This window comes from Archangium sp., assembly GCF_057119385.1.
On the sequence record NZ_DBNGVP010000099.1, the window covers coordinates 1 to 41,863 of the forward strand.

Consider the following 41,863-nt stretch of genomic DNA (forward strand, 5'->3'; position numbering starts at 1 on the left):
GCAGGCTCCCCCCTCGCGATCAGCTCGCGGCTGCTCGCCTCCGGTGGGCGCCTGTAGGCGGGACTATACTTCAGCCGTAGGTCCTGGTGGGATAACCTCTCTCGTAGGACTTTGAATCAAGCCTGGGGGACGCCACCAGGTCGTGGCTATCGCCACGGACGCGGTGGGCAACATCAGTGGTGAAGCCAGGCACCCGTTCGCCATCCAGAAAAGCCATTACGGCTGGAACAACTGCTCCACTGCACCCGCCATCCCAGCCACCTGGGCCTTACTGGTACTCGGCCTGGCTCTCCGCAGGCGCCGGCTCAAGTCGCCTTGAGTGTCTGGCGGCCCCACGCCCCCTCATCACGGGCGTGGGCCTCGCGGGCTTCCTCGGAGCGCTCGCCCAGGTAGCGCTGGCGCTGCCGTACCTCCAGGCTCGCGCTGGTCCTCTGGCGCAAACGCTCGCGCAGCGACTCCACCCCCAGTCCCCACACCCGTGCGCTGCCATCGTTCGAGGCGATGGCCAACACATCGCCCCCCGGACTGAAGGCCGCCACCGTCACGCGGTCCCCATTCCCGGCGAGCACCAGGGGCTCACCGCTTCCATCCGCGGGCCATACCCGCACCGTCCCGTCCCCCGACGCCGTCACCACCCGCGTGCCTCGGGGATCGAACCGCGCGGTGAGTCCTCTCAGCACCACCGGCTCCCCTCCCCCCTCGGCGGACCACACCCGCACCGTCTTGTCCGGGGAGGCGGTCAGCACCCTCGCTCCGTCCGCGCTGAACTCCGCGCTCACCACCGACTGGTCGTGTCCTCGGAGCACCACTGGTTCGCCCCGCCCGTCCGCCCGCCACACCCGCGCCGTCCCGTCGTCCGACGCCGTCACCACCCGCTCCCCCTCCGGGCTGAACGCCGCCGTCACCACCCGGCCCGTGTGCCCGCGGAGCACCACCGGCTCACCCCGTCCGTCCGCCCGCCACACCCTCGCCGTCCCGTCATCAGACGCCGTCACCACCCGCTCTCCCTCCGGGCTGAACACCGCCGTCCGGAGGAACTCCGTGTGCCCCTGGAGCACCACCGGCTCACCCTGTCCGTCCGCCCGCCACACCCGCGCCGTTCCATCCCACGAGGCCGTCACCACGCGCTCGCCCTCCGGGCTGAACGCCGCCGTCACCACCCGGCCCGTGTGTCCTCGGAGCACTACCGGTTCGCCCCGCCCGTCCGCCCGCCACACCCGCGCCGTCCCATCCACCGACGCCGTCACCACCCGCTCGCCCTCGGGGCTGAAGGCCACCGTCCGCACCTCCGCCCCGTGCCCCTTGAGCACCACCGGGTCCGTACCGCCGCCTGGCCGCCACACCGCCGCCGTGCCATCCGCGTGCGCCGTGGCCAGGTGCTCGCCCCGTGGGCTGAAGGCCAGCGCCTGCACCGCTCCCGCACGGCGTTGCAGCGTGAGCGCCTGGGGCTGCGCGCGCCATCTCCACACGCGCGCACTGCCGTCCCTCGAGGCCGTCACCACCCGCTCTCCATCCGAGCTGAAGCTCGCGGACAGCACCTCATCCGTGTGTCCCAGCAGGTCCGCGACCGGGCCCGCCCCATCCGTGCGCCGCACTCGCGCCGTCCCATCCCGCACCGCCGTCACCACCCACCGGCCATCCGGGCTGAAGGCCACCGAGACGGTCTCCCCGGTGTCTCCCGCCAGCCGCATCGCCCCACCCTTCCCGTCCGCCCGCCACAGCCTCACCGAGCCGTCCGCGTGCGCGCTCACCACCAGCCCTCCGTCCGGGCTGAAGGCCACCGCGTTGACGAAGCCGGAGTCACTAGGCTGCACGCTCGGCTCGCCCTGCCCATCCGCGCGCCACACCCGCACCGCGCCATCCACCGAGGCCGTGGCCACCCGCTTCCCATCCGGGCTGAACACCGCGGCCCGCACGTCTCCGGGGTGCGCCAGCACGGCCAGCTCGCCCCGCCCGTCCGCGTGCCACACCCGCGCCGTCCCGTCCCGCGAGGCCGTCACCACCCGCTCGCCCGTGCCGTCGAAGGACGCGGCCACCACCGCCTGCTCGTGGCCCCGGAGCACCACGGGAATCCCCGTGCCATCCGCGCGCCACACCCGCGCCGTCCCGTCCCGTGAGGCCGTCACCACCCGCTGTCCATCCGGGCTGAAGGCCGCCGCCACCACCTCGCCCATGTGTCCCGCGAGCAGCTCCGGGGCCGCGCGCCCCTCCACCGTCCACACCCGCGCCGTCCTGTCCGCCGAGGCCGTCACCACCCGCCGCCCGTCCGGGCTGAAGGCCACGGCCAGCACCTCTCCGCCGTGCCCCTCGAGCACCCGCGGCACGCCCGTGCCATCCGCGCGCCACAGCCGCGCCGTCCCGTCCCGCGAGGCCGTCACCACCCACCGCCCCTCCGGGCTGAGCGCCGCCGCGCGCACCGGCCCCCGGTGCCCTCGCAGCACCGCCGAGGCCACCGGCTGCTGGAGCACCTCCAACGCCGTCTGCGTCCACGCCAGGTGCCGTCCGGGCTCGCGCACCTCCAGCAGCACCAGCAGGGCCGCCGTGGGGTCCTCCTTGCGCAGCTTGTCCGCGACGATCAGCCGGGCGAAGTCCCGCAGCCGCTCCTGATGCTCGCGCTCTTCCCGGGCCAGACGTTCCGCCCGCCCGCGGCTCGCGCCGATGAACGGAAGCACCCGCTCGTCCAGCTCGTCCGGGTGGGCTTGCAGGAACTCCAGGGCGTCCTCCAGGCGCCGGCCTCGCAGGAGATAGTCCTCCGCGTACGGTGACTCCCGGTGGGCATGCCAGCCCTCCGCGCCCGCGCGCAGCTCGAGCCGCTTGCGCCGGCGCTCCTGCCCTTCGCGGATCCACCCGGCCAGGGGCAGCCAGTGGCGCAGCAGCGCCTCGTGGGCCACCTCGATGGAGACCTCGCCGCCCTCCGCGCCGCCGCCGAGCACCAGCACCCGGCCCTCCACGAGCCGCCCCAGCGCGGTGTCGAAGGCCCGGCGCGCCCGCTCCTCCACGGGACGCACCCGCTCGAGCCACACGCGCTGGCACGTGAAGGGGGCCGCGCCTTCCCGCACGTCCACCAGCTCCACCAGGAGCCGGCGCAGCTGGTGCCGCTCCTCCTCCTCCAGCCCCTCGTACAACCTGTCCAGCTCCTGGGCGAGCGCCCCGGCCACGCCGCCCAATGCCTGATAGGCGCTGTGCTTGAGCCAGCGTCCCTCGCGCAGCCGCCAGAGCCGATCCAGCGCATGGGCCAGCAGCGGCAGTCCTCCCGGCTGGCGCTCCACCTCCTGCACGAGCCGCTCCGTCAGCCCCTGCTCCAGCAGGAGGCCCTGCTGCCGCGCGGGGTGCTCGATGGCCTCGCGCAGCTCCCCGGCCGTCATCTCCGGCACCAGCAGCAGGCGCCCGCCCTCGAAGAGCACCGCGTCCAGCCGGAGCCCGTCCTCGCCCAGCCGCACCTCCGCGCAGCGCCCCAGGTAGTCCACCCGCAGCGTGGCGAGCACCACCGTGTTCCGCTCGGGCTCCCGCGAGGCCTCCCACAGCGCGCCCAGCAACACCAGGCGCTCGTCCTCGCCCAGCCGGGAGAAGGCCTCGTCCAGCGGATCCACCACCAGGAGCCTCCGCTTGCCCGGAGAGGCCCGCGCCGAACGCACCGTCTCCAGCGCACCGGCCTCGCCCGCGCGCACCCGCGTGAGCTCCCAGCGCTCGGAGGGCAGCGCCGGCAGCAGCCCGGCCCGCAGCAGCGAGGACTTGCCGCTCCCGGAGGCACCGGCGATCACCTGGAAGGTGGGGCCCTGTCCCGCCGCGGCGGCCTCCACGCGCTGGCGCAGCGTCTGGCGGAGCGGCTCGCGGCCGAAGAAGCGCCGGTGGTCCTCGGGCTCGAAGGGCCGGGGGCCGCAGTAGGGAGCGAAGACGAAGGGGCGCAGGTCCGGCCCCTCCCCGGCGCGCGCGTAGAGCTGGAGCGAGGCCCCATCCATCCGCGCGCCCTCGAGCCGCAGCGCCTTGCGCGCCTCGGCCAGCGCGTGCTCCAGCGAGGCGTGGCGCTCGAGCAGCCCGCCATAGAGGGTGCGGGTGAAGGTGACGGAGCCGCCCGTGGAGAGCGGCAGCCGGGAGGCGGCCACGGCGGGGAGGCCCGCGCGGTGGAGCTCGCGGGCGGGGCTGCCCAGGTGGTTGCCCGGGAGGCCCGCGTCGCCGCCACGGCAGGCGCACAGCACCACCATGCGGATGCGCGCGGCATGGGGCTCGAGCGCGGCCCGGAGCGCGGCGGCGTCCACCACGTGCACCTCGCCATCGCCCCACGAGGAGTCCCAGGCGAGGCCATACGCGCCGGGCTCGGAGGGGACGCCATGGCACAGCAGGTGGAGCGCGGCGATGGGCTCGTCATGGGCGCGCAGGGCCTGCTCGAGTGAGGCGAGGCTCACATGGGGGAGCACGTCCCGGCGCGGGTCGAAGTCATGGCCGGAGCGGGCACAGGCCTCGGCGAGGGCGCGCTGGTGCGCCGCGACGGGCACGTCCCCGGACCAGGCGAAGAGGATGCGGCCTCCCGCGGGCGGCGGGGAGGACGGCGCGGGAAGCGGCGGCGTCCCGGGCCGCTCATAGGACAGGGTGCAGCCCTCGAGGTCGCTCAGCGCCAGGCCGGTGGGCTCCAGCGTGAGCAGCTCCCAGGGGAGCACGCACAGCTCGGCGGGCTCCAGGCGCAGGGTGAGGCGCACGGGCCGGCGGGCCTCGAGCGCCTCGCGCAGCCGTTGCTCGTCCTGGGCCCACCCCAGGGGCGCGAGGAAGGCGCGCAGCAGCTCGCCGAGCCGCTGGGCGGCGTTGGGGCTGGGGCGGCTGGAGCCCAGGCTGGCCAGGTCCTCCAGGGCGTGCTCCCAGGGGAAGGAGGCGCGCGCGGAGGTGCCCCCCTCGCGCAGGCGCAGGTAGTCCCGGGGCTGGAAGAGGAAGCGGTCGGCGTCGCGCGAGCGCTCGCCGGAGACGAGGTGGAGCGTGAGCTCCAGGGGTTCGGGGACGACGGCGTGCGCGATCACGGCTCAGCCCACTTGCAGGCGCTCACGGAAGTAGCGCCGGTACAGCTCGCAGCGCGGCAGCACGGAGGCGCCCTCCTGCCGCACCAGTCCCGCGCTCCGCAGGCGGATGAACACGCCCTCATCCGGGCAGACGTTGCGCTGCAGCACCTCGCGCAGTCCCGCCTTGAGCTGGGGCTGGCTGCCCAACCGGAAGAGCAGGTGACGCAGGTGGTCGCCGAACGGTCCCCGGTCCTCCGCCGCCTGGGTGAACAGCTCCTCCACGCTCAGGCTGCGGATGGCCAACAGGTATAGGGCCTTGCGGATGAGGTACGGGTGTCCCCCCAGCAGGGTGAACAGCTCCTGCTCCTGCTTCGGCCCCAGCGGCGAGCCATGCCGCCGGTTGAGCTCCGCCACCTGCTCCGGAGAGAAGTCCCCCAGCTCCACGGTCTGCCCCACGTTGAAGGGAGACTGCGTCAGGTTCTTGATGAACAGGAAGGGCTCGGTCGACGTCACCAGGACGATGCCGAGCTTCTTCCAGACGGGTGTGGTCGGCAGCGCGCGGTTGTTGTGCCAGCTGCGCAGCATGCCGAAGAAGTCCGTGCCGAAGGGCAGCTCGAAGAGCGTCTCCACCTCGTCCAGCCCCAGCACCAGCGGCGCGTCCAGGTTCTTCAGGACATGGCCGCTCATGTACAGCCCGCAGCGCTGGCTGCTGCCCATGGGCTTCTTCCAGTAGGTCTCCACCTGGTTCTCCAGCTCCAGCTGATCACTCAGGGTGATGCAGAAGCGCTGGAAGAAGAGATCCGGGTCGGAGAAGGTCTGGGTGTCGAACTCCTGGAACGAGAGATAGGCCACGCGCTTGCCGGACTCGAGAGCGGAGGCCATGCCGCGCATGAGCAGCGAGCTCTTGCCCATCTGCCGGGCGCCCTTGATGGTGACGGTGGCGCCCTGCTTCTGGGAGACGGCCCGCGTCACCGTGCCATCGGCGTCGCGCACCACATAGAAGGCCGACTGCGTGTCCATGGCCCCCTCGAGCGTCTCGTCCAACTCGAGCGGGGCGGACGGCAGGGGTTGTGACAGCACGACGGAGCCCGCGGGAGCACCCCCGCCCATGGCCCTGGCGAGCTGCTCGAGCAGTTCGGGAGGATGCTCCTGGAAGGAGGTGGCCGTGGGCGGGGCCGCCGGTGCGGAGCCGCGCTGCAGGCCCCCGCTCATGACCTTGCCGAGCTGTTCGAGCAGACGCGGGGTGTCCTCCGGCCCCTCCCACAGGGCCCAGTTGATGGCGCTGAGGTAGCCGCTCAGGGGCGGAGGCAGCCGCTCGTGGTACGCGACGCGGATGGGGAGCAGGACCGGTTGGCTCCGCTGCGTCTGGAGCCGGTACGCCAGTTCTATCTCCGTCTGGGCCATCTCGCTGTTGACGGAGAAGGGAGACAGCAGCGCGATGAAGAAGTCCGCCTGGCGGATCTCCGCGTCGATGCGCTCCACCCACTTCTCGCCCACGAGCATGGAGGTATCGATGAAGACCTCGTGAGAGGCCTTGAGCGCCTTGTAGAGCGCCTGGGCGAGGTCTTGATCGGGCGTGACATCGCGCTTGTAGCTGATGAAGACACGGGCCATGGATCTCTCGGGGCGGGTGACGTGGTGCGAATATCAGGGCAGGCCGGGGCACGTCTTCCGATAGGGTACGACCCCTCCCACATCGGCGGGCCACTCCTGGGGACTCAGGTTGCGAGGCAGCAGGGAGCAGGCGGCCTGGAGCCAGTCCTCGGGCCGGACGGGCCACACACGCGCGGTGCCATCTCCGCTGGCGGTGGCCACGCGCGAGCCCCCCGGGCTGAAGGCCACGGCCAGGACGCGGCTGGTGTGCGGCAGGCGCGCGAGCCGGCGGCCGGTGGCGGCATCCCACAGGCGTGCCGCTCCGTCCTCGCTGGCGGTGGCCACGCGCGAGCCATCCGGGCTGAAGGCCACGGCGGTGACGGTGTTGTCGTGCGGCAGGGACAGCCGCTGCTCGCCGGTGGCCACGTCCCACACGCGCGCGGCGATGTCCTCACTGGCGGTGACCAGGCTCCTTCCGTCCGGGCTGAAGGCCAGGGCGGTGACGAAGAAGTCATGCTTCAGGGGACGGCCCAGGCTCGCACCGGTGGACCCATCCCACAGAGACACGGCGTTGTCCTCACCGGCGGTGGCCAGGCGCGAGCCATCCGGGCTGAAGGCCACGGCGAGGAGGCTGGCGCGTTGCCGGAGGGGGCCGGCCTGAAGCTTGCCGGTGGCCGCGTTCCACAGGCGCGTGGTGCCATCCTGACACACGGTGGCCACGCGCGAGCCATCCGGGCTGAAGGCCACGGCGTTGACGGCGCTGTCATGGGCGAGCAGCGCCCGCTGGCGCCCCGTGGCGGCATCCCACAGCCGTGCGGTCTTGTCCTCACTGGCGGTGAGGACCGAGCCGCCCTCGGGGCTGAAGGCCACCGCCAGCACCTTGCCGCCATGAGGCAGGGACGCCAGGGCCGCGCCGTTGGACGCGCTCCACAACCGGGCCGTCTTGTCATCGCTGGCGGTGGCCACGCGGGTGCCATCCGCGCTGAAGGCCACGGCCCGGATGCGGGCGTCGTGCCGCAAGGGGCTGGCCACGGGCTCGCCCGTGTCCCCACGCCACAGGCGCGCGGCGTTGTCCTCACTGGCGGTGACCACGAGCCTGCCATCGGGGCTGAAGGCCGTGGCGGTGACGGCCTTGCCGTGCGGCAGGAGCACGAGCGGTGGGCGGGGAGCGACATCCCAGAGCCATGCGGTCTTTCCATCGCCCGCGGTGGCCAGCGCCTTGCCGTCCGGGCTGAAGGCCACGGCGTTGACGGCGTCGTCATGGGGCAGGAACACCAGTTGCCGTCCGGTGTCCACGGCCCACAGGCGAGCGGTCTTGTCGCTGCTGGCGGTGGCCAGCGCCTTGCCATCCGGGCTGAAGGCCACGGCCATGACGGCCTTGTCATGGGACAGCACCACACTGCTGGGCAGGCGGGTGGCCACCTCCCACAGCCGGGCGATCTTGTCATCGCTGGCGGTCGCCAGGAGCGTGCCATCCGGGCTGAAGGCCACGGCGTTGACGGGCTGCGGATGGGACAGGGGCCCGGGCTGGAGCTCCCCATTGGACGTCTTCCACAGGCGCACGACCCTGTCCGCGCTGGCGGTGGCCAGGAACTTCCCATCCGGGCTGAAGGCCACGGCGTTGACGCGACGCAGATGGGGCAGGGGCTCGGTCAGGGGCTGGCCGGTGGCCGTGCTCCACAGCCGCGCGGTGTTGTCATCACTGCCGGTGGCCAGGCTCTTGCCGTCCGGGCTGAAGGCCACGGCGTTGACGGCGTCCTCGTGACGCAGGGTGATGGGCAGGGCCGTGCCGGTGGCCGTGTTCCACAGGCGCACGAGGCCACCATCACTCGCGGTGGCCACGAGCTTGCCATCCGGGCTGAAGGCCACGGCGGTGACGGCGCTGGCATGGGGCAGCACGGCCCGCTCGCGCCCCGTGGCGGCGTCCCAGAGCCGTGCCGTCTTGTCCTCACTGGCGGTGGCGAGCAGGCCGGCCTCGGGGCTGAAGGCCACCGCCAGCACGTTGTGCGCATGGATCAGGCGGGCCTGGGGCTGACGGAGCTGGACGAGCCCCCGGATGAGCGAGTCCATGGCCTCGGGGGAGGGATGGATCCGCGCGGCTTCCATGGAGAGCGCGGTGCTGACGGGCAGGGCCGAGGAGGCCCCGCGCAGCCTGGCATCCGCCTGGTTGACGAACACATAGGAGGCGGCCTCGTTCAGCTTCTCATCGGCCTGGGTCCTGGCGCGGGAGATCTCCTGCTCGGCCAGGGCCTTCTTCTCCAGGGCCTGCATGGCCTCCTCCTGCAACCGCTGCGCGTCCTTGCGGAACCTGTCGGCCTCGTCCTTGGCCTGGCGGGCGTCCTTCTGGAGTCTCTGCGCCTCCTGTTGCGCCTGGGCCGCCTCCTGCCGCGCCTGGGAGCGGAGCCTGTCCACTTCCCGTTGCACCGAGATCCTGTTGGCCTCGGCCTTGTCATTGGTTTCCCGCGCCTGGGTCAGCTTCTCGGCGGTCTCCTGGCGATCGCGCTCCGTGTCCGCGAGCTGCTTGAACAGCAGCACGGACAGGGGCAGGAGCACGACGAAGCCGGTGATGACCAGGGCCAGGGCGGCGAACCGGATCACCCGCCAATCCACCGGGAGCTGGTTCCCGGCCCAGGCCACGGTGAAGACGCGCTCGTAGATGGCGTTGCGCACCCGCAGTGCTTCGCCCTCGCGGCGCACCACCCCGGAGAGCTTGAGGTGCGCCTTCACCAGCGAGCGCTCCTCGTCGAGCACCCGCCGGCCGCGCCGGATGTCCTGGTAGGTCCGGAGCACCCGCTCCGGTTCCGGCGCGCGCCGGGTGAGCATGTCGCGGACGAAGACCAGGTTGTTGTCCTGGAAGCTCTTCTCCGCGAAGAAGGTCCGCTCCACCACCTGCCACACCTCGTCGCGGGACCAGGCGCCGCCTCCAGCCCGTGCCTGTTGCGCATGGTGATCGACGAGCGCCTGGCACAGCCGCTGCGTCAGGTACGGGTGTCCGCCCGTCCAGCCAAGCACCCACTCCAGCACCCGCCGCCCCTCCTCGGGGGAATGGCCCAGCCCCTCGGCCAGCGGCGCCGCCTCCGCCAGGGTGAAGTCGGTGAGCTCCACCCGCTGCCCGAGGTTGAAGGGGGTGCGCGTCTCGTCCTGGATGAGGTCTCCCGGCGTGGCCACGCCCACGAGCACGAAGGAGAGCCGCTCCAGCTCGGGGTTGCTGGCCCGCGCGTTGTAGAGGTAGCGGATGGCGGCGTAGAAGTCGTCGGTGAAGCCCATGCCGAGCGTGGTGTCGATCTCGTCCACGAACACCACCACGCGCTGCTTCACCTCGGAGAGCACCACCTCTTCCAGGAAGCGCGTCATGCGCTGCACGGGCCCCTGGTCGCGATGGAGGCCCCACCAGTCCGTCACGTCCGTGCTCAGCTCGAGCTGCTCCTGGAGGACGACCAGCAGGCCCACGTACCACTGGTCCGCCGTCACCTGCTTGCCGATGCGCGTCAGGTCGATGATGACCGAGCGGATGCCCTCTTCGTAGAGCTGCTCGGCGGTGCGAACCATCAGGCTCGACTTGCCCATCTGCCGCGCCGTCAGGACGAAGGCGAAGGTGCCGGCCCGGCACAGCTCCAGCATCTCCGGGTCCGCTCGCCGGGCGAGGTAGACGCCGCCACCCGCCTGCACCGTTCCGCCCACTGTATACAGGCGCGTGTCGCTCACGCCGCGAGTATCTTCGGGCGCCGTCCTTTCTCCAAGCCTCCCCTTGCCCGCCCGGCTAACGGACGGCGGCGGAGACCTTCTTGAACTCGGGGGTCCCCGCGCACCCGAGCAGATCGAAGAGCGCGGCCTCCACGGTGACGATGTGGGCGCCCGCCTCGCGGCACATCTCCAGGCCCACCCGGCGATCCTCCGGGTGGCGCGACATCACGGCGTCCGCGCAGAGGAACGGGGTGAAGCCCTTCTCGGTCAGGTCGCGCACCGTCTGGAAGACACAGACGTGCGTCTCCATGCCGACGAGGAGGACCTGCTTGCGCTCGCCGAGCCGCGTGGCCACGTCCGGCACGCAGGCGGTGAAGTCGATCTTCTCCACGGCGGAGTAGCTGCCCAGCCGCATCTTCACCAGCGAGTGCGTGGGCCCCAGGCCCTTGGGGTACTGCTCGGTGACGATGATGGGCAGCTCGAGCGCCCTGGCGCCCTCGATGGCGGCGTTGGTGCGGTTGAGCACCCGGTCGAGCGCGTCCCGCTCCATGGCGGCGCACAGGCGCTCCTGGATGTCCACGACGAGCAGCGAGGCCTGGTCTCTCTTGAGGCGGAAGGTGGGCATGAAGGGAATCCTCTCGGTTGGGGCCCCAGCCTTCTCCGAAGGCCCGCCCACTCGTCAAGCACGCCCCACTGACCGTCGAGGGAGATTGACGCCCCCCCAACGCGTGACCAAGCTGGCGGGCATGAAGGGACATGCCCGCAACCTGATGACCGCGCCGGTGAAGTCCGTCTCCCTGGGGATGCCGCTGTCCGACATCGCCATCCAACTCGTCGAGGAACGCGTCAGTGGCGCGCCGGTGACGGACGAGGAGGGGCGCGTGCTGGGCATGATCAGCGAGCTGGACATCATGGCCGCCCTGCTCCGGGGCATGCCGCTGCGCACCCCGGTGGAGGACGTGATGACGTCGCCCGTGCACACGGTGAACGAGTTCGATCTCACCGACGAGGTGATGGAGCTCTTCCGCAAGCACCGCATCCACCACCTGCCCGTGGTGCGCGAGGAGAAGCTGTTGGGGATGATCACCCCCTCGGACGTCATCCGCTACCTGGCCGAGGACCTGCCCGAGAACGGCCGGATGGCCTGATCGGGTGTTGGGCCGGAGGGAGCGGCCGCTTCACCAGCGATCGTAGGTGAAGAGACAGTCGATGAGCTGGGCCTCACCAAGAGACCTGGTACCACACTCGATGTCGGGAACCGGAGTGAAGAGGGCGTGCTGCGGCAAGGGTTGAACGCCCAACTCCGAGCCCACCAGGGCTTCCACCTTGCCCGCGACGGATTTCGTCTCTGGCACGTCCTCGTAGAAGAGCCTGCGATTCCTCCACTTGCGGTCGAAAAGCTCGCGGAAGGAGCTATAGCGCACATACACAGGCGCCAGAATGCTGACGAGCACCACGACGGCTCGAACCTCCTGCCCTCCTCCCTGGAGTTGAGGGACCTCCGGGAGGTACACCCGGACACGCCAGCAGTTGTCATTGGAGAAGAGAGCACTCCAATCCTCCACACGGCAATCCGGCAGCGCTTCGGTCAGCATGGAAACCACGCGCTCCCAGGGCCCGGAGTTCCTCAACGCCTCCTGACGTGCCCTCACCAGCCGCTGGTACTGCTCCGACTCACTGTAGCCCTCGGCGAACTGCCTCATGTTGGCCGGGTAGTACTGGTGGATCAGCTCCATCAACTGGGGCGTGGATCCATCAACGGGCAGGTTCGAGGTCATAGGGCCTTGATAACACGAGCCCCGTCAACAGCCTCCCCCAGCACTTCCAACATTTCCGCCATGAATCGCTGACACAACTCCGCCGATAACAGCTCCTGGTGTTTCAATGTCCTCTCCGCGGCGATATCCGCTGCCCTCGCAGCCTCCCATTGCGCGAATTGATCAGTCACGACTCCGAGGTAATTGACCTCCGGCACCTGCACTTCGATGGGGCAGAAGACGTTCTTGCGAATACCTTGCTCAGTCACATGTAACAGGTGGATGACGACCCTTGCTGATTTCCATCCACCGGGTCCGGGAGCCCTCACGGGTACGATTGGCAGAAACTCGAATTGGGATGGAGAGATGCCTCCAGGCCCGCCAACGATGGACACACACGCGGACAAGCACAGCAGGGCCGTAACGGCCAATACGACAAAAGAGCGCTTCACGGAGGCCTCCGAGAGTGGAGTTGCCCGGGCACCCTACGCATGTCCCCTGACACCTCACGCCAGCCGCCGCGAGGAGCGCATACCTGGAACCGATTACTGTATAGGGCAGCGATGAGCGACTCCCTACACCTGGATGATTGGGGTGGCACCGGCCCGGTGCTGCACCTCGCGCACGCCAACGGCTTCCCCCCGGGCACCTACCGCAAGCTCATCGAGCGCCTCGCGACGCGCTACCACGTCTACACCCTGCGCAGCCGCGGCCTCGTGCCGGGAACGGACCCTCGCTCCCTGCGCGACTGGGAGGACATGGCCGATGACCTCGCCGGGGCCCTGCGCGCGCGCGGCCTGGAGGGCGTGGTGGGCGTGGGCCACAGCATGGGCGGCGTGGCCACGCTGCTCGCCTCGGTGAAGAACCCGGGCCTCTTCCGGGCCGTGGTGGCGTTGGATCCGGTGCTGTTCACGGGCACGCGCCAGTGGGTCATCCAGGCGGCGACCCTGCTCGGGCTGCGGAGCCGGATTCCTCCCGCGAGCCTGGCCCGCCGCCGCCGGGAAACCTGGGGCTCCCGAGAAGAAGCCGCCACGAGCTACCGCAAGAAGCCCCTCTTCCGGCGCTTCGACCCCGAGTGCTTCCAGGACTACATCACCCACGGCCTCACCGAGGTGCCCGGCGGCGGCTTCCGGCTCACCATCCCCACCGCGTGGGAGGCCCGCATCTTCGAGACCTCACCGCGCGGGGTGTGGCGGAAGCTGCGCGCGGTGAAGGTGCCCACGCTCGTGCTGCGCGGGAGCGACTCGGACACGTTGCTGCCGGCGGCCCTGGCCCGCGCCGGGAGCACCCTCCCCGGGGCCCGAGCCGAGGAGCTGCCCGGCACCCACCTCTTCCCGCTGGAGCACCCGGAGGAGTGCGCGCAGCGCCTCCTCACGTTCCTCGAGGAGGCGGCGCCGCACCGGGCGTGAGCGGGGCCCTCAGCAGGAGACGTTCTCCAGCGCGCGGAGCGGGATGACGTTGACGGGCCTGGCGGCCGCCACGCTCACCCCACCCCGGCCCAGGATGAAGGCCCGGGCCCGCCGGAGCTCCGGCAGCTGAGGATCCGCGTCACGCCAGCACGCCAGGAAGGAGGAGAAGGCGGAGGCCGCCTCGGCGAAGGAGCCCCGGGCGACGTGCACCTCGGCGAGGAGGAGCCAGGCATGGCCACTGCCGGGCCGCTCCTTCACGACGGCCTCGGCCAGCTCCACCGCCTTGTCCTCGCGGCCCCCGCGCATGCGCGAGCGGGCCAGCGTCTCACGGGCCGGGCGGGAGAAGGGAGAGGGCCCCGGCGCGCGCAACCGGCGCTCCAGCCGCATGGCCTTGATGAGCGAGGCCTCGGCCCGGGCGAAGTCGCCCTGACGCGCCTCCAGGGCGCCCCGCAGCTCGCAGGCCGCCAGCTCCACCACCCGGGCCACGTCGCGCGGGCACAGCAGGCGGTGCTCCGCCTTGCGCTCCTCGGACAGCGGCGGGTGCAGCGCGTCGAGCTCGTCACAGACGCGCTCCGCCTCCACCAGCTTGCCCGACTCGAGGGCGCGCAAGCCCCGGGCATACGCCTCCATGCCGGTGAGCAACCCCCGCTCGGCCACGCTCGACTCGGGCGACAGCTCCACGCGCAGGTCCGCCGCCGCGCGCCAGAAGCCGAAGCGCAGGTGCACGCTGGAGAGCGCACCGGCCGCGAACACGAGCGCCTGTCCGGAGTGCGGCGTCACCGACTCCACGCGCTGGCGCAGGCGGCGCGCCCAGGACTGGGCCTCGCCATACCGCCCCGCGTCGGCGCACGCCTGGACGAGCAGGCGCAGCGCCAGGCCCGCGGCGGGTGCGGCGGACTCGGGCAGGGACTCCTGGGAGAGCCAGGCGTCGTCCGCGGCCACCGCCGCCTCCAGCACCTCGCGGGCCTCGCGGATGTGTCCGGTGCGCAGCATCAACCGGCCGGAGCCGAGCAGGGCCGTGCCCACGCGAGGCGCCAGCAGCCGCAACCGCCGGGCGCTCTCCAGGGCCGCCTCGGGCCGGGCGCTCTCCCCCATCACCTGCACCCAGGCGTGGTGGACACCCTCGTGGTGGGGGTGCGTGCGCAGCAACTCGCGCAGCAGCGCCTGGGCATAGGGCTGGCCCGCGCAGGGACGCCCATCCGGCTCGTACCCATCCGCGAGGAAACCGGCGAGCAGCAGGCGCGCCTCGGCGTCCTCGGGGAACTGGTCGACGAGCGCCTCCATCTCCCGCACGAAGCCATGGCGGCCGTTGGCGGGGCCCTTGTCCGCGAGGAAGGTGGCCGCGACGATGTAGCGCTGCTCCACGTCCGAGATGCCCTCGCTGAGGGTGAGCGCCTTGTGGATGGCGTCCGCCCTGTCCGTCGCGAAGCGCGCGCCGGCCCCGCGCGTCAGGGCCAGGCCCCAGTACGCCATGGCCAGCTGGGGATCCCGCCGGGCCGCCTCCGCGAAGGAGCGCCGCGCCTCGGCGCCCCAACCGAGGTGCAGCAGGCGCAGGCCCTGATCGAAGTACGCCTGGGCCAGGGGCACCCGGGTGCTCACCTTCAGGTGCGCGCGTCCCAGCCCCTCGCGCAGCGGAGGCGTGGGCAGCTCCAGGTCGGGCACATCATCCCAGGGCATGGAGGGGAAGAGAGAAGGCTCCTCGGCTCGAAGGTGTCTCGTCAGCATGGTGACCTCACTCACGCCCCTGCGGGCGGGGAAAACGATTCGTCCACGACAGGCCGCTCCAGCGCCTCGACGCGCCCGGCCAGACGCCGCCACTCCACCGCCAACGACTCCGCGCTCACGGGCGAGGCCTTGGGCCGCGCCGCGAGGCACTCGTGCCGCCAGCCCGAGCCCATGAGCCCGAGCACCCACTCCTCGTACCCGGCCATCCACCGGGCCAGGGCCCGCACCGCGGTGCGCGCGGCGGACTGCTCGCCCGCGGAGACGGGTGCACGCGGGCTGCCGAGCCCCGCGGCCTGGAAGACGGGCCAGGTGACGCTCGCCTCCTCCACCAGGACGGGGGAGAACCCATCGCGCGGCACGTAGATGGACTCGCCGCACACGCGGCACAGCGCGCCGAAACCCCACAACGTGAGGGCCCCTCCCCCGGGCAACGCACCCGAGTAGGCGCTGGTCCCCTGCTGTCCCGCCGGAATGCGCTCGCGGGTGAAGCCATGGCGCAGCAGCAGGTTGTCCGCATGGGTGACATCGCGGCCGATGCACCACATGGAGACGTTGAACAGCCGCTCCCCGTCACGCCGCACGTCTGGCGGGAGGAGGTGGAGAAGGGAGGAGCCCATCCGCGTGTCTCCTCAGCTCGCCTTGGCCGCCGCGCCCTTGCGGACGGGCACTTCGCCGAACAGCGCCTTGAAGTCCACCGGCTGGCCGCCCTTCCTTGACAGCACGGCGTTCACCGCGCGCACCAGCTTGCCGCGCACCTTCGGCGGCAGGGGCTGGTCCTCGAGCGCGGCGGTCACCTGCTGCACGCTCACGCCGCGGCCGCTCTTCGGCTTGCCGATGCCCAGCTCCGCGTACGGCTTGCCCTGCTTCTCCTTGTCGCGCCGCTTGTCGGAGCGCTGCTTCGCGAGCTTGCGATCGTCCTCGGCGCGGGCCTCGAGCTGGCTGGACAGGCGCACCAGCGTCTCGGGCTTCAGCTGCTTCTCGTCCAGGAACTGCTTGAAGGTCCCCATGGTCATCTCCTGCGGAATCACGTGGAAGGAAAGGGAGCGGGAGGACAGCGGCACCTCCCGCTCCGGACTGCGGTTACTTCGAGCCGTGCGCGCCGAGCATCCGGCGGTGCTCCTCGCCCAGGCGCTCGTGCTCGCTCACCATGGACTTGTGCTCGTCACGCATCTTGCGGTGCTCCTCCTCCATGCGCTCGTGCTCGGAGGAAGCGGGCTTGCCCTCGCCGTGGGAGGCCTCGAGCTGACCGTGGTCGCCCACGAGCTTCTGGTGGGCCTCCACCACCGACTGGTGGCGGGAGAGCAGCTGCTCGTGCTGCGCCTCCAGGGCGTCGTGCTCCGCGTCGGGCGCGCTGCCCTTGAGCCGGTCGTGCTCGGCCACCCACTCACGGTGCTGGGCCTCCATCTTCTGGTGGGCCGCTTCCATCTCCTGGTGGTCCGCCTCCATCTTCTGGTGGGCGGCGGCCAGCTCGGGCTCCAGCGCCGTGGAGGACTTCGCGCACCCCGTCAGGGCCAGCACCGCGCCCGCGAACGCCGCCAGCAGCTTGCGCTCAGTGCGCATGGGCGGTCTCCTCGATGACCAGCGAGACACTGCTGTCGGCCGTGGGGCCGAAGGTCAGCGTGTACGTGCCCACCTGCAGCGGCGCCACGAAGCGGCCCTTGACCTCGGGGCACACGTCCGACTTCGTCGCGGACTCCTCGAACGACACCGTCTCGCCGGAGGCGCTGGTGACCTTCAGCGCGACGTTCGTGCTCAGGAAGAAGACATAGTCGGTGGCCTCGGCCGCCGCGAACGACACGGAGCCCACGTTGCCCCCGCTGCCCGCCGGCAGCGAAATGTCATAGCGCTTGTGGTCGTTGCTCACCGCGGGGAGCGTGCCCGTGGCCGAAGCGCTCGCACTCACGGCGGCGCCAGGCCCCTCCTGGAGGTGCTCGCACCCCTCGACATCGGCTTCATTGGCTTCAACGCAACCCGCGAGCAGCGCGCTCGACAGAAGGCAGGCGGACAACAACTTCTTCATCATGACGTGTGACTCCAGGTGTTGACGTGTTGGTGCTGCAATGCCCCCACGCTCCCGTCCCGGAAGACGGCTTGGGACACCCGGAACGTGGGGAAGGCGCGCGCACGGACGCACGGCGGGGTGGGCATGGCCTCACGCACCGGTGCCAGGAATTGGGACTCCGAGGGCGTGCATGGGCCAAAGCCATACACGGAGGGAGCTCCGCGGGCAGGTGTGCGGGCGATGCGCGAAGGGTGCTGAGAGGGATTGCGGACCCGCCCCTCTCCCAGGGGGAGAGGGAGGACGCGCTCCGAGCACCTTCACCCCGCTCCTCTCCCGAGAGAGAGGAAGGGCGTGCTCAGACCCGTGGCGGTGAGGACTTGGGGGCCAGGTGGAGCCATGCGACCTGGGGCTCCACGGCCACGCTGTCCGCCTCCAGCACCTGTCCCGGCAGGACGGGCGCTTCCGGCGGCAGCATCACTCCGGCCGGGGGCTGAACCACCCGGCGGAGGAAGACATGGGCGCAGTGTGCATCCGCGCCATGCACGGACACCTGGGCGTCCGTGCGGGTGATGCGCTCGTCCGCGAAGGACTCGCGCACCTTCAGCTGAGCGTTCCCCTGCCCGGCCGAGGCCTCGTGCACCATGTCCCCGTGCTCGATGCACGCGGCGTGCTGCACGAGGAAGAAGTGCGCCGCGCTTCCCAGGTACGCCAGCGCGCACAGGAGCACCAGCGGCAGCGCCAGCAGGCGGGGCCGTCGGTACAGCGCGGGCTCTTGGCGGTGGAGGCGGCTCACGGGAAGCACGGTTTCAGGGAAAACTACGATTGTGTCTATCTTTGTACGCGAGGGCGCCCCCGCGTGCAAGTCCAGACACGGCGGCGCCCCCGAATGACGCGATGAATCAGACGGCGTAGCCCATGGCGCCCGCCTTCACCGGCGCGTCCGGGTCGAGCATCACGTTGACGCACGCCACGGTGCCGCTGGCCAGGGCCCGCTCGAGCGCGGGGCGGATCTGTGACGGCTCCGTCACGAGCTCGCCGTGGCCGCCGAAGGCCTCCACCACCTTGTCGTAGCGGGTGGGAGCCAGCAGCGTGCCCGGCGACTTGTCCTCGCCGAACATCTGCACCTGCGGCAGGCGGATCTGCCCCCAGGCGGCGTCATTGCCCACCACGCACACCATGGGCAGCTTGAAGCGCAGCGCCGTCTCGAAGTCGAAGCCGTTGAGGCCGAACGAGCCGTCCCCCTGGATGATCCAATGCGTGCGCTCGGGGTGCAGCACCTTGGAGGCCAGGGCGAACGGCGCGCCCACGCCCAGGCACCCGAGCGGACCTGGATCCAACCACCGGCCCGGCCGGCGCAGCTCCACCACCTTGGCGGCCATGGCCACCCAGTTGCCGCCATCGGCGATGAACACCGGATCCTGCCCGGGCCCGTTGGCCACGTCCGACATCTCCTTGGCGAGCCGGTAGTGGTGGATGGGCTGGCTGTCGTCCTTCGTCCAGGCCTCCAGGTCGCGCTGCTTCTTCTGCTCGCGCTCGCGCAGCCCCGAGACGAAGGCCTCGCGCTTGCCCCTGGGCGCCGCGTCCGCGAAGGCGGTGAGCGCGCTGTAGCTGTCCGAGATGATGCCCACGTCCACCACGCGGTTGCGGCCCACCTCCGTGGGATCGATGTCCACCTGGACGATCTTCGACCCGGCGCTGAAGGTGGGCTCGGCGCCGTAGTTGAGCCGGAAGTCGAAGGGCGTGCCGATGACGAACACCAGGTCCGCGCCGCTCAGCGCCTCCTTGCGCGTGTGCTGGAAGAAGAGCGGATGGCCCGCCGGCAGACAGCCGCGTCCCGCGCCGTTGAGGTACACGGGAATCTGCGCCGTCTCCGCGAAGCGGCGCAGCGCGTCCCACGCCCCGTCCCAGTACACCGACGAGCCGGCGATGATGGCGGGGCGCTCGGCGGACTTCAGCAGCGCCATGGCCTCGTCCACCTTGCGCGGATCCGGCGCCTGCCGCGCATCCGTGCGGTAGCTCTTGGGAATCTGCAGGGTGTCCTCGTCCACGCCGTTGCAGAGCACGTCCCAGGCGAGCTCCAGGAACACGGGCCCGGGCCGTCCGGAGAGCGCCACGCGGAAGGCCTTGGCGAGGTACGCCGGCACCAGCTCCGGGGTGGGAACGCGATCCGACCACTTGGAGATGCGGTGGAAGAGGTCCACCTGCTCCATCTCCTGCAGCGAGCCGCGGCTCTGGTTGAAGATGGGGGCCGCGCCGCCCAGGAGGATCATCGGCGAGCTGGCCGCGTGCGCGTTGGCCACGCCGGTGAGCGCGTCCGTCACGCCGGGGCCGGCCGTCACCACCGCCACGCCCACGCCGCGCGTGACGCGGGCATAGGCATCCGCCGCGTGGGCGGCCGCCTGCTCGTGGCGCGTGTCGATGACCTGGATGCCCTCCTCCACGCACCCGGCGTAGATGGGGGCCACGTGCAGCCCCGAGAGGGTGAAGATGTGCCGGACGCCCTCCTTCTTCAGCATCCGTCCGACGAGCTGACCTCCGGTGACCATGCCCATGGCGTGTGTCCTCTCTCTGTAGGGAACCTCGGAAGTCCGGCATCATCGCCGAATCGGGCCGCCCGGGAAGCCCCTGGACGCCCGGCTGTTCACGTCGTAAGGATTCCCATCGTGCAAGAACTCCTGGAAGTGCTGCGCCGTCAGGCGATCCATTTCGGTCCCGAGCTCGCCCGTACCGCGTACGAGCGGGGACTGGCCGTGACCCAGAAGGACGGCTCCACCCGGCCCATCCCCGTCACCGCCACCCCCGTCATCCTCGATGCCGCGGAGATCCGCCGGCGGGCCACGCTCTCGGCGCACCTGGCCTCGGCCACGGTGAAGGTGACGCGCGCGGTGCTCGCCAGTGAGGAGAGGGAGCTGCTGCTGGGCGGCCTCTCTCCGCTGGAGCGCGAGCTCACCGAGCGCACCTTCAAGAACCTGGAGCGGCTGGCCACCACGCGGGTGGACTACTTCGTGGACACGAAGCCGCGCGCCCTCGAGGTCAACGCCACCATTCCGGCCATGCAGGGCTATTCGGACATCGCCGCGCGCACCTTCATCGAGGTGGTGGCCCGGCACTTCCGCTACCCCGAGAAGGCGCTCTACGCGGTCATCTCCGCCAACGGCAGCAACGCGCTGGCCCTCTACCGCGCCCTGCTGGACGGCTATGCGGCCGAGCGTGACGGCAGGATGCCGGAGACCCTCGCCCTGCTCTGCCGCCGCAACGACGCGCAAATCACCGAGCAGCGCTACCTGTGCGAGCGTTTCCGCGAGTTCGGCGCGGACGCGGACGTGGTGCACCCGGACGAGGTCTCCGGCGAGGAGCACTTCGAGGTGCGCGGCAAGCGGTACGACCTGGTCTACCGGCACCTCTTCACGCGGCGGTTGGAGGAGACGCCGGCCCCGTGGATCCAGGACTTCTTCGGCACGGTGCCGGGGCGCAAGGCGGTGCTGCTCAACCCGCCGGCCTCGCCGGTGGAGGTGAAGACGACGTTCGCCCTGCTCTCGCAGGCGCTGGTGGAGCCCGCGCGCGCCGAGGCCGCCGGCCTGACGCCCGAGGAGTTGGAGGCGGTGCGCGAGTCGGTGCCCTGGACGCGGCCCTTCCGGCACGGCCCCGGCGTGGGCCCGGACGGGCAGCGGGTGGAGGACCTGGTGGCCCTGGTGGTGGCGGAGCCCAGGCGCTTCGTCCTCAAGCGGTCCTGGGACTACGGGGGCCGGGCGGTGTACCTCGGCCGCTCGGTGGGCACTCCGGCGTTCGAGGAGCGGGCGAAGGCCGCCTACGGCACCGTGCCCACGTGGGCGGAGCTGTGCGAGCGCGCCGCGACGGATCCGGCGGGCGGCGGCTTCGTGGTGCAGGAGGTGGTGGAGACGACTCCCCAGGAGCACCTGCTGTGCGAGGAGAGCGGCGTGACGTCCCTGTCACTGCACGTGGACTACTCCGCGTACGCGTCGGTGGGCCTGGCGAAGCAGCCGGCCTGGGGCGGGGTGTGCCGGGGCTCCACCTCGGAGATCGTGAACATCGTGGGCGGGGGCGGCGTGCTGCCGCTCATCACCACGGAAGTGGCCCAGAAGCTCCTCATGGCCTGGAAGGCGATTTGAGCGCTCGCGGCGGACATCCGGGAAGGGATACGCCGCACGCGGGTTGAAGCTGCGTTATAAACACCGGTGCCGGGCGGGGAGACCCGTCCTGTCGCAAGGAAAGGACACAGAATTCTTATGGCTTGGGAATCTCCCGGGTTTCAGATGTCGCGCCCCATGGTGAGCGATGCCGCCGTGCAGGAGTCGCGGCGTGCGTTCATGTCGCGGGTGTATGGCTGGATGTTCGCCGGCCTCTCCGTGACGGGCCTGGTGGCGCTCTTCACGGCCGCCTCGCCGGAAATGGTGCTGAAGATCGCCCAGTTCCGCTGGCTGCTGTTCTTCGCGCAGCTCGGGCTGGTGTTCGCCCTGTCGGGCATGGCCGCGCGGCTCTCCGGCGCGGTGGCCGGAACGCTCTTCATGGCCTACTCCGTGCTCACCGGGCTCACCTTCTCGGTGCTCTTCTACGTCTACACCAGCGGCTCCATCGCCAATGCCTTCCTGATGAGCGCGGGTGCGTTCGGTGCGATGAGCGCCTTCGCCACCTTCACGAAGAAGGACCTGAGCGGCTGGTCCACCTTCCTCTTCATGGGGCTCATCGGCATCGTCATCGCCAGCATCGTGCAGGTGTTCGTGCAGAGCCCGATGATGAACTTCGTGCTCGGCTGCGCGGGCGTGCTCGTGTTCTCGGGCCTCACCGCGTACGACACCCAGAAGCTGCGCGAGATGCACGCCGACTCGGGCTACAGCTCCGCCGCCACGCTGAGCATCGTGGGCGCGCTGACGCTGTACCTGGACTTCATCAACCTCTTCATCTCGCTGCTGCGCCTGTTCGGCTCCCGCCGCAGCTAGGCTCCAGCACGCTGGATGAAGCAAGGAAGGCGGTGGGCCCCCGGGCCCGCCGCCTTTTTTCTTGGGAGCGGGCGGACTAGCCTCGCCGGCATGTCGAACGACCATCGGCAGCCGAAGGGTGACAGCGAGCTGGAGCTGGACTGGAAGGGGCGCACCGCGCCGGAAGAGCGTGTGCAGCCGACAGCGCTCGCCGAGCCGGGCGCGGGCCGTGGGGCGCCAGGAGACATCCGCTACATGGGCCCGGAGGTCCGTGACGCGCTGGGCCCCCTGCTGGAGGGCTCCAGCCTGAGCATCCGGCAGATCCACGAGTGGGCGGAGATCCTCGTGGGTTGGGAGACGGGCAACCGCTACGAGGCCATCGATCAGAATGGCCAGTTCATGCTGTACATCGGCGAGACGGGTTCGGGCTGGGGCAACGCGCTGCTGCGCAACTTCTGGCCCTTCCGCCGGGTGGAGCTGGAGTTCATGACGAAGGGGGGCACGCTCGCCCTGCGCCTCGAGCAGCCCTGGACGTTCTTCTTCACGTACGTGGAGGTGAAGGCCTGGGACGGGCGCCTCATGGGCATCATCCAACAGCGCTTCGGGCTGCTGCACCGCACCTTCGATATCTGCACGCCCGGGGGGGCGGTGCTGGCCACGCTGGAGGGCCCGCTGTGGCGGCCGTGGACGTTCCGCGTGAAGCAGAACGGCCAGGAGGTGGCCACCATCCGCAAGAAGTGGAGCGGGCTGGCCCGGGAGATGTTCACCGACTCCGACTTCTTCGGCGTGGAGTTCCAACCGGGCCTCACCGACCCCCGGCTGCGCCAGCTGGTGCTCGCCGCCGCGCTGATGGTGGACCTCTGCTACTTCGAGGAGCGCAGCCGCAGCGGCAACGTGTTCGACTTCCTCAACATCTTCGACTGAGCGGGGCCTACTCCCCGGCCTTCTTGCGCGAGAACGGCATCAGCAGCCGCTCCACGGGCTGACCGCCCACGAGGTGCTCGTCGACGATGGCGGGCACGTCCTCGGGCTTCACCCCGCCGTACCACGTGCCCTCGGGGTAGACGACCACCGACACGCCGAACGCGCACGTGTCCAGGCATCCAGCCGCGTTGGCCCTCATCTGCCCCTTCATCCCCCGCTTCTCCAGCTCCTCCTTGAAGCGGGCGCGGACCTCTTCGGCGCCCTTGGTGGCGCAGCAGCCCTTGGGGTGCCCATCCGGGCGGCGGTTGGTGCAGACGAATACGTGACGCTTGAAGGGGGGCATGTCGTCCCCTTAACGCGCCTTTCGTCCAAAAGCGACTAACCCGCCCGTGACGCTCCTGCCCCTTTCTTGCCACGAGGCCTGGCGGGCCGGACGATCCATGCACAGACTCACAGCAAACATCCGCTAGTGATCATCGGCCTTTTCGCGGGAGTGACACTACATGACTCGTCATCACCTGACGATCCACTGCACGAACGGCTGCGCAAGAGAGTTGATCGCCAGCCGGGCAGGCTTTAGATCGCCACCCCCGACCCGCTTCCGGACCGGGGGCGGAGAGCCGGACGTGGACCGTCCAATCGGTCACACTCCCCTATCCATAGGTGGTGCAATGGCGGCGGACACTAGATCTGGGGGGCCTAGAACCTTGACGAGCCCGGATCGAAGATCGTACCTTTGCCTACCTAGCCGCCGAGCCAGCAGCCAGGCGGAATCCCAAAAAACAAGAGATTGAACCATCGCCACGCACCTCGCCCCACCGGGGCGGGACGTGTCGAAACGAGATCACTCGATCCCGAGAGATCTCGCGGGCTTGGCTTTTTGCAAATTTTGCAGTCATACGTTGGGTGAAAGCAGTGGGAGGGACCATGGAACGCGACCTGAGCGCCACGGCAGCAGCAATGGACGGTAAGGAGACGGTGGCGGGGCTGAAGACGAGAGCCCCGGCTGGCGGACTGACGGTGGAGCGCGTCTTCACGACGCCGGGGGTGGATCCCGCGGACGAGCTGGCGTGGGAGCTGAGGACGGCGTCGATCTCGGGCGAGGACGGCAAGTCCGTGTTCGAGCAGAAGAACATCGAGGTGCCCAAGTCCTGGTCCATGCTGGCCACCAACGTGGTGGCGTCGAAGTACTTCCGTGGGACGCCGGGGACGCCGGAGCGAGAGACGAGCGTGCGGCGGCTGGTGGGCCGCGTGGTGGACACGCTGACGCGCTGGGGCGCCGAGGGCGGCTACTTCGCCACGGCGACGGACCGGGACACGTTCCACGCGGAGCTGACGCACCTGCTGCTGCGGCAGAAGGCGGCGTTCAACTCCCCCGTCTGGTTCAACGTGGGCGTGGAGGAGCACCCGCAGTGCTCGGCGTGCTTCATCAACTCGGTGGGGGACTCCATGGAGTCCATCCTCGGGCTGGCGAAGACGGAGGGCATGCTCTTCAAGTACGGCTCGGGCACGGGCAGCAACCTGTCCACCATCCGCTCGAGCAAGGAGCTGCTGGCCGGTGGCGGCACGGCGTCCGGCCCGGTGTCCTTCATGAAGGGCTTCGACGCGTTCGCCGGTGTCATCAAGAGCGGCGGCAAGACGCGGCGCGCGGCGAAGATGGTCATCCTCAACGCGGACCACCCGGACGTGCTGGACTTCATCCGGTGCAAGTCCAACGAGGAGAAGAAGGCCTGGGCGCTGATCGAGGCCGGGTATGACCCGAGCTTCAACGGCGAGGCGTACTCGTCGGTGTTCTTCCAGAACTCGAACAACTCGGTGCGCGTGACGGACGAGTTCATGCGCGCGGTGATGAACGACAGCGCGTGGACGACGCGGGCGGTGCGCGATGGGCGTCCCATGGACACCTTCAAGGCGCGCGAGCTGTTCCGGGAGATCTCCGCGGCGGCGCACCTGTGCGGTGATCCGGGCCTGCAGTTCGACACCACCATCAACACCTGGCACACCTGCTCGAACACGGACCGCATCAACGCGTCCAACCCGTGCTCGGAGTACATGTTCCTCGATGACTCGGCCTGCAACCTGGCGTCGCTGAACCTGATGCACTTCCGCACCATCGACGGCGACTTCGACGTTGCCGCCTTCAAGCACGCGGTGGACGTGGTGCTGCTGGCGATGGAGATCATCGTCGGGTTCTCCAAGTACCCGTCGGAGAAGATCACCCAGAACAGCCACGCGTTCCGGCCGCTGGGCCTGGGGTACGCGAACCTGGGCGCGCTGCTGATGGCCACGGGCCTGCCGTACGACTCGGACGCGGGCCGCAACTACGCGGCGGCCATCACCTCGCTGATGTGCGGCGAGGCGTACGCGATGAGCGCGCGGATGGCCGGGAAGATGGGGCCCTTCGCGGGCTACGCGAAGAACGAGGAGCCGTTCCTCGGCGTCATCCGCAAGCACCGCAAGGCGGCGTACAACGTGTCGCCCGAGGGTGTGAGCGCGGAGCTGTTCGAGGCGCAGAAGAAGGCGTGGGACGAGGCGCTCGCGCTGGGCACGGAGTCCGGTTACCGGAACAGCCAGGTGACGGTGCTGGCGCCCACGGGCACCATCGGCTTCATGATGGACTGCGACACGACGGGGATTGAACCGGACATCGCGCTCATCAAGTACAAGAAGCTGGTGGGCGGCGGCATGCTGAAGATCGTCAACCAGACGGTGCCGCAGGCGCTGGAGAAGCTGGGCTACCCGCAGACCCAGTCCCAGGACATCATCACCTACCTGGACAAGCACGAGACGATCGAGGGCGCGCCGCACCTGAAGCCCGAGCACCTGCCGGTGTTCGACTGCGCCTTCAAGCCGGCGAAGGGCCAGCGCAGCATCCACTGGATGGGCCACCTGAAGATGATGGGGGCGACGCAGCCGTTCCTGTCGGGAGCCATCTCGAAGACGGTGAACATGCCGTCGGACGCCACGGTGGAGGACATCGAGAAGGCGTACATCGAGGCGTGGAGGATGGGCCTGAAGGCGGTGGCGGTGTACCGCGACGGGTGCAAGCGGACGCAGCCGCTGAACACGTCGAAGGAGAAGGTGAAGGACACGAAGGCGGCGGTGGCCGAGCCGGCGCTGGCGGCGGTGAAGGACGCCAACGCGATGAGGAGGCGGCTGCCGGACGAGCGTCAGGCGATCACGCACAAGTTCTCGATTGGTGGCCACGAGGGCTACCTGACGGTGGGCATGTACGAGGACGGGACGCCGGGCGAGCTCTTCTGCGTGATGGCGAAGGAAGGCTCGGTGGTGAGCGGGCTGATGGACAGCTTCGCCACGGCGGTGTCGCTGGCGCTGCAGTACGGGGTGCCGCTGCAGGTGCTGGTGGACAAGTTCAGCCACACGCGCTTCGAGCCGAGCGGCTTCACGGGCAACCCGGCGGTGCCGATCGCCAAGTCGATCGTGGACTACATCTTCCGGTGGCTGTCGCTGAAGTTCCTGCCGAGCGAGCAGGCCGACGGCGTGGAAGAGGCGGTGGAGAAGCAGGTGGTGGCGGAGCCGGCGGTGAAGCCGGTGCAGGTGACGGCGGTGGCGCTGCCGATGTCGACGCCGCGCAAGACGTACCTGAACCAGGCGGACGCGCCGCCGTGCCACACGTGCGGCGAGATCATGGTGCGCAACGGGGCCTGCTACAAGTGCAGCAACTGCGGCACGACGAGCGGTTGCAGCTGAGCCCCGGAGCCCACTGATCCATCTCATCCCAATATCCCCTCTCCCTCCGGGAGAGGGACGGGGTGAGGGTATCGGAAGAACTCGGGTTCAACCCACTCCCCTCTCCCTCTGGGAGAGGGACGGGGTGAGGGTCTACGCGAAGCCCGGACATGAACCCACGAGTCAAAGAGGCTCCGGTACACACGTACCGGGGCCTTTTCGTTCACATCAGCCCCCCGCAGCACAGGAACACCATGGCCTTTAGGGCCGCAATGTTGCGAAAGCCATACGCCCGGCGGATGACGAGTCGAATCTTGTTGTTGAGCCCCTCCACCACGCCGTTGCTCAACCCCGTCTCGCTGTAGGCGACAATGCCTTGCTTGTGCTTGCGCACTGCTTGAGCAGGTACGCGCGGTACAGCCGCCTGTTGAGCCGCCGCACCTCGCGCAGCTTCTCCCCCTGCCGCAGGGTGTAAAGCAACAGCAGAAACGACCCCCTCGCGCCACTAACGTTGAACCCTTGGTTCAGCGCACAGCACCCTACCTCGCGTGCCCCGAGCCTGCGGTACTGTGCAGGTCAGGATCGCTTTCGCGAGTCGCTACGCGCCTCTGGACAGCGACTTCGTCGCGGGCAGTGGGCTGACTGTGTGAGGTCAGAGGCCTCACAGCAGGTGGGTTGGGGGTCAGAGTTACTGTCGCCGAGGGGGGTCAATCTTCCTATCGCCTGACACCACCACACCTCGGAACTCGAAGCGGGCACCTCGTACCCGTATGCCACTGACGCCCAGCAGCCTCTCCACCCGACCCACGCCACCGCCCGACTCTCCTATAGTTATGGTGCTGTCCGTTCCTCCCCTGCCCATACCGGGGCAGCGTGTTGTGCAAGGCAGTTGCCAGCGATGGCTCACAGGAACGCGGCCCTCAGCGTCTCATGTCGGTCGTCTTTCGTCGTGAAACACCAACACCATCCATCGGGGAAACCCATGAGCGCAACAGAAGAGCCCCTTTTATGAGGGAATGCCTCAAATCACGAGAGAATGCCTCAGATTACGAGGGGATGTCTCAAATCATGAGAGGATGCCTCAAATCACGAGAGGATGCCTCAAATCACGAGAGGATGTCTCAGATTATGAGGGGATGTCTCAACCTGACAACAACCACGACGAAGCGAACGCAGTCAGGGCATCAACCCGATGGGGTAGTGTGATTGTCGCCAAGGGATAAAAAGTGGTTGACGCCAAGTATGTAAGCATTCATACAGCGAGAGAGGAAGGTTCATGGTTGGTCCTCAGGAGCAAACGTCTTGAAAAAGCAGTACACGCGGGGCTCTCGACCCTGTCTTCGGTGGTGTACGGCCATTCTGGCCATGGTTGCTTTGGGCTGTGGTTCGCCGCAACTGGAAGAAGATATCATCTCGGACGCGATGTTCACGGCGAAGCCGCAGGAACTCGCAGCCGTGACAGTACCGGAAATGGTGGCCGCTGGGTCCTACCATTCCCTGATGTTGGGCAAGACCGGGCAGGTGCAGGCCTGGGGCCAGAACCAGTACGGACAACTCGGGTTGGGAATCAGTGGGCTCATCGTCCCCATCCCCACTCCGGTGTCGGGTCTGCCTGCGGCGAAGGCCATCGCCGCCGGCATTGGCCACTCACTTGCCCTGGACCTGAACGGTCAAGTGTGGGTCTGGGGCCAGAATGCCTCCGGGCAGGTGGGCATGGGCAGCGTCGGAGGCACGGTGCTGATTCCCACGAAGGTGGAGGGGCTGTCTGGCATTCGGAACATCGCGGCGGGTGGCAACTACTCACTGGCCTTGGATGGGGCCGGCCAAGTGTGGGCCTGGGGACAGAATACAGCCGGACAGGTGGGAACGGGCGCCGCCAGTGCTTCGGTGCCCTCGCCCGTGAAAGTGGCCGGAATTCCGGCCATCCGCGCCATTGCCGCCGGAGTCAACCATGTGCTGGCATTGGACACAGGCGGTGGCGTCTGGGCCTGGGGGTTGAACACCTCCGGCCAAGTGGGGACTGGCGCCACCAGCAGCGCCGTGTTCGTTCCGACACGGGTGACGAGCCTACCCCGCGCCGTAGCCATTGCCGCGGGAGCAGGCCACTCGCTGGTGATTGATGAGCAGTTCGGCAACGTGTGGGCGTGGGGCCAAAATAGCGTCGGGCAGCTGGGCAGCGGTGGTACCAGCACGACTCCCACGCTGGTTCCCATCCCAGTGAGTGGGGTAACCGCTGCCGCGTCCATCGTCGCCGGCCACTACTTCTCCATGGCCAGGATGGGGAACGGTTCCGTGATGGCTTGGGGACAAAACATCTATGGCCAGCTTGGTAACGGCAAGACGGAGAACAGCGCCGTGCCCGTGGAGGTGGCAGGTCTGGGTGATGCGAAGGCGATTGCTGCCGGTGCCCAGCACTCGTTAGCGGTGCGTCCGGGTTGTCCGGTGTGGGCCTGGGGCAACAACGGTCAGGGCCAACTCGGCGATGGGACCGGTCTCAGCAGCGGGACGATGGTGCAAAGCCAGCTCTTCAACACCTTTTACTTCGATGGAGATGGAGACGGTTTCGGCGATCAGTATATCGCAGAACAGGCCTGTACGCCGTCGCCTGGTTTCGTGGAGGAGGTGGACTGCGATGACTACTCGCCGACCACCCACCCTGGTGCGGCCGAGGTGTGTAACGGCGTCGATGATAACTGTAATGGGACCGTGGACGACGGCAACCCGGGAGGCAACCTGGTCTGCTCGACAGGTCTCAAGGGCGAGTGCGCCGCGGGAACGACCGCTTGTTCCAATGGCCGCGTGCTTTGCGTGCAGAACAATGTGGCATCCACTGAGCGGTGCGACGGGTTGGACAATGACTGTGATGGAGAGCGCGACGAAGACAATCCGGGAGGCATGCAGACCTGCTCAACGGGGAAGCTGGGTGTTTGCGCCGCTGGCGTGACCTACTGCACCAGCAGCGCGCTCCACTGCGTGCAGACAGTGGCTGCATCCAGTGAGGTCTGCGACGGTCTGGACAACGACTGCGATGGCGTAGTGGATGAGGATCTACTACTGCAGACGTGGTACCGCGACGCAGACAGCGATGGGTATGGAAACCCGAGCAGTTGGATACAGAACTGTCGGCAACTCGCGGGCTACGTCGCGAACGCTCTGGACTGTAACGACGGGAATGCTGCCATCAGGCCAGGTGCGGCAGAGGTCTGTGATGGCCTGGACAACGATTGCGATGCTCAAGTGGATGAGGGCGTGAAGACGACGTTCTACCGGGATGCGGATGCGGACACCTACGGAGCGACGGGTACGACGACGCTGGCGTGCTCCAAGCCCACTGGGTATGCCACTCGCGGAGGCGACTGCAACGACTCAAACTCAAGCATCAAGCCTGGAGCCACCGAAGTATGTGATGGGAAGGACAACGATTGTGACGGGAATGTCGATGAAGGCGTGAAGACGACGTTCTACCGGGATGCGGATGCAGACACCTACGGAGCGACGGGTACGACGACGCTGGCGTGCTCCAAGCCCACTGGGTATGCCACTCGCGGAGGCGACTGCAACGATTCGAGTTCTGCTTACCATCCAGGGGCCTTTGAGCCGTGCGGTGGTCGAGATTACAACTGTGATGGAAGGACTGTGAGCTGCCCCATCGACGACGGTCCTGATTACTGAGCGTCAGTTGAGCGCTCCTTGCCATCATCGGGGGCGCCAATTCCTGCTCCGCCATCTTTCGCTTGCGCAGCTGCTGGGGTGGCAGCACATCCTGTGTCTACTCACCCCAGTCAAACAGCGTCCTGGCACTTCAGTGACTCGCGCGTTGGAGGTGAAACGCCCATTGCAGGACGTCACCACACACCTCTCCTTCACCGGGCTGGAACCCTTACGGCGCATAGCCTCCCTGATGCCTTCACCGCAGGCGAACCTCACGAGGTTTCATGGCGTCCCCGCGTCAAGCGCGCAACTCCGACTATTTCTGCTCATCCAAAGGACCATCGGCAGCGTGAGGATTCAAGACGTCGGCCGCAGAGGTCCTCGACCCAGAGGTTCGGCCATGGACCGCATCACCGGCCCACTGAAGATCAAGCCACTCCACGCCGAGGTTGCCCACGTCATCTGACGGGCTGACCTAAGGACTCCGGCGCAAATTAAACGACCAATGATATGGCATTGTTCCGCTGTGCGGCGATGCTTGAAGTTGGTCAACTAATTTACGCCAGAGTCCTAACCCTCGATATCGGGCAGTGGGCGCAGCCACCGTGCATCAAAGGGAGAAGATGCCCGCTGTGTCCCCGAGGCGCGCTGGAGCACGCGCAGCACTCCAGCCGGGTCACACGCATACAGGCCCGAGTTCCAGGCGGGGTTCAGTTCCACCACGGCCCACCCGCGTCCCTCCATACGCCCCACATCGAGGACGACCGCGGGAGGAAACGAGTCCCCTGCCCTCGTGATCACTTCCGAGGCAAAGGCCCTCGCCGCGTCCAGATCAAACCCAGCCCGTGGGAGTTCCTCGCGCTCACCCATCCAGGCATAAGGGCTCGCGGTCACGACCTGGCCCTCGAGCACGAAGCAGCGGTACTCGTCGAGCCAGCGCACGGGCTCGGCGGTCAGCACGGGCAGACTGTCTTCTAGAATTTCAGAACCAGGAAGCGCCTCGGCGGACGGGTAGACCGCCGCGCGGAATTGCTTCTCATCCGCGGGTTTGACGAATCGCGGGAAGCGCTCACTCCGAGCCGCGCCGAGCGTGGTGAAGCGCACGTCCCGGCGCACATGCTCCGCGGGCAGCAGCGACAGCGTATCAGCGGCGGGTTCGAGCAGTGCCAGCCCCAACCTCTTCCCGACGGTATCCGTCAGCAACGACTCGCCGTAGAAGACGAGCTCCTCCTCGGCCAGCCGGGCGGGAGGACGCCGATCGTGCAACCGATGCACGCGCCATGAGAGGCGCGAGGACTCCGTGGCGAGTGCAATCGAATCGTCACTGAACCGCGGCGAGAGCAGCAGGACGGGCACGGACGCCCCCGATCTCAAGACGAGGCGTCGTGCAGCCGGCCGTAGGCCTCGGAGGCCGCGGAGAGCAGCTGCTCCAGCTCATCGAGCTCCTCGGCACCGAACGGAGAGGGCCCGCTGTCGAGGACGACGAAGCCCACCGTACGCTGGTGCAGGCGGATGGGCGCGGCCATCAAGTGCGAGAACGACTCGCCCAGGGCGGCGAAGAGCTGCTCGTCCACCGGGCTCTCCGGCACGCTGGAGACGACGGCCCTGCCCCCCGCCGCGGCCATGGCCAGCAGCGAGGGCGCCTCGAGGTCCACCTGCAACGCCGAGACCTCGTGCTTGTCGCTGCCCGGACCGTAGCCTCGGCCCACGCGGGCGTAGCCGAACGTCTCGCCCAGCAGGAAGCCTCGCGGGAAGCGCCCCTGGCAGTAGTCCAGCAGCACCTTGCCCAGCTCGCCCCGGGTCGTCGCCTGCCGCAGGGCCTCGAGCGACTCCTGGAACTGCACCAGCTGGATGCGCTCCGAGTCCACAACCGGAGCACTCCGCGGAGCTGCCGTGCTGTCGTCCTCCCATCCGGCGAAGCGCTCCTCGGGCGGTGCACTCGCTTCTGGCTCCTCGGGGGGCGGCTCGGCCGAGGGATCCCAGGTCGGGATGAACTCGTGCACGGACGCCAGGGGGACCTCCCCTTCCGCCTCGGAGACGCCCGCCTCGGTGGGGCTGGCCTCGTCCGACGAGAAGTCCACCTCGATGGCCCGCCGTGTCCAGGGAGGCGAGGACTCGGCACCCGCCGCGGCGTCCGCCGTCTCCGACTGGCGCCAGTCCATGAGCTCCAGGTGCGACGCCACCTGCATGTCTCCAGCGGGCTCCGAGGGGAGCTCAACGGGCTGCACGGTCACGGTCCGGGGCCTGCGCTCGGGAGACGCGGGGGCCGGCTCCGCGACGGGCGCGGGCGCCACCGGGCTGGCCGAGAGGGGCTCACGTGCCGGAGCAGGCGTCCCGGAAGGAGGCACCGCGACAGGGGCCACGAACTCCGCCTTCTTCGGCGCCTGCGCGGGAGCCGGAGCACTGGGCGTGGACTCGACCTTCGGAGACGGCTGCGCGTTGGCAGCGGGGGCCGCGGGCGCCAGGGAGGGAGCAGTGGGGGGCTCCTCCGCCAGCAGAGGAACCGCTCGCTTCTCCTGCTCCGGCTCGGCGTCCAGTGTCGGGAAGGGTGCGTCCTTGAGCGTGACGGGGAAGGAGATGGTCTGAGTCGAAGGCGGAGCCGCGGACGCCGGAGCCTGCGCGAAGGCAGGAGCCGAAGCCACCGGAGGAGCCACCACGGGCGCTGGCGTGGAGGGAGCCTCGGGCTTGCGAGCGATGTCCGGAGAAGCCGCCACGGGCCTGGACTCGGGCGCGGGCGCGGGCTGAGCGGGAGGCGTGCTCTGGGCCGGCCCCGGAACCGGAGCGGACGGAGCGCTTCCAGGCATCGCGGCCTGCGGCGCGGTGGGCGTGGACTGCGGCGCGGCGGTCACGGGAGCGGCTGGAGCCCGAGGTGCCACGGGAGCGGCGGGCTGAGGCACGGGGGCGCGCGCGGGCTGCGGAGCCGCCACACCCGGAGCCGCCGCCTTGGGAGCGGGCACGGGCTGAGGCGACGCACCCGCTCCCGGAGCCGTCGCGGTGGCCGAGGGAGCCGTCGCCGGAGCAGCGCCAGCAGGAGGCACCGCCCCACCCTGCGCCGGCGCGGGAGCAGGAGCCCCCGGGAGCGGCGCTCCCACGGGAGCGGGACGAGCCACGGCGCCCGGAGGAGGAGCGCCCACGGGAGGACGCGCCCCAGCGGGAGCACCGGGAGGAACCTGAGCACCAGGAGCAGCAGGCGCCCCCGCGGGAGCCGGAGGACGCACGGCCTGCGGCGGAACCTGGCCCGCGCTCGCGCCTGGAGCCGGTGCGGCGGCACTCGGGGCTCCCGGCTGAGCCGTGCCCGGAGCGCTCCGAGGCATCATGCCCGGAGGCAGGTTCTGCCCGGGCGGCTGCGCGGGGCCAGCCACGCCCGGAGTGGCACCCGCGGGCTTCGCGGCCACCGGTGCTCCCGGCTGGGGAGGCGTCGAGGGAGCCGGACCCGCGGGCGGCTTCGCCACCACGGGCTGCGCTGCGGCACCCGGCAATCCAGGCGCTCCAGACACGCCAGCGGGAGCCGCCGGACGCGGAGGCACGGTCGCGGAGGGCGGAGCCCCTGGCGCGCCCGGTGCCCCAGGGGCTCTCGGCGCGGCAGCGGCCTGAGGAGCCGCGGCTCCGGCCGGCGAACCAGCGGGCGCGCCCGGCCCGGCGGCAGCGGCGGGAGACGGAGCAGGTGCGGCGCCAGCCGGTGCACTCCCCGGCGCGCCAGACGAAACGAGCGGACGAGGCGCCACGGCCCCGGCCGGAGCACTCGCAGGAGCCCCTGGCACCGGAGCACCGCCCACGGGCGCCGGAGGCCTCGGAGCCACGGCGGCACCGGGCGCGGCACCCGGAGCGGCGGGCGCACCCACCACCGGAGCGGAAGCAGGCTTCGCGGCAACACCGGGGGCCGCGGCGGGAGCCACGGGCGAGGGCCGCATGCCCGGGGGCTGGCCCGCGGCGGACGCCGCTGGAGGGTGGATTCCAGGGTTGGAACCCGGAGCGGGACCCACGACCGGCGCGCCGCCGGGACGCGGAGCACCGGCGACAGGAGGCTGCGCCGCACCCGGAGCCACGGGAGCCGGAGCCCCCGGCGCCACGGGCCGCGCGGGAGCGGCCGGAGCCGGCTGGGCCGAGGCGGGCGTGGGCGTCAGCGGGGACAACGACGTGGGCCGCTGCGCGACGGGAGCCCCCTGCCCCACCGCGGGCTTGGGCTGACCCGGACGCACGGGGCGTTGCGGCTTGGGGATGCCGTAGCGCTTCTCCAGCAGCTCGAAGAGGCGCAGCTCGGGAAGAATCGCCGGCACGATGCGCATGCCCGTGGCGAAGCCGAGCCCGTCCACGTGCTTGGGATCCTGCGGATTCACCATGGCCACGCGCAGGCGGCGGCCCTCGAGGGCCAGCGGGAACGCCAGGTGGTTGCGCACCTGCTCGGGCTTGAGCAGCGCGATCGTCTCGGCCGTCACCGCCTCCAGCTCCGCGTCCGCCGCGAGCGGGAAGTGGTACGTGTCCGCGAGGGCCTGCCCCAACGCGCCCAGGTCGAGCAGTCCCAGCTCGACCAGGTTGGTGCCCAGGCTGCCGCCGTAGATGAGTTGCGACTTCAGCGCCTCATCCAGCTGCGCCTGCGTGATGAGGCCCTTGCGGACCAGATGCGCTCCGAGCTGTTGTTCAGCCATGCGCCCCGGATACTAGACCGGTCCGCCCTCGGGAGCGCAGGAGTCTCGGCCCCGGGCGTGCGGCAGCCCACACACCCGCCCGGACGCTCTGCGAGCTAGTAGGCGTTCTTCGACAGGAAGCCGCCCAGTGCAGTGCGGATGAGAATCTTCAGGTCCATCAGCAGTGACCAGTTCTCGATGTAGTACAGGTCGTATTCAATCCGCTTCTGGATGGACGTCTGCCCGCGCAGGCCGTTGATCTGCGCCCAGCCGGTGATGCCGGCCTTGACCTTGTGGCGCAGGTGGTAGCGGGGAATCTGCTTCTTGAACTCCTCGATGAACACGGGCCGCTCGGGGCGCGGGCCCACCAGGCTCATGTCCCCCATCAGCACGTTGAAGAACTGGGGCAGCTCGTCGAGCGAGTACTTGCGCAGGAAGGTGCCAATCGGCGTGCGCCGGGGGTCGTCCTTGCTGGCCATCCTGGCGCCGGAGGACTCGGCGTCCACGCGCATGGTGCGGAACTTGAGGATGTGGAACGTGTCGCCGTCCAGGCCCATGCGCTCCTGGGCATAGAGCAGGGGCCCGCGGCTGGTGAGCTTCACCGCGATGGCCACGGCCAGCATGATGGGGGCGCTCACGGCGATGGCCACCAGCGCGAAGAGGATGTCGAAGACGCGCTTGGCCACCATGTTCCAGCCGGACATGGGATCGCCCTGGAGGCTGATGATGGGCAGCCCGCCGAACTCCTCGAGCCCGCCGTACAGGGTGACGTACTGGTAGAGGTCCGGCACCACCTTCACGTCCACGGTGCGCAGCGCCAGCTGCTCCATGAGCGGCTTGACGGCGGCCTGCTCCTCGAGCGGCACGGCGATGATGACCTGGTCCACCGGGTGCGCATCCAGCACGGCGTCCACGTCCTTGACGAGCCCCAGCACGGGTACGCCGCGCACCTGCTGGCCCACCTTCTCGGGGCGCAGCGTGAGCACGCCGGCCACGCGGAAGCCCAGCTCCTTGTGGCCCTCGACCGTCTCGATGACGCGCTGGCCCAGCTCGCCCGCGCCGATGACCAGGATGGACTTGAGGTTGAAGCCGCGCCGGCGCACCTCGTTGAGCACCCCGCGCAGCACCAGCCGCACCGCGGACACGCCCACGAACGAGTAGGCGGCGATGAAGGCCAGCATCAGACGCGAGTAGCGCTCACGGGTGAAGTACGTGAGGGCCACCACGATGAGGGTGGCCATGATGGTGGCCTTGAAGACCTCGAAGACCTCGCCGATGTGCGTGCGCGCCCGGTTGGTGGCGTACAGCCGCGCCTGCCGGTAGGTGACGGGGAAGACGATGAGCACCGTCGCCAGCGACAGCAGCGTCTCCTCCACGGCGGGCAGGCCGTAGTAGACGGGGATGGGGCCCTCGAAGCGGCTGACGTAGGCGAGCGCGAACGCCAACGTCAGCATCACCACGTCGGCGGCGACCTTGATGGACGTATAGAAGCGCTGGAACCGGTTGAACACGCGGGCCTCCTTCTGTGGCCTGCAAGACGCTCGGCCGCGACCTGCAATCGTCGCACCCCGCTCCCACGCGCCGTCCGGTAGCGGACAGCCCATGCGGCCGGGTGGGCTCCTACCATGAAAATCGCCCGGAATCCAAGGGGTTGCCCGGGCTTGTGGCCAACGGTGCGAGCCCCGGAGACGGAGGCGGGCCCCTCGGAAAAAGCGCCCACCCCGACACCGGTGTCAGGGGTCTCAGGGGACGGCGGCCCGGCGGGCGGGGACGGACGGAGCGCCCATCAGCGCGTCCACCTCGGCCTGTACCGAGCGCAGGAAGGTGGCGCGGCTGAAGCGCTCGGCCTGGGCGCGGGCGTCGGCGGGCTGGAAGGCGGGCTCCCACTGCTCGAAGCGGCGCACGGCCTCCACCAGGGCGTCGGGCGTCTGCTCGTCGAAGAAGAGGCCCGTGCGGGGGCTGACCGTCTCCAGCGCTCCACCCCGCCCGTAGGCGATGACGGGGCGGCCACTGGCCTGGGCCTCCAGGGGGACGATGCCGAAGTCCTCCTCGGGGGTGAAGATGAGGGCGCGCGCGTCGCGGTACAGGCCGGCGAGCGCCTCGTTGGGCACGGCGCCGAGGAAGCGGATGTGCGAGGGCAGCGGCCCCGAGGTGAGCTTCGCCGCCTCCTGGCCGGTGCCCACCACCCACAGCGGGGCATCCAGGTGGCGGAAGGCCTCCAGGGCGATGTCGAGCCGCTTGTAGGGAGCGAAGGCGCCGAGCCACAGGTAGTAGCCGCCCTGGCCGAGCCCCTCGAGCGGGTGCTGGCAGAAGCGGTCCAAGGCGATGGGCGGGTAGACCACGGAGGCCTCGCGGCCCCAGAAGCGCTGCACCTTGCCGGCGATGTGCTGGCTGTTGACGAGGATGCGATCCACGCCCGCGGTGCTCTCGCGGTCCCACTTCTGGAGGTACGGGCGGACGGCGTGCGCCGCCACGCGCACCGGCAGCGAGGCGCGGCCCGGCCCGAAGTAGTCATCGAAGAGGTCCCACATGTAGCGCATGGGCGCGTGCACGTAGGCGAGGTGCTTCGCTCCGGGCGGCTTGCGGATGCCCTTGGCCACGCAGTGGCTGGAGGAGATGACGAGCTCGTAGCCCTCCAGGCGCATGGACTCGATGACCTGGGGGAGGACGGGGAGGAAGTGGCGGTAGAGCTTGTGGATGCGGGGGATGCGCTGGAGGACGGAGGTATGGATGGGCCGCGACTCGATGCGCGGGTGCACGACGCCGGGACGGTGCACGAGGGTATGGATGTCCGCCTGCGGGAACAGCTCGCACAGTGCCTCGAGCACGTGCTCACCGCCGCGCTGGGTGACGAGCCAGTCATGGACGAGGGCGACCTTCACGGGCGGGCCTTGTACCACCGCCGGGCCCGCTTGCCGACAACCAGCCAATCGAGCGCCCCACTTGGGTCCGCGCGTGTGGTAGGGCCACCTCCGTGGCGAGCGTCCTGATCGACCTGCGGATGGTGCGTGGCCGGCTGCACGGCATCGCGCGTTATGCGCTGGAGCTGGCGAGCCGGTTGCCGGAGCTGGCGCCGGACCTGAGCTTCAGTGGCCTGACGGGCCCGGAGGGGCTGCCGGCGGGGCTGGGAGCGCTGACGCCGCGCATCCCCCTGCACCGCTGCCCGGTGGGCTTCCTGTCGCCATTGGAGCAGCCGGCGCTCGCCGCCTCGCTCGTCCGGCTGGCGCCCGATCTGTTCCACGCGACGTCCTTCTCGATGCCGGCGCTGTGGCCGGGGCGGCTGGTGGCCACGCTGCACGACGCCAACCACCTGGTGTTGTCGGCGGAATACGGCCTGGGCCAGCGCGCCTACTACAAGCTGGTGGTGGGCCCGAGGGCGAAGACGGCCCGGGCGCTCATCACCGTGTCCGAGTTCTCCCGCGCGGAGCTGGCGAGGGAGCTCGGCCTGTCGCCCTACAAGCTGCAGGTGATTCCGAATGGGGTGGACGCGCGCTACCAGCCATCGACGGCCTCGGAGCTGAAGGACTTCCGCGAGCGCCGGGGGCTGCCGCCGCGCTTCTTCCTCGCGGTGGGCAACACGAAGGCCTTCAAGAACCTGGGGATGCTGGCGGAGATTGCCCCGTCGCTGCCGGTGCCCATCGTGCTGCTGGCGGGCAAGGGCGCGGTGTGGGAGCTGGGCTTCCCGGAGTCGACGATCGAGCTGGCGGACCTGCCCGAGGACGACATGCCGCGCCTGTACGGAGCGGCGACGGCACTGTTGATGCCCTCGCGCTACGAGGGCTTCGGGCTGCCGCCGCTGGAGGCCATGGCGTGCGGGACACCGGCGGTGGTGGCGAGAGCCACGTCCCTGCCCGAGGTGGTGGGCGAAGCCGCGCTGCTGCTCCCGCCGGAGGACGCGAACGCGTGGAGGGAGACGGCACTGAAGCTGCTGCGGGAGGATGCCCTGCGCCGCGAGCTGTCGGAGAAGGGCCGCGAGCGAGCCGCGCTCTTCAACTGGGAAGACTGCGCGCGGCGGACCCTGGCCACCTACCGCCGGGCGCTCGAGTCGCGCTAGGGTCCGCCCCCCCAACACACCAGAAGGTACATGCCCCCCATGAAAACGATTCTGGCGCCACGGAGGCTCGGCGCCGCGGTCCTCTGTCTGCTGTTTGCTGCCTGTACCGCCACCCGCTACCCGGCCCCCGGCCCTACGAGCGCGCGGGAACTGGCCAGGTCTGTGCTCGTCATCGAGGAGTCTCCGGACGGACGGGTGAGCCACACCTGGAAACCCCTCGAGGACTTCGACCTGGCGAAATACCCCTACCACGCGAGCCACGGTGGACTTGATGGAAGGCTCGTGCGCGTCGCGACGTCCTCCGCTCACTGCGATGCGCAACAGAATAGTTGCATCAATCTGTGCACAAGCAGTCCAAGACCCATCCCAATAGAAGGCAGGAAGTACCCGGTCCACCTTGGGTCATGGGCAAGAAACAGGGGCTGGTGGTGTCAAAGAACCTGCACGGAGTTCCATGAAAAGTGCATCAAAGGAGAGGGACCCTGGGCCGAGCAGGAAGCTCAAGAATTTACGCGAATTGATGCCGCCGTTGATTGGCTCCAGAGCCACCGTGAAGAAGTCGTGACAGGCTCCATCATCGTCATCGCGGGGGTGGCATTCGTCGCCGCGGTTGCAGGTTCGGGAGGAGGCGTTCTTTACCTCATACCACTCCTGGTAGTGACTTCGACAGACCCGCTGCCGCAATTGCCCACTGCCCCAAAGGTCGCGGAGGTACTGAATGCCAATCCATGATCTCCTCAATAGCGGCTTGCTCCTGATTGGAAGCCTGCAACATGCGGCTGAATCGGCCGGACGAATAGAGGAAATTGCCATCTGGCAACACCTACGAAATCAATGGAACTTCACAATCATCACTGGTCAGGTCTACGTCTTTGAGGACTACCTTGCCAGCCTCGATTCCGCGCGCACCTCCTACGTAAGCACTGCATTCAACGCGCGCGCGGATCCGATGTCGCAACAGGGCATGACACTCCTTCTCCGAGAACTTGATGAGCAGACAGATCCGGCACGAAAGCAGTACACCCTCGTCATCATCGATCTGCTCAACTTCATTGCGGACAGTGACCAATACGAAGCATTCGAGAACTATCTCGTGGATCGCTACTCCAATCCTCCGCTCGCCATCGCCTTCTTCAACACCCGCCAGGAAGCAAATGCCTGGCTGAACAGTCTCTCGGAGCCCCCCAGCGGTGGCAATGTACTGATTGGAGACGAGTACTTTAGTATCTGGTACTCACGCGAGAGTGGTTTTCGCGAGTTATCGCGAAACGACATAGTGGAACTGTTCCTTGATGATTCCAGCTCGAACCAACTGCCTCCCGTGGCCGCATCCTTCAACACCCGGGAGGAAGCCCTGGAGTGGCTGACGAGTCATCCCGCATCTCCAATGCTCCTGGTAACCATCGCCGGTGAGCGTTACCACGCCGTGTATCACAAGAAATTCAACCGCCACACCTTGCATTCCCTTACACGCCTGAGGGAGGAGCGGGAAAGAATAAAAGCCGAGCAGGAACAGCAGGAGGATCAAGAAGCGGAGCCCTCCGAGGATTGAAGGAAGACATGCCCGAGCAGCTCAAGAACTTCTTCGACCGCGAGGTGGTGGAGCGCATCGCCGCCATGCTGCGCGGCGCCCACCCGTCCTTCCCGGAGCCACGCTTCCTGATCGAGGCCTCTGACGGACTCGAGGCCCATGAGCTCCTGGGCCGGGCCCGCCACATCATGCAGGCCATGCACCGCGCCCTCCCCTCCGACTTCGAGCGCGCCGCCAGCATCCTCCTGCGCTCGCTCGGGCCGGAGCTCGAACGCGAGGAATTCCAGGGCATGGGGGTGTTCATCTACCTGCCCCACACCCTGTTCGTCGCGGAGCACGGGCTCGACCATTTCGAGACCTCGATGCGCGCCCACTACGAGCTCACCAAGCGCTTCACCGCCGAGTTCTCCATCCGCCCGTTCCTCGAGCGCTACCCTCGCGAAACCCTGGAGCGCCTCCACCAGTGGACGAAGGACCCGAACGTCCACATCCGGCGGCTCGTCTCGGAGGGCACGCGGCCCCGGCTGCCCTGGGCCTCCCGGCTCCGTGCGTTCCAGAAGGATCCGCTCCCGGTGCTCGCGCTCCTCGAGCTGCTCAAGGATGACCCCGAGCTCTACGTCCGGCGCTCCGTCGCCAACAACCTGAACGACATCGGCAAGGACCACCCGGAGGTCCTCGTGGACACCTGCGCTCGCTGGAAGGACGGGGCCTCACCCGAGCGTCTGTGGATCATCCGCCACGCGCTCCGCTCCGCCGTGAAACGAGGAGATGCGCGCGCCCTCTTGGTGCTCGGATTCCAGGGAGGCGGAGAGTTCGAGGTGACGGCCTCGTTCAAACCCAAGCGCATCCGGCTCGGCGAGAGCGTCTCCATGACCCTGTCCGTCACCAATCGCGCGAAGACTCGCCAGCAGGCCGTCGTCGACTTCGCCGTGCACTTCATCAAGGCGAACGGCTCGGCCAGTCCCAAGGTCTTCAAGGGCTCCAAGGTCGATCTCCTCCCCGGCACCTCCTGCACCCTCGAGAAGTCAATCTCCTTCGCCACCATGACGACCCGGAAGCACTACGCGGGCACGCATCGGGTCGAAGCCCTCGTGAACGGTAGGGCCTCGGACCTGGGGAGTTTCACCGTCATCGCTTGAGGCCCTCTCCCCTCCGGGCGCGGTCTCACAAAAGTTGGTCGGGTAGACCGGGGAGTTACCTCCCCGGCCCCCCACGGATCCGGACGTGCGGAATTCCCGCATCCGGCTCTTCGGCTCATGGACTCACTGCGAGCGGAAGCCCATCTCGCACCCTGCG

At 69.3% G+C, this 41,863-nt stretch carries 31 protein-coding genes; 12 read left to right on the forward strand and 19 right to left on the reverse strand.

Translation table 11 applies throughout. From position 1 onward, the window contains the following. The first annotated feature begins 163 nt into the window (after positions 1-163). Positions 164-319, forward strand: a complete 156-nt coding sequence (locus AC16DP_RS24525; protein WP_414640738.1) for an MYXO-CTERM sorting domain-containing protein — start codon at positions 164-166, stop codon at positions 317-319. On the opposite strand, the gene AC16DP_RS24530 is transcribed toward AC16DP_RS24525, so the two are convergent. From AC16DP_RS24530 to AC16DP_RS24545, 4 genes are read right to left on the reverse strand one after another with little or no spacing between them, the layout of a single operon-like run. Beyond that, entirely contained in the window at positions 306-5,006 is a 4,701-nt protein-coding gene (locus tag AC16DP_RS24530; RefSeq protein WP_329729933.1) for an nSTAND1 domain-containing NTPase, read from the reverse strand. The genes AC16DP_RS24525 and AC16DP_RS24530 overlap by 14 nt on opposite strands. 3 nt (positions 5,007-5,009) lie before the next feature. Further along, complete coding sequence (locus AC16DP_RS24535; protein WP_329729934.1) at positions 5,010-6,599, reverse strand: AAA-like domain-containing protein; 1,590 nt, start codon at positions 6,597-6,599, stop codon at positions 5,010-5,012. Between the two features lie 33 nt (positions 6,600-6,632). Beyond that, positions 6,633-10,283 (reverse strand): AAA-like domain-containing protein, encoded by a 3,651-nt coding sequence (locus AC16DP_RS24540; RefSeq protein WP_329729935.1) that lies wholly within the window; start codon positions 10,281-10,283, stop codon positions 6,633-6,635. A gap of 55 nt (positions 10,284-10,338) precedes the next feature. Further along, positions 10,339-10,887 (reverse strand): isochorismatase family protein, encoded by a 549-nt coding sequence (locus AC16DP_RS24545; protein ID WP_329729936.1) that lies wholly within the window; start codon positions 10,885-10,887, stop codon positions 10,339-10,341. A gap of 85 nt (positions 10,888-10,972) precedes the next feature. On the opposite strand from AC16DP_RS24545, the gene AC16DP_RS24550 reads away from it, so the two are divergent. Further along, positions 10,973-11,410, forward strand: coding sequence for a CBS domain-containing protein (locus AC16DP_RS24550; RefSeq protein ID WP_329729937.1), 438 nt, complete (start codon positions 10,973-10,975; stop codon positions 11,408-11,410). Between the two features lie 30 nt (positions 11,411-11,440). On the opposite strand, the gene AC16DP_RS24555 is transcribed toward AC16DP_RS24550, so the two are convergent. Further along, complete coding sequence (locus AC16DP_RS24555; protein WP_329729938.1) at positions 11,441-12,040, reverse strand: hypothetical protein; 600 nt, start codon at positions 12,038-12,040, stop codon at positions 11,441-11,443. Then, entirely contained in the window at positions 12,037-12,471 is a 435-nt protein-coding gene (locus tag AC16DP_RS24560; RefSeq protein ID WP_329729939.1) for a hypothetical protein, read from the reverse strand. The genes AC16DP_RS24555 and AC16DP_RS24560 overlap by 4 nt, the downstream gene beginning before the upstream one ends. A 111-nt stretch (positions 12,472-12,582) precedes the next feature. Between AC16DP_RS24560 and AC16DP_RS24565 the strand changes: the two genes are divergently transcribed. Then, a complete protein-coding gene (locus AC16DP_RS24565) occupies positions 12,583-13,428 on the forward strand; it encodes an alpha/beta fold hydrolase (protein WP_329729940.1) in 846 nt (281 codons plus the stop codon). A 9-nt stretch (positions 13,429-13,437) separates the two neighbouring features. Here AC16DP_RS24565 and AC16DP_RS24570 read toward each other — a convergent pair whose 3' ends face one another. The 7 genes from AC16DP_RS24570 to AC16DP_RS24600 form a co-directional block, all read right to left on the reverse strand. Then, positions 13,438-15,153: a tetratricopeptide repeat protein gene (locus AC16DP_RS24570; RefSeq protein ID WP_329729941.1), complete on the reverse strand. Its 1,716-nt coding sequence runs from the start codon at positions 15,151-15,153 to the stop codon at positions 13,438-13,440. 11 nt (positions 15,154-15,164) lie between these two features. Then, positions 15,165-15,770 carry a hypothetical protein gene (locus tag AC16DP_RS24575; RefSeq protein ID WP_329729942.1) on the reverse strand — a complete coding sequence of 202 codons (606 nt, stop codon included), beginning with the start codon at positions 15,768-15,770 and terminating at the stop codon, positions 15,165-15,167. A gap of 12 nt (positions 15,771-15,782) precedes the next feature. Next, positions 15,783-16,160: a hypothetical protein gene (locus tag AC16DP_RS24580; RefSeq protein WP_329729943.1), complete on the reverse strand. Its 378-nt coding sequence runs from the start codon at positions 16,158-16,160 to the stop codon at positions 15,783-15,785. Positions 16,161-16,233: 73 nt separating this feature from the next. Further along, positions 16,234-16,713 (reverse strand): hypothetical protein, encoded by a 480-nt coding sequence (locus tag AC16DP_RS24585; protein ID WP_329729944.1) that lies wholly within the window; start codon positions 16,711-16,713, stop codon positions 16,234-16,236. After that, positions 16,703-17,176 carry a hypothetical protein gene (locus tag AC16DP_RS24590; RefSeq protein WP_329729945.1) on the reverse strand — a complete coding sequence of 158 codons (474 nt, stop codon included), beginning with the start codon at positions 17,174-17,176 and terminating at the stop codon, positions 16,703-16,705. Before AC16DP_RS24590 ends, AC16DP_RS24585 begins: the two co-directional genes overlap by 11 nt. A gap of 334 nt (positions 17,177-17,510) precedes the next feature. Then, positions 17,511-17,948, reverse strand: coding sequence for a hypothetical protein (locus AC16DP_RS24595; RefSeq protein ID WP_329729946.1), 438 nt, complete (start codon positions 17,946-17,948; stop codon positions 17,511-17,513). Positions 17,949-18,054: 106 nt separating this feature from the next. Next, positions 18,055-19,707, reverse strand: a complete 1,653-nt coding sequence (locus tag AC16DP_RS24600; protein WP_329729947.1) for a thiamine pyrophosphate-binding protein — start codon at positions 19,705-19,707, stop codon at positions 18,055-18,057. A 111-nt stretch (positions 19,708-19,818) separates the two neighbouring features. Between AC16DP_RS24600 and AC16DP_RS24605 the strand changes: the two genes are divergently transcribed. From AC16DP_RS24605 to AC16DP_RS24615, 3 genes are all read left to right on the forward strand, one after another. Next, positions 19,819-21,285 (forward strand): hypothetical protein, encoded by a 1,467-nt coding sequence (locus tag AC16DP_RS24605; RefSeq protein ID WP_329729948.1) that lies wholly within the window; start codon positions 19,819-19,821, stop codon positions 21,283-21,285. A 144-nt stretch (positions 21,286-21,429) separates the two neighbouring features. Further along, a complete protein-coding gene (locus tag AC16DP_RS24610) occupies positions 21,430-22,113 on the forward strand; it encodes a Bax inhibitor-1/YccA family protein (RefSeq protein ID WP_329729949.1) in 684 nt (227 codons plus the stop codon). 90 nt (positions 22,114-22,203) lie between these two features. Continuing rightward, positions 22,204-23,016 carry a phospholipid scramblase-related protein gene (locus AC16DP_RS24615; protein WP_329729950.1) on the forward strand — a complete coding sequence of 271 codons (813 nt, stop codon included), beginning with the start codon at positions 22,204-22,206 and terminating at the stop codon, positions 23,014-23,016. Positions 23,017-23,023: 7 nt separating this feature from the next. Here the strand turns inward: AC16DP_RS24615 and AC16DP_RS24620 are convergent, their stop codons facing one another. Then, on the reverse strand, positions 23,024-23,359 hold the full coding sequence (locus tag AC16DP_RS24620) for a (2Fe-2S) ferredoxin domain-containing protein (RefSeq protein ID WP_329729951.1): 336 nt from the start codon (positions 23,357-23,359) through the stop codon (positions 23,024-23,026). A 584-nt stretch (positions 23,360-23,943) separates the two neighbouring features. Between AC16DP_RS24620 and AC16DP_RS24625 the strand changes: the two genes are divergently transcribed. After that, the gene (locus AC16DP_RS24625; RefSeq protein ID WP_329729952.1) at positions 23,944-26,727 is read left to right on the forward strand and encodes a vitamin B12-dependent ribonucleotide reductase; all 2,784 of its coding nucleotides are present in this window, start codon (positions 23,944-23,946) and stop codon (positions 26,725-26,727) included. A gap of 202 nt (positions 26,728-26,929) precedes the next feature. Here AC16DP_RS24625 and AC16DP_RS24630 read toward each other — a convergent pair whose 3' ends face one another. Then, positions 26,930-27,100, reverse strand: coding sequence for a transposase (locus tag AC16DP_RS24630; RefSeq protein ID WP_329729953.1), 171 nt, complete (start codon positions 27,098-27,100; stop codon positions 26,930-26,932). A gap of 908 nt (positions 27,101-28,008) precedes the next feature. On the opposite strand from AC16DP_RS24630, the gene AC16DP_RS24635 reads away from it, so the two are divergent. Then, positions 28,009-30,378 carry an RCC1 domain-containing protein gene (locus tag AC16DP_RS24635; protein WP_329729954.1) on the forward strand — a complete coding sequence of 790 codons (2,370 nt, stop codon included), beginning with the start codon at positions 28,009-28,011 and terminating at the stop codon, positions 30,376-30,378. A 549-nt stretch (positions 30,379-30,927) separates the two neighbouring features. Here the strand turns inward: AC16DP_RS24635 and AC16DP_RS24640 are convergent. The 4 genes from AC16DP_RS24640 to AC16DP_RS24655 all read right to left on the reverse strand — a co-directional run bounded on the left by AC16DP_RS24640 (position 30,928) and on the right by AC16DP_RS24655 (position 37,864). Continuing rightward, positions 30,928-31,713: an ATP-grasp domain-containing protein gene (locus AC16DP_RS24640; RefSeq protein ID WP_329729955.1), complete on the reverse strand. Its 786-nt coding sequence runs from the start codon at positions 31,711-31,713 to the stop codon at positions 30,928-30,930. A gap of 14 nt (positions 31,714-31,727) precedes the next feature. Further along, on the reverse strand, positions 31,728-35,003 hold the full coding sequence (locus AC16DP_RS24645; RefSeq protein WP_329729956.1) for a GspE/PulE/PilB domain-containing protein: 3,276 nt from the start codon (positions 35,001-35,003) through the stop codon (positions 31,728-31,730). Between the two features lie 95 nt (positions 35,004-35,098). Then, positions 35,099-36,493, reverse strand: a complete 1,395-nt coding sequence (locus AC16DP_RS24650; RefSeq protein ID WP_329729957.1) for an undecaprenyl-phosphate glucose phosphotransferase — start codon at positions 36,491-36,493, stop codon at positions 35,099-35,101. Positions 36,494-36,724: 231 nt separating this feature from the next. After that, positions 36,725-37,864, reverse strand: a complete 1,140-nt coding sequence (locus tag AC16DP_RS24655) for a glycosyltransferase (RefSeq protein WP_329729958.1) — start codon at positions 37,862-37,864, stop codon at positions 36,725-36,727. Between the two features lie 119 nt (positions 37,865-37,983). On the opposite strand from AC16DP_RS24655, the gene AC16DP_RS24660 reads away from it, so the two are divergent. The 4 genes from AC16DP_RS24660 to AC16DP_RS24675 are packed head-to-tail and all read left to right on the forward strand — an operon-like array spanning position 37,984 to position 41,706. Next, positions 37,984-39,036, forward strand: a complete 1,053-nt coding sequence (locus AC16DP_RS24660) for a glycosyltransferase family 4 protein (protein ID WP_329729962.1) — start codon at positions 37,984-37,986, stop codon at positions 39,034-39,036. 39 nt (positions 39,037-39,075) lie between these two features. Then, positions 39,076-39,768 (forward strand): hypothetical protein, encoded by a 693-nt coding sequence (locus tag AC16DP_RS24665; protein WP_329729959.1) that lies wholly within the window; start codon positions 39,076-39,078, stop codon positions 39,766-39,768. Continuing rightward, positions 39,755-40,588 carry a hypothetical protein gene (locus AC16DP_RS24670; protein WP_329729960.1) on the forward strand — a complete coding sequence of 278 codons (834 nt, stop codon included), beginning with the start codon at positions 39,755-39,757 and terminating at the stop codon, positions 40,586-40,588. The genes AC16DP_RS24665 and AC16DP_RS24670 overlap by 14 nt, the downstream gene beginning before the upstream one ends. Before the next feature lie 8 nt (positions 40,589-40,596). After that, entirely contained in the window at positions 40,597-41,706 is a 1,110-nt protein-coding gene (locus tag AC16DP_RS24675; RefSeq protein WP_329729961.1) for a DNA alkylation repair protein, read from the forward strand. The last annotated feature ends 157 nt before the right edge of the window (positions 41,707-41,863 follow it).

Excerpts from the sequence above, each read along its gene's own strand:
- AC16DP_RS24590 (WP_329729945.1), bottom strand. The coding sequence starts at position 17,176 with ATGATGAAGAAGTTGTTGTCCGCCTGCCTTCTGTCGAGCGCGCTGCTC.
- AC16DP_RS24585 (WP_329729944.1), bottom strand. The coding sequence starts at position 16,713 with ATGCGCACTGAGCGCAAGCTGCTGGCGGCGTTCGCGGGCGCGGTGCTG.
- AC16DP_RS24610 (WP_329729949.1), top strand. The coding sequence starts at position 21,430 with ATGTCGCGCCCCATGGTGAGCGATGCCGCCGTGCAGGAGTCGCGGCGT.
- AC16DP_RS24645 (WP_329729956.1), bottom strand. The coding sequence starts at position 35,003 with ATGGCTGAACAACAGCTCGGAGCGCATCTGGTCCGCAAGGGCCTCATC.
- AC16DP_RS24555 (WP_329729938.1), bottom strand. The coding sequence starts at position 12,040 with ATGACCTCGAACCTGCCCGTTGATGGATCCACGCCCCAGTTGATGGAG.
- AC16DP_RS24625 (WP_329729952.1), top strand. The coding sequence starts at position 23,944 with ATGGAACGCGACCTGAGCGCCACGGCAGCAGCAATGGACGGTAAGGAG.
- AC16DP_RS24615 (WP_329729950.1), top strand. The coding sequence starts at position 22,204 with ATGTCGAACGACCATCGGCAGCCGAAGGGTGACAGCGAGCTGGAGCTG.
- AC16DP_RS24565 (WP_329729940.1), top strand. The coding sequence starts at position 12,583 with ATGAGCGACTCCCTACACCTGGATGATTGGGGTGGCACCGGCCCGGTG.
- AC16DP_RS24570 (WP_329729941.1), bottom strand. The coding sequence starts at position 15,153 with ATGCTGACGAGACACCTTCGAGCCGAGGAGCCTTCTCTCTTCCCCTCC.
- AC16DP_RS24600 (WP_329729947.1), bottom strand. The coding sequence starts at position 19,707 with ATGGGCATGGTCACCGGAGGTCAGCTCGTCGGACGGATGCTGAAGAAG.
- AC16DP_RS24660 (WP_329729962.1), top strand. The coding sequence starts at position 37,984 with ATGGTGCGTGGCCGGCTGCACGGCATCGCGCGTTATGCGCTGGAGCTG.
- AC16DP_RS24535 (WP_329729934.1), bottom strand. The coding sequence starts at position 6,599 with ATGGCCCGTGTCTTCATCAGCTACAAGCGCGATGTCACGCCCGATCAA.
- AC16DP_RS24575 (WP_329729942.1), bottom strand. The coding sequence starts at position 15,770 with ATGGGCTCCTCCCTTCTCCACCTCCTCCCGCCAGACGTGCGGCGTGAC.
- AC16DP_RS24670 (WP_329729960.1), top strand. The coding sequence starts at position 39,755 with ATGCCAATCCATGATCTCCTCAATAGCGGCTTGCTCCTGATTGGAAGC.
- AC16DP_RS24620 (WP_329729951.1), bottom strand. The coding sequence starts at position 23,359 with ATGCCCCCCTTCAAGCGTCACGTATTCGTCTGCACCAACCGCCGCCCG.
- AC16DP_RS24580 (WP_329729943.1), bottom strand. The coding sequence starts at position 16,160 with ATGGGGACCTTCAAGCAGTTCCTGGACGAGAAGCAGCTGAAGCCCGAG.
- AC16DP_RS24675 (WP_329729961.1), top strand. The coding sequence starts at position 40,597 with ATGCCCGAGCAGCTCAAGAACTTCTTCGACCGCGAGGTGGTGGAGCGC.
- AC16DP_RS24665 (WP_329729959.1), top strand. The coding sequence starts at position 39,076 with ATGAAAACGATTCTGGCGCCACGGAGGCTCGGCGCCGCGGTCCTCTGT.
- AC16DP_RS24545 (WP_329729936.1), bottom strand. The coding sequence starts at position 10,887 with ATGCCCACCTTCCGCCTCAAGAGAGACCAGGCCTCGCTGCTCGTCGTG.